51 protein-coding genes and 1 pseudogene (2 of these 52 cut by a window edge) are annotated in these 57671 nt (G+C 58.0%); 25 read left to right on the forward strand and 27 right to left on the reverse strand.

What is annotated here, in order from left to right; genetic code table 11:
* From AC13RM_RS03175 to AC13RM_RS03185, 3 genes are all read left to right on the forward strand, one after another.
* A protein-coding gene (locus AC13RM_RS03175; RefSeq protein WP_488554661.1) for a BatD family protein crosses the window boundary here: on the forward strand, positions 1-517 show its end. 737 nt of this gene lie to the left of the window's left edge; only the last 517 of its 1254 coding nucleotides appear in the window; the start codon falls outside the window, past its left edge; it ends in the stop codon at positions 515-517.
* A gap of 119 nt (positions 518-636) precedes the next feature.
* Positions 637-1602 carry a formylglycine-generating enzyme family protein gene (locus AC13RM_RS03180; RefSeq protein ID WP_113233093.1) on the forward strand — a complete coding sequence of 322 codons (966 nt, stop codon included), beginning with the start codon at positions 637-639 and terminating at the stop codon, positions 1600-1602.
* A gap of 11 nt (positions 1603-1613) precedes the next feature.
* Entirely contained in the window at positions 1614-2627 is a 1014-nt protein-coding gene (locus AC13RM_RS03185; RefSeq protein ID WP_113233094.1) for an HAD family hydrolase, read from the forward strand.
* Positions 2628-2836: 209 nt separating this feature from the next.
* Here the strand turns inward: AC13RM_RS03185 and AC13RM_RS03190 are convergent, their stop codons facing one another.
* The 3 genes from AC13RM_RS03190 to AC13RM_RS03200 form a co-directional block, all read right to left on the reverse strand.
* Positions 2837-3817, reverse strand: coding sequence for a SphA family protein (locus AC13RM_RS03190; protein WP_488554555.1), 981 nt, complete (start codon positions 3815-3817; stop codon positions 2837-2839).
* A gap of 100 nt (positions 3818-3917) precedes the next feature.
* Positions 3918-5627 carry a tetratricopeptide repeat protein gene (locus tag AC13RM_RS03195; protein ID WP_488554556.1) on the reverse strand — a complete coding sequence of 570 codons (1710 nt, stop codon included), beginning with the start codon at positions 5625-5627 and terminating at the stop codon, positions 3918-3920.
* A gap of 126 nt (positions 5628-5753) precedes the next feature.
* Entirely contained in the window at positions 5754-6047 is a 294-nt protein-coding gene (locus AC13RM_RS03200; protein ID WP_488554557.1) for a hypothetical protein, read from the reverse strand.
* A gap of 194 nt (positions 6048-6241) precedes the next feature.
* Here AC13RM_RS03200 and AC13RM_RS03205 point away from each other — a divergent pair, with 194 nt between their 5' ends.
* From AC13RM_RS03205 to AC13RM_RS03230, 6 genes are all read left to right on the forward strand, one after another.
* Complete coding sequence (locus AC13RM_RS03205; RefSeq protein ID WP_488554558.1) at positions 6242-7033, forward strand: hypothetical protein; 792 nt, start codon at positions 6242-6244, stop codon at positions 7031-7033.
* Complete coding sequence (locus AC13RM_RS03210) at positions 7030-8970, forward strand: mechanosensitive ion channel family protein (protein ID WP_488554559.1); 1941 nt, start codon at positions 7030-7032, stop codon at positions 8968-8970. The genes AC13RM_RS03205 and AC13RM_RS03210 overlap by 4 nt, the downstream gene beginning before the upstream one ends.
* Positions 8967-10106, forward strand: coding sequence for a hypothetical protein (locus tag AC13RM_RS03215; protein ID WP_374817818.1), 1140 nt, complete (start codon positions 8967-8969; stop codon positions 10104-10106). Before AC13RM_RS03210 ends, AC13RM_RS03215 begins: the two co-directional genes overlap by 4 nt.
* A 16-nt stretch (positions 10107-10122) precedes the next feature.
* Entirely contained in the window at positions 10123-10320 is a 198-nt protein-coding gene (locus tag AC13RM_RS03220; RefSeq protein ID WP_113233098.1) for a hypothetical protein, read from the forward strand.
* An 89-nt stretch (positions 10321-10409) separates the two neighbouring features.
* Positions 10410-10658: a DUF982 domain-containing protein gene (locus AC13RM_RS03225; protein ID WP_374817820.1), complete on the forward strand. Its 249-nt coding sequence runs from the start codon at positions 10410-10412 to the stop codon at positions 10656-10658.
* A 128-nt stretch (positions 10659-10786) separates the two neighbouring features.
* Positions 10787-11554 carry a DUF2092 domain-containing protein gene (locus tag AC13RM_RS03230; protein ID WP_285171110.1) on the forward strand — a complete coding sequence of 256 codons (768 nt, stop codon included), beginning with the start codon at positions 10787-10789 and terminating at the stop codon, positions 11552-11554.
* A gap of 17 nt (positions 11555-11571) precedes the next feature.
* Here AC13RM_RS03230 and AC13RM_RS03235 read toward each other — a convergent pair whose 3' ends face one another.
* The 5 genes from AC13RM_RS03235 to AC13RM_RS03255 form a co-directional block, all read right to left on the reverse strand.
* Positions 11572-11778 carry a hypothetical protein gene (locus tag AC13RM_RS03235; RefSeq protein ID WP_162738190.1) on the reverse strand — a complete coding sequence of 69 codons (207 nt, stop codon included), beginning with the start codon at positions 11776-11778 and terminating at the stop codon, positions 11572-11574.
* Between the two features lie 562 nt (positions 11779-12340).
* Complete coding sequence (locus tag AC13RM_RS03240; protein WP_374817823.1) at positions 12341-13114, reverse strand: ABC transporter permease; 774 nt, start codon at positions 13112-13114, stop codon at positions 12341-12343.
* Positions 13098-13931 (reverse strand): ABC transporter ATP-binding protein, encoded by an 834-nt coding sequence (locus AC13RM_RS03245; protein WP_374817825.1) that lies wholly within the window; start codon positions 13929-13931, stop codon positions 13098-13100. The genes AC13RM_RS03240 and AC13RM_RS03245 overlap by 17 nt, the downstream gene beginning before the upstream one ends.
* Positions 13932-13942: 11 nt before the next feature.
* Positions 13943-14944: an ABC transporter substrate-binding protein gene (locus tag AC13RM_RS03250; protein ID WP_374817827.1), complete on the reverse strand. Its 1002-nt coding sequence runs from the start codon at positions 14942-14944 to the stop codon at positions 13943-13945.
* Positions 14945-14991: 47 nt separating this feature from the next.
* The gene (locus tag AC13RM_RS03255) at positions 14992-16074 is read right to left on the reverse strand and encodes a 4-oxalomesaconate tautomerase (protein ID WP_374817829.1); all 1083 of its coding nucleotides are present in this window, start codon (positions 16072-16074) and stop codon (positions 14992-14994) included.
* Between the two features lie 110 nt (positions 16075-16184).
* Between AC13RM_RS03255 and AC13RM_RS03260 the strand changes: the two genes are divergently transcribed.
* On the forward strand, positions 16185-17084 hold the full coding sequence (locus AC13RM_RS03260) for a LysR family transcriptional regulator (protein WP_374817831.1): 900 nt from the start codon (positions 16185-16187) through the stop codon (positions 17082-17084).
* A gap of 112 nt (positions 17085-17196) precedes the next feature.
* Here AC13RM_RS03260 and AC13RM_RS03265 read toward each other — a convergent pair whose 3' ends face one another.
* Positions 17197-17775: a flavodoxin family protein gene (locus AC13RM_RS03265; RefSeq protein ID WP_374817833.1), complete on the reverse strand. Its 579-nt coding sequence runs from the start codon at positions 17773-17775 to the stop codon at positions 17197-17199.
* 184 nt (positions 17776-17959) lie between these two features.
* Positions 17960-18322: a DoxX family protein gene (locus AC13RM_RS03270; RefSeq protein WP_374817835.1), complete on the reverse strand. Its 363-nt coding sequence runs from the start codon at positions 18320-18322 to the stop codon at positions 17960-17962.
* Positions 18323-18464: 142 nt separating this feature from the next.
* Between AC13RM_RS03270 and AC13RM_RS03275 the strand changes: the two genes are divergently transcribed.
* Positions 18465-19043, forward strand: coding sequence for a TetR/AcrR family transcriptional regulator (locus AC13RM_RS03275; protein ID WP_374817965.1), 579 nt, complete (start codon positions 18465-18467; stop codon positions 19041-19043).
* A gap of 157 nt (positions 19044-19200) precedes the next feature.
* Here AC13RM_RS03275 and AC13RM_RS03280 read toward each other — a convergent pair whose 3' ends face one another.
* Positions 19201-20637 carry an MFS transporter gene (locus AC13RM_RS03280; RefSeq protein WP_374817837.1) on the reverse strand — a complete coding sequence of 479 codons (1437 nt, stop codon included), beginning with the start codon at positions 20635-20637 and terminating at the stop codon, positions 19201-19203.
* 100 nt (positions 20638-20737) lie between these two features.
* On the opposite strand from AC13RM_RS03280, the gene AC13RM_RS03285 reads away from it, so the two are divergent.
* A complete protein-coding gene (locus AC13RM_RS03285) occupies positions 20738-21352 on the forward strand; it encodes a TetR/AcrR family transcriptional regulator (protein ID WP_488554560.1) in 615 nt (204 codons plus the stop codon).
* Between the two features lie 42 nt (positions 21353-21394).
* Here the strand turns inward: AC13RM_RS03285 and AC13RM_RS03290 are convergent, their stop codons facing one another.
* Entirely contained in the window at positions 21395-22375 is a 981-nt protein-coding gene (locus AC13RM_RS03290; RefSeq protein WP_374817967.1) for an AraC family transcriptional regulator, read from the reverse strand.
* Positions 22376-22474: 99 nt separating this feature from the next.
* Here AC13RM_RS03290 and AC13RM_RS03295 point away from each other — a divergent pair, with 99 nt between their 5' ends.
* A complete protein-coding gene (locus tag AC13RM_RS03295) occupies positions 22475-23698 on the forward strand; it encodes an MFS transporter (protein ID WP_488554561.1) in 1224 nt (407 codons plus the stop codon).
* Positions 23699-23932: 234 nt separating this feature from the next.
* Here AC13RM_RS03295 and AC13RM_RS03300 read toward each other — a convergent pair whose 3' ends face one another.
* Positions 23933-24823 carry a LysR family transcriptional regulator gene (locus AC13RM_RS03300; protein ID WP_285171099.1) on the reverse strand — a complete coding sequence of 297 codons (891 nt, stop codon included), beginning with the start codon at positions 24821-24823 and terminating at the stop codon, positions 23933-23935.
* Positions 24824-24929: 106 nt separating this feature from the next.
* On the opposite strand from AC13RM_RS03300, the gene AC13RM_RS03305 reads away from it, so the two are divergent.
* A complete protein-coding gene (locus tag AC13RM_RS03305; RefSeq protein WP_285171098.1) occupies positions 24930-25799 on the forward strand; it encodes an SDR family oxidoreductase in 870 nt (289 codons plus the stop codon).
* Between the two features lie 163 nt (positions 25800-25962).
* On the opposite strand, the gene AC13RM_RS03310 is transcribed toward AC13RM_RS03305, so the two are convergent.
* Positions 25963-26337 (reverse strand): VOC family protein, encoded by a 375-nt coding sequence (locus AC13RM_RS03310; RefSeq protein WP_488554562.1) that lies wholly within the window; start codon positions 26335-26337, stop codon positions 25963-25965.
* A gap of 44 nt (positions 26338-26381) precedes the next feature.
* Entirely contained in the window at positions 26382-27188 is an 807-nt protein-coding gene (locus tag AC13RM_RS03315) for an AraC family transcriptional regulator (protein ID WP_162738193.1), read from the reverse strand.
* A 73-nt stretch (positions 27189-27261) separates the two neighbouring features.
* Between AC13RM_RS03315 and AC13RM_RS03320 the strand changes: the two genes are divergently transcribed.
* From AC13RM_RS03320 to AC13RM_RS03335, 4 genes are read left to right on the forward strand one after another with little or no spacing between them, the layout of a single operon-like run.
* Positions 27262-27591, forward strand: coding sequence for a hypothetical protein (locus AC13RM_RS03320; protein WP_285171097.1), 330 nt, complete (start codon positions 27262-27264; stop codon positions 27589-27591).
* Positions 27588-29621: an FUSC family protein gene (locus AC13RM_RS03325; RefSeq protein ID WP_285171096.1), complete on the forward strand. Its 2034-nt coding sequence runs from the start codon at positions 27588-27590 to the stop codon at positions 29619-29621. Before AC13RM_RS03320 ends, AC13RM_RS03325 begins: the two co-directional genes overlap by 4 nt.
* Complete coding sequence (locus tag AC13RM_RS03330; RefSeq protein WP_113233117.1) at positions 29618-29827, forward strand: DUF1656 domain-containing protein; 210 nt, start codon at positions 29618-29620, stop codon at positions 29825-29827. Before AC13RM_RS03325 ends, AC13RM_RS03330 begins: the two co-directional genes overlap by 4 nt.
* Positions 29824-30702: an efflux RND transporter periplasmic adaptor subunit gene (locus tag AC13RM_RS03335; RefSeq protein ID WP_285171095.1), complete on the forward strand. Its 879-nt coding sequence runs from the start codon at positions 29824-29826 to the stop codon at positions 30700-30702. The genes AC13RM_RS03330 and AC13RM_RS03335 overlap by 4 nt, the downstream gene beginning before the upstream one ends.
* Before the next feature lie 108 nt (positions 30703-30810).
* Here the strand turns inward: AC13RM_RS03335 and AC13RM_RS03340 are convergent, their stop codons facing one another.
* Positions 30811-32034, reverse strand: a complete 1224-nt coding sequence (locus tag AC13RM_RS03340; protein ID WP_113233119.1) for a multidrug effflux MFS transporter — start codon at positions 32032-32034, stop codon at positions 30811-30813.
* Between the two features lie 193 nt (positions 32035-32227).
* On the opposite strand from AC13RM_RS03340, the gene AC13RM_RS03345 reads away from it, so the two are divergent.
* Positions 32228-32878, forward strand: coding sequence for a TetR/AcrR family transcriptional regulator (locus tag AC13RM_RS03345; RefSeq protein WP_285171094.1), 651 nt, complete (start codon positions 32228-32230; stop codon positions 32876-32878).
* A gap of 711 nt (positions 32879-33589) precedes the next feature.
* Here the strand turns inward: AC13RM_RS03345 and AC13RM_RS03350 are convergent.
* The gene (locus AC13RM_RS03350) at positions 33590-34162 is read right to left on the reverse strand and encodes a TetR/AcrR family transcriptional regulator (RefSeq protein ID WP_285171093.1); all 573 of its coding nucleotides are present in this window, start codon (positions 34160-34162) and stop codon (positions 33590-33592) included.
* 107 nt (positions 34163-34269) lie between these two features.
* Here AC13RM_RS03350 and AC13RM_RS03355 point away from each other — a divergent pair, with 107 nt between their 5' ends.
* Together AC13RM_RS03355 and AC13RM_RS03360 are read left to right on the forward strand one after the other, a co-directional pair.
* On the forward strand, positions 34270-34956 hold the full coding sequence (locus AC13RM_RS03355; protein WP_113233122.1) for a glutathione S-transferase family protein: 687 nt from the start codon (positions 34270-34272) through the stop codon (positions 34954-34956).
* 97 nt (positions 34957-35053) lie between these two features.
* Positions 35054-36021: pseudogene (locus AC13RM_RS03360) on the forward strand (alpha/beta fold hydrolase).
* A gap of 131 nt (positions 36022-36152) precedes the next feature.
* Here the strand turns inward: AC13RM_RS03360 and AC13RM_RS03365 are convergent.
* The 3 genes from AC13RM_RS03365 to AC13RM_RS03375 form a co-directional block, all read right to left on the reverse strand.
* Positions 36153-37247, reverse strand: coding sequence for a nucleotidyltransferase family protein (locus AC13RM_RS03365; protein WP_285171174.1), 1095 nt, complete (start codon positions 37245-37247; stop codon positions 36153-36155).
* Between the two features lie 361 nt (positions 37248-37608).
* Positions 37609-39753 (reverse strand): methyl-accepting chemotaxis protein, encoded by a 2145-nt coding sequence (locus tag AC13RM_RS03370; protein ID WP_374817862.1) that lies wholly within the window; start codon positions 39751-39753, stop codon positions 37609-37611.
* Positions 39754-39767: 14 nt separating this feature from the next.
* On the reverse strand, positions 39768-40697 hold the full coding sequence (locus AC13RM_RS03375) for a substrate-binding domain-containing protein (RefSeq protein ID WP_374817864.1): 930 nt from the start codon (positions 40695-40697) through the stop codon (positions 39768-39770).
* Between the two features lie 381 nt (positions 40698-41078).
* Between AC13RM_RS03375 and AC13RM_RS03380 the strand changes: the two genes are divergently transcribed.
* The 3 genes from AC13RM_RS03380 to AC13RM_RS03390 all read left to right on the forward strand — a co-directional run bounded on the left by AC13RM_RS03380 (position 41079) and on the right by AC13RM_RS03390 (position 45062).
* Complete coding sequence (locus AC13RM_RS03380) at positions 41079-41318, forward strand: hypothetical protein (RefSeq protein WP_374817866.1); 240 nt, start codon at positions 41079-41081, stop codon at positions 41316-41318.
* Between the two features lie 50 nt (positions 41319-41368).
* Positions 41369-41905 (forward strand): DUF4142 domain-containing protein, encoded by a 537-nt coding sequence (locus AC13RM_RS03385; RefSeq protein ID WP_374817868.1) that lies wholly within the window; start codon positions 41369-41371, stop codon positions 41903-41905.
* 427 nt (positions 41906-42332) lie between these two features.
* Entirely contained in the window at positions 42333-45062 is a 2730-nt protein-coding gene (locus AC13RM_RS03390) for an EAL domain-containing protein (protein WP_374817870.1), read from the forward strand.
* A gap of 550 nt (positions 45063-45612) precedes the next feature.
* Here AC13RM_RS03390 and AC13RM_RS03395 read toward each other — a convergent pair.
* From AC13RM_RS03395 to treY, 4 genes are all read right to left on the reverse strand, one after another.
* Complete coding sequence (locus AC13RM_RS03395; RefSeq protein WP_285171087.1) at positions 45613-45894, reverse strand: hypothetical protein; 282 nt, start codon at positions 45892-45894, stop codon at positions 45613-45615.
* Positions 45895-46312: 418 nt separating this feature from the next.
* A complete protein-coding gene (locus tag AC13RM_RS03400; protein WP_113233144.1) occupies positions 46313-46687 on the reverse strand; it encodes a GFA family protein in 375 nt (124 codons plus the stop codon).
* A gap of 506 nt (positions 46688-47193) precedes the next feature.
* Complete coding sequence (glgX, locus tag AC13RM_RS03405) at positions 47194-49263, reverse strand: glycogen debranching protein GlgX (protein WP_374817872.1); 2070 nt, start codon at positions 49261-49263, stop codon at positions 47194-47196.
* A 97-nt stretch (positions 49264-49360) separates the two neighbouring features.
* Positions 49361-51835 carry a malto-oligosyltrehalose synthase gene (gene treY, locus AC13RM_RS03410; RefSeq protein WP_374817875.1) on the reverse strand — a complete coding sequence of 825 codons (2475 nt, stop codon included), beginning with the start codon at positions 51833-51835 and terminating at the stop codon, positions 49361-49363.
* A gap of 130 nt (positions 51836-51965) precedes the next feature.
* Between treY and treZ the strand changes: the two genes are divergently transcribed.
* Entirely contained in the window at positions 51966-53744 is a 1779-nt protein-coding gene (treZ, locus tag AC13RM_RS03415; protein WP_374817969.1) for a malto-oligosyltrehalose trehalohydrolase, read from the forward strand.
* Positions 53745-53790: 46 nt separating this feature from the next.
* Here the strand turns inward: treZ and AC13RM_RS03420 are convergent, their stop codons facing one another.
* From AC13RM_RS03420 to treS, 3 genes are all read right to left on the reverse strand, one after another.
* Positions 53791-54138 carry a response regulator gene (locus AC13RM_RS03420; RefSeq protein WP_113233128.1) on the reverse strand — a complete coding sequence of 116 codons (348 nt, stop codon included), beginning with the start codon at positions 54136-54138 and terminating at the stop codon, positions 53791-53793.
* A gap of 126 nt (positions 54139-54264) precedes the next feature.
* Positions 54265-56496: a 1,4-alpha-glucan branching protein GlgB gene (gene glgB / locus AC13RM_RS03425; protein ID WP_374817877.1), complete on the reverse strand. Its 2232-nt coding sequence runs from the start codon at positions 56494-56496 to the stop codon at positions 54265-54267.
* Positions 56493-57671: the final stretch of a maltose alpha-D-glucosyltransferase gene (gene treS, locus AC13RM_RS03430; protein ID WP_374817879.1), read on the reverse strand. Its footprint extends 2115 nt past the window's final position; the window shows 1179 of its 3294 coding nt (coding positions 2116-3294); its start codon lies off the right edge, out of view; the stop codon is at positions 56493-56495. The genes glgB and treS overlap by 4 nt, the downstream gene beginning before the upstream one ends.

Raw genomic sequence — 57671 nt, forward strand, 5'->3', positions numbered from 1 at the left:
GACAATCATTGTCTCGAAGGCGCCTGCTGTTGCTGGAATCACGCCGGCTTTTCCCGATCGTGAAACGCATGAGAGCTTTGAAGAACGGCGCGCCGTCGCCATTCGGATTCTTGGCACCCTGTTATTGATTGGTCTCGTTTGGCGCGCACGTGAGCTTCCGAAAAAAATAGCCAGGACCGCCAGAAATGCCCTCACGCGCCTATCGCAGTCGCGCCGCTACCGGCTCCGACAATTGAAGAGGACTATTGACTCGGCCGAACTCTGCAATGTCTATGCCGCACTTCAGCAATGGAGCAGGTCGGAGGGCTATCATACGCTGCATGCATGGGCTAGCGCCCGTCAGCCGGAACTGCTCGGCCATATACAGGCGCTTGAGGCCAAGCTCTTTGGCGGGGGCCTGAACGATGTCGATCGGAAACGCATTGCAGCGCTTGTCGCAAGAGGACAGGCACGAGGTTTTGCGCGAACATCGGGCCGGCACCTTCCGGCACTCAATCCGATCTCAAAGCCCCGCTAGCGCCACAATGGAGCGCCTCTACGGCGGGCTTACGTAAACGTTGCCGCGATTTACTGTTGCGTACTTACGCGCAGACATTGGGCTGAGCAAACATGGCCTCTCATCAACCGGAGGCGACGATGTCACTGGCGTTCGACTGCGCGGAACAGGAAGGGACGGCCCCTGCCGGCATGATATGGATACCGGGACAAACCTACAGGATGGGATCAAACGATCATTATCCCGAGGAAGCACCGGCGCATCTGGTCAAGGTGGACGGCTTCTGGATCGACGAGACACCGGTCACAAATCGGCGCTTCATGCAATTCGTCCAGGAAACCGGCTATGTGACGATGGCGGAAAAAGCCCCTGACCCAAGGGACTATCCAGGCGCGCTTCCGTCCATGCTAAGGGCGGGTTCGCTCGTCTTCTCATCCCCGAAGACCGTGGTGGGCCCAGATCTCAAGCAATGGTGGACATTCAAGTTCGGAGCCAACTGGCGCCGCCCGCTTGGCGGTATGAGCGATCTTCGGGGCAAACTCGATCACCCTGTTGTCCATGTCGCCTGGACGGATGCGAAAGCCTATGCCGATTGGGCAGGACTGGAGCTGCCGACGGAAGCCGAATGGGAGCTGGCCGCCCGCGGCGGATTGTCCGACATGGAATTTGCCTGGGGCGAGGAGTTGCGGCCGGAAGGCAAATCCATGGCCAATATCTGGCAGGGAACCTTTCCAACCCATTCGACCAAGCCCAAGGGTCAGGAACGCACCACGCCAGTACGGTCCTTCCCGGCCAACGGCTACGGTCTCTATGACATGATCGGCAATGTCTGGGAATGGACGGCAGACTATTGGAGCACCCGCCATCCGGAACCTGCGGCGCATTCCTGCTGCATTCCGAGCAATCCAAGGGGCGGAGCCGTCGAGGCCAGCTACGACCCTCGACAACCGAACATCAAAATTGCGCGCCGCGTATTGAAGGGCGGCTCGCATTTGTGCGCCCCGAACTATTGCCGCCGCTACCGCCCCGCCGCCCGGCATGCCGAGCCGGAGGACACCTCCACGAGCCATGTGGGCTTTCGATGCGTGAGACGAATTAAAGCGTAAGGAGAACTGCGATGAACAGAGCTCATGATAAGGTCGAGGCGGCTCTCGCCTCCTTGATCGCAGGGCTGGCCTTGCTCCTGATTGGCGTGCTCCCCGCTCTGGCGCAGGAGCCATTGGCATCATGGAACGACACGGCGGCCAAGTCGCGCATCATCGATTTCGTCAAGGCGACCGTCACGCAAGGCGGTGAAGGCTATGTTGCGCCAGAGTATCGGATCGCTGTCTTCGACAATGATGGAACACTCTGGACCGAGCAGCCATATTATGTGCAGTTCGGCTTCATGCTCGATCGCGTGAAGACGCTCGCGCCACAACATCCGGAATGGAAGACGAAGGAACCGTTCAAAAGCATTCTGAATGGCGACCTGAAAGGTTTGGCCAAAGGCGGGGAGATGGGGATCGTCGAACTGGCCACGGCAACCCATGCCGGCATGACGACCGATCAATTCAGCAAGATAGTCACGGACTGGTTTGTCAAAGCGACCCATCCGAAGACCGGCAAGCCTTATACGGACATGAGCTATCTGCCGATGCGCGAACTTCTGGACTATTTACGCGCCAATGGTTTCAAGACCTATATCGTGTCTGGCGGCGGCGTCGAATTCATGCGGCCGGTAACGGAACGCCTGTACGGCATTCCGCCCGAGCAGGTCGTCGGCAGCACCATTGCCACCGAATATGCGATCGTCGGCGATGTGCCGGTGCTCAAACGCCTGCCCAAGATCGATTTCGTGGATGATGGCCGAGGCAAGCCCTCCGGGATCAACAAGTTCATCGGCCGCAAGCCGATCTTCGTGGCCGGCAATTCCGACGGCGACTATGAGATGATGCGCTGGGTGACCGCGGCGAAGGGGCCGGGTTTTGCCATGCTCATCCACCATACCGATGCTGACCGGGAATATGCCTATGACCGGCAATCAGCCTTCGGCAAGCTCGACAGGGCTCTCGATGAAGCGGAACGCCGCAATTGGCTTGTGGTCGACATGAAGAAGGACTGGAAGAAGGTCTTTACCTTCGAGCAATGACTTTAAGATCGCCGATTTCACCGACCTGCGGCACGCATGGCTTCCTTGACGCAACGACATTTATCGCTGTGCCAGGAAGCCATTTCGCGACCTTACCAGGGCCGCCTGCCTTTGAGTTGGGAATTCAAGCCATGCTGATCAGGCGCCAATTTCGTCACTATCCTGCGCTTCAGCTGATCAAGGATCAGCGTCCACGGATTTGAGATCGCCTATTGTGCGGCCACCGGCTTGGTAATGGATAACGGTACGGAGAAGGTGACATAGACAGCGTCACCCCCGGCGCGGTTTTTCGTATCAAACTCATGGAAGTATTTTAGGCGGGTGGACACCGGCAGTTCGCCCACCTTGAAATTCCAGCCGACCGTCGCGCCAATTGCCAGCGAACGCCCCTTGAAGCTACCGAGAGTGGCGCCTTCTCCGCTATCGCCGGTCACTTGCTGATAGTAGTAACCAACCAAGCCGGCGTCGAATTGCTCGTTGAAATGCTGGACCGCGGCCCATTCAAAATGAAACTCGTTTCCGGTCCGATAATTCGTCGCGGGATTTTCAGCATTAAAGGTCATCCCGACCGTTCCAGATAGGTCGAGGCCGATCGAAGGATCGAGCCAGGTCAAGGAACCTGACACGTCCGCGCCCCAATGGTGAAACGCAACGTTGGAGATTTCGCCATTTTGATAGTCGCCGATCGGCACGTTGACCATAACACCAGTCTGCCAATGGAAGTTGCCGGCTTCCCAACCCAGCAGGCCGCTGACCACGGGATCGCCGACCGTGAAAACCGTGTCGGTCACGTTGCCGTCGAGGGTGCGCCCACGAGGACCAGTCAAGGTCACGTCCGCCGATGTCTTCATCCAGCCGACCGGCAGCGTAGCCGACAAACCAAATCGCCCTCCCGCGACATCTTCCGGAAGTATCCATAAAATGGTCGGCAGCTCGAAGACCGCGTTACCCTTGACACCGACGGCAACCTTGCCGCCCACCGGCAAGGATTTGCCCCCGCCCAGATCGCCTGAGTAGATGTAGATGTCATTCTGAAAATAGACGCCCGGCGGCGGCGTGATCCCCGCGGCGGGGCCTTTGGATCCGAGCAGATAGAAGCCAGTCCCATTTTCCGCTGCGTGGGTTGCGGCACCCGATAGCAATAAGGAAATGCTCGCAGCCAGCAGACGGGCCATATGATGCGACTTCATGCGTTTCCCCTCGAACACATCTACCAATCCCTACGATTGACGGCAGGATGGGGCGCACCAGCATTCCGTACAAGTACGCAACCGTAAATGCAGGCGTAAGTTACGGCCGGCTGCTGCTGGCGAACGCGGCAAAATTGGCGCCAGCCTTAGAAAGTCCGTTTTCAAGATCCGCTACGATCTGGGGCTGCATTCGAGCGGTCGCCATTCGCTGATGAAAAAGGCGTTCGAAATCGCGATCGCGCCCCATGGCATCATCGAGACGAGCATTGGCATCCGGTGCGCCGAGCTGGCCCAAAGCCGCCGCTCTGACGGCACGAACCATAAAATCGGTGCAGTTGACCTGCTCCGCAAGCAACGATGCTTCCGACCAATTACCGTTTCGATAGGCATCGAGCGCAAGCACCAGCATCGCGTCGCGGGGCGGCGCATCACTCTCGTCGCTGGCCGTCCGCGCCAGATCCACGCCAGCCTTCCAATAGCCTGATGAGAATAGTACGAGCCCCATAGATGCCGCGACCTCGGGACTATGAGGATTGAGCGAGATCGCCCTATTGCCCGCTTCGATGGCGGCGTCAGTCCTGCCGTCGAGGAAATGTACCGTCATTAAGGCCGTCTGTGCCCGATCGGACAATGGCGCAAGCGAGGCTGCCCGTTTCGCAAGCGCGAGTGCGCGAGCACGCGTAACGGCATCGATCGGGTGCCCGCGTGGCGATAACAGGACGCGGGCTAGAAGAGCATTCGCATCGGGATCATCAGGCACCCGCACTAGTGTGCGTTCCAAGCAGTCGGCGGCCGCCGTCGTATCGAGACTTCCCCCCTCGTCCAAAGCAAACTCCGCTCGAAGCACGCAGGCATTACCGAGCGCACCCTTTGAACTGTGCTGCATTTCGATGGTGTTGACGATGCCACGGGTCGCTGCAATTCGTCTTGCCAATATGCCAGCCATCTCCTCCTGGACCGCAGCAACACTTCGACCATTGGCCTCCACCCGCTCGACGCCTGACTTCAGAAGGTCCCCGGAACTACGGTCGACAATTTGCCACCAGACGCTGCGATCATCGCTATCGCCATAGTATTTGATCTCAACATCGTAGCTGCGTTCGGTGCCACCCTTACGCACGGCAGCGAAGGTTGGTTTTGCCACCACAATTGTCTGAAACTGCGTGAGCGCAGTGAGCAGCATGTCCCGCGCGAGGCCAGCTTCGCCAACCATGTCGGGCGAGGCGGCCAACATTGTTACAGTCAGTGTCGGTTTGGTCGTTATCGCCGGCGCCAGGCGCAGGAGGCCAGCAGCCGCAAGCAGGCCAAGTATCGCCAGTGCTGCTCCCGCGACCGCGATCCAATAGCGCCGGCGCTTTACTGGCGCGATCGCAAACCCCAGCCCCGACGCCTTCGTCGGACGGGCAAACTCGTTTGTGATAGCAAGGGTCCGATACTCTCGAACGAGCGGCGTCTTGAGAAACAGCGTTAGATAGCTGCCCTTCGGAATATGTATCGATACGCCCAGCTCCGCGCCAAATACGCTATAATAGCTTTCCAGACTGGTCCGCAGACGGCTGATTTCGATTCGAACGATGGGGTCGTTTGCAGCATCGAACCCGCTTGGTCGGCCCAAGACGTCAAGGGCAATGGAATAGGCCTTCACACCCTCTTCACATCCTGACAGTCGGCGTTCGGCCAAATAGCGGAGAATGTCACGCTGCCGGTCGGACACACGAAACCTGTCGTCGCCGAGCAACCGCTCAAGCTCAAGTCTCGCGCTGTCGAGGGAGGCCTCACGCTCTCCCATCTCGTGCGATTTGCTACCCATTTCCCCAGCCGCCACATACGTAAATACTAATGTAGGACTATTGTATGTATAACTATATAATGGATGGTTGCAATACAAATTGCGAACAAAACCAATGCGGGCTAAACCTACCCAGAGGCAAACGTTTCAATCTGAAACGTCGGATCCGCTTTGAAGAATGTGTTGAATGATGTCTGCTTCAATGTCGCGGCAGACAGTCTCGTATTCCTCAACCAGACGATTGCTCTTACCCTCCCGCTGAAACCGCTCCAGCGCGTGACTTGCTTCCTCGTAAGCTTCAAAAAGATCGTCGAACTGCCTGCTCCTTGCCGCGAGTATCTGAAGCCGTCCCCTTAACGCCGGCAGCTTGAGCATGAGCCGCCATAGACCGCGCTGTGCAGTTTTGCTCGCATGACCGGCGTCGCTATCGCGCTTATCCATCGTAACGACGATCTTCCCCAAGACGGTTGTCGATCGACTATGAGATCTCGTGCCGGAAAACGTAAGTACGTTACCGTAAATACCTTGCAATGGGTGCCGCACCGGCATCGTTTACACGGGGATTTACCGTTGCGTACTCGCGCGCCCGCGGCGAACATGACTTCATGGCAGCAGCTTATGTGGAGGCTGCTCGGATGAAGGCTTGGATTGCAATCATATGTGTTCTTTCGGCGGGGGCTGCGGCTGCTCAGGAGCATACCGATGTCAACGAGGCCAACAATCCTCTGACACCGAAGATTACGATCAACTTGCAGGACTACTATATACCGAGCTTTGCCGATACGCCCGGCGATCCGAAAGCAAACCAATTCCTGCTGCGAGGACTAGTGCCGTCGGATCTCGGCGGGCTTCCGCAATTGTTCAGGTTCACGCTGCCCGTTGCGACGTCTCCCGATACACCGAGCGGCTATGTCACTGGCCTTGGCGATCTCACCTTGATGGATATCTTCGTCCTACCGAAAAAGGGCGAGATAACCTTTGGCGGCGGCCCGCTCGTCGTATTGCCGACGGCAACCGATAGGCAACTCGGCAACGGCAAATGGCAGGCAGGCGCAGCCGGCATCGTGGTCGCCCCACAGGACTGGGGACTGCTGGCCGGACTGGTAACCTATCAAGCCTCATTTGCAGGCAAGGAGGATCGTGAGGACGTCAATCTCATGACCTTCCAGCCGATCGTGAATTTTAATCTGAAAGACGGCTGGTACCTGCGTTCTTCGGCGACCTGGAATTTCAATCTGGAAAACGGCAGCAGCTATATCCCGGTCGGCTTCGGCGCCGGCAAGGTCATCCCACTTCAAAACGGCACGACGGTGAACGCTTTCATCGAGCCGCAATATACCGTTTGGAACGATGGCCCGGGGGCGCCGCGCTGGCAGATTTTCGCGGGCCTGAATTTCCAGTTCCCGATCAGAAAGCCATCGCAATGAGCTGGCTGCCGGTCCGGGCATTCCTCGATGTCGGTGCCAATATGGAAGCTGCGGCGGGGCCGGCCCAGCAACAGAAGATCGATGATCTCCTCAAGCTCCTTCAAGACCCGGATATTCGTCGCTGGCTGACGACACAGCCGGCACCGGCCTCCTCTCCTCAATCTACCGCGGTGCCGCACGCCGGAGGCCTGGCGAGTTGGGAGGCCTCCACCCGCGCCCATATCAACGAGATCATCTCCGCCATTCCCTCGGTACCGTCGGAACTTCTCTCTGCCTCCCTACGGGTACGCCAGGATGCGGTCGCACATGGCTTCGCACCCGTTTTCCTGATCTTCGCCGGCCTTGTCGCACTGGGCCTCGCCGCCGAATGGCTGTACAGGAAAGCCCGTTCGTCAGACGAAGGGCTCCCGGCGCGGCTTGCCCCTATCTGCGTGTTCGCGCTGGGCATTGCCATCGTCTTTTTCGCCGTTGAGTGGCCACCCCTCGCTCGCCTCGTCCTTCTTGCCTATCTGACGGGCTTCGTCGTCTTTCGCTTCTGCTCGGCTCTGATCGGCATTGCGGTCTCTCAATCCTCGCTTCGTCTGCGAGGCCGCATTCTTGTCGCGGTGCTATCGTTCGCCGTCGCCAGTGCTGCTTTGGCACGTCCGCTCGGCGTTGCTGAGCCCGTCGCCGATGCGACCTCGATCTGCTTCTCGATCATCGCATTGGCGGTAGCGACCGAGGCCATCTGGACGTCATGGCAGCGCTCGATAAATTCAAAGGCGGCCTTGACGCTCCTGCTTGCTGTGGTGTGGTGCCTGTGGGCATTCGGCCTCAAAACCCTGTTCTGGCTTGGCCTCTATATCGTAGCGCTGCCTGTGCTTTTGTCGGGCATTGGCCGTGCCGTCGAAAGCATGGTCCGCAGCGACGCCTCGGAAGTGAGGCGCGTACTTATCGTTCGCGGCGCCCGGGCGCTCGTCATCGCGGCAGCTGCGGGCTGGCTTGCCATTGTCTGGCAATTGAACCCGGAAGGGCTGGGCCACGGCAATCCCGCCGTCACCGCGATCTTTTACGGGCTCCTGAAAAGCGTCCTGATCCTCCTCCTTGCCGATCTGGTTTGGCAGCTCGCGAAGAACTGGATCGATCGCAAGCTGGCCGCGTCGTCGAATACATCGGCCCTTGCCCCGGCCGATGCGGCCCGCCAGGCGCGTTTCCGCACCCTACTGCCAATCCTGCGCAACGCGCTTGCCGTGGCGGTCATTGTGATGGCGGGTCTGATCATTCTCTCCGAATTCGGCGTGCAGATCGGCCCCTTGATCGCCGGTGCCGGAATATTCGGCGTCGCCCTCGGTTTCGGCTCGCAAACGCTGGTCAAGGATATCATCAGCGGCGTCTTCTACATGTTCGATGATGCCTTCCGGGTCGGCGAATATATCCAGGCGAAAAACTACAAGGGCACGGTCGAAGGGTTCAGCCTGCGCTCCGTACGGTTGCGCCATCATCGAGGTCCGGTCTTCACCGTCCCGTTTGGCGAGCTCGGCGCCGTCGAAAACATGAGCCGCGACTGGGTGATCGACAAATTCCGTGTGTCCGTCGGTTTCGATACGGATGTCGAGAAAGCCCGCAAGCTTACCAAGCAGATCGGCGCGGATCTAAAGCAGGATCCGGAGTTGGGACCCCTGTTCATCGAGCCACTGAAGCTGAAGGGCGTCGAGGAGTTCAGCGACTACGGCATGGTGCTGAGCTTCGGGATGATGACCGTGCCCGGAATGCAGACCTATATCCGTCGCAAGGCCTACCTGAAAATCCGGGAAGCCTTCAAGGAGAACGGGATCGAATTTGCGCAGCCGACAGTGAACGTCGGCGGCGATGATAGAGGCAGCAGTGCTGCCGGCCACGCTTCGTTGCTCGCGCAGAAGGCCAAGGCATCGGTGGCGGAGGCGGAGGGCAACACTTGAGCCATGACGACGACGATAGCAGGATCCGCATCATGCATGGAGGCCCCTTTTACCGGCTGGCCTCGCGGATGGGGATGCGCAAGCGCGGCTGGAGAGCCTTTGTGCTTGCGACATTGACGGCGGTCGTACCGCTCCTGATGTTGCTTTCGACCGGTGGCGCCTACCTTGCAGGCGTATTCCTGCAGGATTGGGGAGCCTGGGCGAAATTCCTGATCGCGCCCGTGCTGCTGACATTGGCGGAAAAGCCGATCGCCTCCACGATCGACGAATGCACCAACCTGCTGTTTCGGGTGCCGTTGATCGCAACCGTGTCGAATACGGACGCGACGAGAGCCATCGAAGACGCGAGAACGCGCTCGACATCCGGTATCGCAGAGGCGGCGAGCCTGTTGGTCGCCCTGGCGGCCTCGAGCGCAAATGCTTGCAATTTCCTCAGCGGTGGCGCGCCACCATGGGCAACGTCGCAGAGTTCGCTTACCGTCGCCGGCATATGGTGTCTGCTGGTCAGCAACACGATCTACTGGTTTCTTCTCAGCAGGCTCATCTGGAAACATCTCGTCTGGGCGAGCTTTCTTGCCGATGTCGCGGAGTGCCATCTACGGCTGGTGGTCACACATCCCGACGGTCACGCAGGTCTGGGCTTTCTGGGCCTCTATCCAACCGGCTATAGCCTCTTCACCCTGGCTGTCAGCTGTGTGGCCGCTGCATCAATCGGTCACGTCGTGCAACACGAAAGCATGACCGCAACCTTCTTCACCATGATCTGCGCAGGCTGGCTCACGGTGGTGACGCTTTACTATGCGCTTCCGCTCGTCGGGCTTGCCATCCGAATCACACAGCTGAAGAAGAAAGCAATCCTTGCAGCGATGATCAGGGCGACGAACTATGAACGCTGGAACGAGCGAGCAATTCTGGGCGCCAACATGTGCAACGACGAGAAAGACGAGCAATTCATCGAAGTTCATGACGCCAGGCCGATTTGGGTGGCGTCGACGCAAATGTCGAGCTTTCTCATCAATCGTGGCAACCTTTGGCCGCTTCTCTTGCCTGCTCTTTTGCCACTGGCTGCAACAGGCGCTTCTTTCCTGCCGTATTCGCAACTTGGTTCGATGGTGAAGCGGCTATTGCTTCTTTGAGAGAAGGACTTATCCGATGTGGTTTCCCATCGTCGTTCGCGTACCCTTCGCAATTGCCGGTGTCATCTCCGGGTGGTTCTTCGCGAAAAGTACCCTGCGATATGACATGGTCCAGCTGGCGATCTCGCTCCTGATGCTGGCTGCATCCATCGCCTGCGTGATCTATGCGCCGAGAATCCTCAAAGGCCTGCGTTCCCGAAAAGACAGAAGCTGATAAAGGCGTCATCCGACTTCATGTCGCTGCAACTTTCCGTGGCTGTCTCTCGTACGGTCTTGGAGAGTGGTATCGAAAGGAAGCGGGACATGTATGACGCAAAATGGCACCCCCCCGTTGCGATCGATCTGCCGCGCCCATACGGGCGCCAGACCATCACTACAGTTCGAGAAGCTGCCGATTGCCTGATGGACATCTGGCCCGAGCCGGATCACAGTCCTGAGCGTGACGAAGCTCTTCGCATCTGCCTTGAAGTCTTCGAAGGCAATGCCGGTCTCGGCGATGCGAGAGACGCTTTCCTGACCGCAGCAAGATCAGCGGGACTTTCAACATCATAATGTGATGGCAACCGCGCAACCACGCATGCGTTTACGTCTGTGTTTACCGTTGCGTACTTCCTTGACGTAACACCGAACGCCTAGCCTTACCTTGTCCCGATCCATGCGGGAGAAAGGAAGGCAATGCGATGCTTCATTTGAAACGGTCGCGCCTCGCGCTCGCGACGATAGCACTGCTCATTGCTGCAAGCGGCATGAGCGCGCAGGAGCAGCATGCAAAGGAGCCGCGAATCGAGCCGGAATCCATCGAGGCCCTCAAGAAGATGGGCGAGCACCTGCAAGCGCTGCAGACTTTCAGCCTGAAGGCGACAACGACGGCGGACGTGATCCTCGACACCGACCAGAAGCTCGAAATTGGTGGCACAGCGACCTATGAGGTCAAAAGACCCGACCACCTGCGCATCGATCTCGCAACCGACGTCGTTCACGGCGAACTCGTCTACGACGGCAAGACGCTTATCTACGCGTCGCCTGACAAGAACGTCTACGCTCAGGTACCAGCGCCGGCCACCATCAAGGACACGCTGGAACACGCCGCCCAGAAATATCATCTCACATTCCCGCTGGCGGATCTTTTCTCCTGGGGAACGCCCGACGCGCCGATCAACCTGATCCGCGAAGGCTTCTTCGTCGGGCACGCCAATATCAATGGCAAGGAAACCAATCACTGGGCGTATCGGGGGCCGGATCAGGACGCGGAAATCTGGATCGCCACGGAAGGCGCCCCCCTTCCCCTGAAAGTTTCCCTTGTCGACCGCGAAGATCTTACCCGGCCGAGGATCACCTCGATTCTCGAATGGACGGAAAACGCGACGATCCCGGACGATACGTTCGCCTACAAGCCGGCCGAAGGCGCTCAAAAAATCAAGTTCCTCGGCGAGGAGGACAAGAAATGAAAAAGCCCGGTATCTTTCTATCCGCACTTCTGGTCACGGCTCTTGTTGCGCCTTATATCGCCGAAGCGAGGGGCGGCTTTGGCGGCCGGATGCCCCGCATGAATTTTGGCGGCGGCGGTTTTCATGGCGGCTTTCATCCCGGCGGCGGGGGCTTTCGCGGCTTCAACGCGCCTGCGCATTTCCAGCCGCGCTTCCACCCAGCGGTGGCGCCCCATCCCGCTCATGGGCCAAGGCCACACCCGGCACCTCATCCGACCCCACATCCCGCTCCACACCCGAATCCGTCCGGGCTGCACCCTCACCCGCCGACGCCAACACCCCATCCGAACCCGCATCCGGGGCCTCATCCCTATCCCGGCCCAGGCCCGATTCCTCCTGGGCCGCACCCCGGACCATATGGGCCGGTTCCTCCGCCGGCTGGACCCTATTGGCCCGGATATTGGGGGCCAGTACCCGCTGCCGTATGGGGAGCAGCAACGGCTATCGCCGTTGGTACTGTGATTGCTACGCTCCCCCCCGCCTGCACAGCGGTCGTGATCAAGGGCGTCTCCTATCAGGACTGCGGCGGAAATTGGTTCGAACCACAATATAACGGTCACGCCGTCGTCTACGTCGCGGTCAAGGACCCGAGATAGAGCACACACGAAGCCGCCCGGAGCGGCCGACTGACACAAAGGATACTTACTTCCTTTACGTCAATGCCGACGGCAAGGGGTCACGATGTCGAAGGCCCCCGTTTCGTGACGGGGGCCTTCGGCAATCTTTTGATAATGAGGCTTTTGACAATCAGGTGGTGCGCTCCGCCGCGCGCGGACGCCACTTGATCAGACGAGCCTCGACCAAATCCAGGACGAGATCGATCAGCAGGACGAACACTGCCAGGATGAAGATCCCCGCGAAAACGCCGACGGCATCAAAGTTACCTTCAGCCTGCGCGATGAGGTATCCCAGACCAGCCGAGGCGCCCAGATATTCACCGATGATGGCGCCTACGACCGCAAAACCCACAGATGTTCGAAGCGAGGAAAGAATCCAGCTCGCCGCAGCCGGGAAATAGACGTGGCGCAACAGTTCGGACTTCTTCGCGCCGAGAATACGGGCATTCGACAGCACCACGGGATTGACTTCACGTACGCCCTGCATCGCGTTGAAAAAGGTTACGAAGAACACGAGCGTGACGGCGAGAGCCACCTTGGACCACAGGCCCAGGCCGAGCCACAGGACAAAGATAGGGGCAAGGACCACACGCGGAATGGCGTTCAGGCCTTTGATGAACGGATCGAGGATTCGGGCAGCCGAGCGTGACAGTCCGAGCCATACGCCTGCAGCGACGCCAAGAGCCGTGCCGATAACGTAGCCGAGCACCGTTTCCGTCAGGGTGATGGTCACATGCTTGAAGAAGCCTGGATCGGTGACCCATGTGAATACCTGTTTCAGAATATCGACAGGCGAGGGAAAGAAGAAGACATCGACCACCCCCAGGTTCACGCCGAGCTCCCAACCACCGACGATGACCAGCAGCAATGCCAGTTGGGTAAGTCTCTCAGTCATGGCGTTCATAGCTTTTCTCCACTTCACCGCGCAGGGAAGCCCAGATATTGCGATAGAGGTCAGTAAAACGGGGATCGAGCTTGATCTCCGCGACATCGCGAGGCCGTTCCAGATCGACCGGGAAGCTGTCGATGACGCGCGACCGAGGACCCGAGGCCAGAACCACAACACGATCCCCCAGAGCAATCGCTTCCTCAAGATCATGGGTAATCAGAACCACGGCCCGCTGCTCTTCCTGCCATAGCCGAAGCAGCTCATTCTGCATCAAATGCCGGGTGTGAATGTCGAGCGCGGAGAAAGGTTCATCCATGAGGATCACCTTCGGCCCCGTTATCAGCGCCTGCGCCATTTGCACACGCTTACGCTGGCCGCCGGAAAGCTGATGGGGATAACGATCCTCGAAGCCTTTGAGCCCGACCTTCGCCAGCCATTTGAGAGCTCGCTCCCGGCGCTCGCCAGCGCCGACGCGTTGGAACATCGGCCCCAGCTCCACATTTTCGATCGCGGTCTTCCATGGAAGCAGAGCATCCTGCTGGAACAGATAGCCGATATTATTCTGGATGCCGGAGACCACGCTGCCATCGATGGAAACCGAGCCTTTTGCCGGCTTCAAAAGACCTGCGATCGCATTCAGGATCGTACTTTTGCCACAGCCCGTCGGCCCCACGATAGCGACGAATTCGCCATCGGCCACCGTCAGATTTACATCCTGGACCGCGACGAAGGAGCCAAAGGCCATGGTGACATTTTCGATTGCCACCATCGCTTTGGGCGCCGCCGCTGCATGCGGTGTCTGTGCTGCCGGCTTCAAGGCTGTCACGGACATCTAAACCTCCCTCAGTTCGATGCCGTCGCCGGCACCTTAGCTACGAATTCGTTGGTATAGGTCTTGGAAAGGTCGATCTTGGCAGCCTTGACCTTGTCGTTGAACGACGTCAGGACATCGAGCGGCGTCTTGATATCTTTTTCGTCAAGCAGCCCGTCCGTGGAAAAGATCTGCCGCGCGTTTTCAACTGCCTTGATATACGTCTCCTTGTCGCCCGAAATGAATTCCGGCGGGAGCTTTTCGACGATCTCTGCAGCGCTGTGCGTCTTCATCCATTGAAGCGCCTTTACCGTTGCGGTGGTGACCTTCTGAATGATCTCCGGATTTTTGGCGATGTAGTCCTGCGTGGCGTAAAGCACCGATGTCGGATAGATGCCGCCATAGATTTCCTTGGCGCCATCGTCGTTGCGGGCATCGATCAGGATCTTTCCCACACCCTTCTCGACAACGAACGTCGCCGCGGGATCATAATTGACGAGCAGGTCGATCTTGCCCTGCTGAAGCGCTGCCACTGCCGCAGCGCCCGATCCGACGCCGATGATCGAAACGTCGTTCGCGGAAAGCTTATGCCGCTGAAGATAGTAGCGAATGAAGAAGTCCGAAGACGATCCCGGAGCGGTGATCCCGATCTTGGCGCCCTTAATCGTCTCCGGATTTTTCGGATCGAATTTCGCGTCTTTGCCGCCGGCCAGCACCAGCCCGGAATTGCGCCCGAGCTCCACGAAGGCGACAACATGCTTGTTCTGCGACTGCATCTGAATCGTATGGTCGTAAAAGCCGACAGCGACATCCGTCGAGCCGGCAACCAGCGCCTGCAGGGTTTTCGATCCGCCCGACGCGAAGTTTTCGACGGTGACCTCCAGGCCCTCTTTCTCATAAAGACCCAGACCCTGCGCGACCGGGAAAGGCAGGTTGTTGAGGTTGTAGGAACCAACACTAATGCGGACAGGTTCCGCGAAAGCCGTTCCGGACAGCGCGACCGCCGCAGCGAGTGCGAGAATAAGTTTTTTCATTCGATCTCCTCCATTTTGGCACCCTCCCGGCACCATAGGTTGATTGATTATGCTGCACAAACCAGCGTTTTGGCGGGCTTTGCAAAGACATGGCCCTCGAACAGCCTGCGTGCCGTGCGAAGAATCCCGGCGACGAGCTTCCCATCCCGCAACTGCAACTTCACGTCCAGATGGCCGCTCGGATGTTCAATGGAAAGCACGACGGGCGGTGTTTGAACGCCGATAAGGCGGGATGCCACGGTGTTTTCGCTCACGCACGCCGTTGCAATCCCGACAGCGCCTGTCGTCGCCAGTGACGGATGGCATTCATTCGGCATGAAATACCGTACGTTCAATGCGCCGCCATATCTGGCGGGGGAGATGAGAACCGGTTTCGGGGTGACTTGGCTGCGAACGTCACCCATCCCCATTTTCTCGCCGGCAAGAACGCGAAGATCTTCCAACCGCTCGATCAACGAATGATTGCCGTTCAGTTCCGTGGTACTCTCGTATCCGGTCACGCCAAGCGAGGCTGCCTCGATCAGGAGCATCGGCATCGCGCAATCGATACAGGTCACATCGATGCCGGCGATCGTCTCTATCGATTTGCCGCTCGGGAAAAGCTGGCCGGTTCGGGCACCTGCCGCATCCTTGAACGTGAGCGCGATCGGAGCGGCCTGGCCGGGTACGCCGTCGATTTTCGCGTCACCGAGATAGGCTACCGCACCATTCGGTGTCGGAACCTCGGCTTCGATCATCTTGCCGGTGTTGACGTTGAAGATTTTGACGAGGGTGGTCTCTCCGGCGACCGGCACAAGCCCCGCCTCTATCGCGAACGGCCCGACAGCCGCCAGCATGTTCCCGCAATTGGGTGAGGTATCGACGATCTGCCTGTCGACGCGAACCTGCGCGAACAGATAATCCACATCCGCCCCAGACACCGTTCCCGGGCCGCAGATGGCAACTTTGCTGGTGACCGGATTTCCCCCTCCGATACCATCGATCTGAAGCGGATGCCCGGAGCCCATCACCGACAAAAGCACTTGATCGCGCTCGGCCGGGTCCTGCGGCAGATCCGACGCCAGAAAGAACGGGCCTTTCGAGGTGCCGCCCCGCATCAGGACGCACGGTATGGAGAGCAAATCATTCATGCGTTTTTCTCGCCGTATAATGTGATTAGCGTATCAATCCGCCTTGTTATTGCTATTATGGAATTAATGATTGATATGTGAAATGCTAAAATCGAGGATATTGATACCGAATGAACATCAATTGCGAAATCCTTGACCTTAGAGCCTTCCTTGCCGTGGTCGAACTGCAGGGCTTTCATCGCGCTGCCGATCAGCTGAATATGTCGCAACCGGCGCTCAGCCGGCGCATCCAAAAGCTGGAGCAGGCGATCGGTGCGCCGCTGCTGGAAAGGACGACGCGCCATGTCGCGCCTACGGCTCTTGGAACCGAGCTGGTGCCCCTGGTGCAGCGTATGCTCGAAGAATTCGACGGTTCGCTGTTTTCGATGCGGGAACTAGGCGCCAAGCGCGGAGGCCTGGTGACGATTGCATGCCTGCCGACGGCAGCCTTTTATTTCCTGCCGTCCGTCATTCGCCAGTTCAACCAGGAATATCCGAATATTCGGCTTCGGATTCTCGATCTGACCGCGACTGACGCACTGCAGGCCGTGGCACGCGGCGAGGTCGAGTTCGGAATCAACATCATGGGAAGTTCCGACAGCGATCTTGTTTTCGAGAGGCTGGCCGAGGATCCGTTTGTCCTGGCAGCCAAGCGCGACCATCCGCTAGCGGACAAGAAAGAGGTCCGATGGCAGGATCTGGAACCCTACCCGCTGATCACGGTTCATCGCTCCAGCGCGAACAGGACGTTGCTTGACGCGGCTCTGGCCAGATCGAACATCAAGCTCAACTGGTTTTACGAAGTCACCCACCTTTCCACATCGCTTGGTCTTGTGGAGGCGGGGCTCGGGATTTCCGTGCTGCCGAAAATGGCGACCCCGCAGGGGGAACACCCGTTCCTGATCACACGCCCGATCCGAAATCCCGAAATTTCCCGTACGATCGGTGTCGTCCGCCGTCGGGGAGGAACACTGTCGCCCGCTGCCGAACATTTCATGCGCATGCTGATCGGCGCGTGGACGCAGAACTAATCGCTGCCGGATTGTTCAAAACCAGGGACCACCACGGGCCGGTCCCGCAGAAAACGGCCACCCTACCCACGGGATCAGGCAGCCGTTTACGCCTTAAGAACTGGCGTCGATATCAGGCCGCCTGAGCCGATGCGAGCTGCAGCGCTATCCGTGCAACGCGCTCGCCGTAGGTGCGGGCGGTTTCGAGATCGCCGACCGACATTTCGCTCGGGGCTGCATCGGCGTCGGACTGCGCCATGGGCGCGATGTACGATCCCAGCCTGTTGGCATCGTCGCGCTTCGATGCCTTTACGTTCGCCGGCTTCATACCCAGGCTCACCCAAAGACCGCCATGCTGTCCCGCCAGAAGAACGAAATATTCGAGGGTATTGAGCTTGTCACCGTTCAGGCTGGCGCTGTTGGTGAAGCCTCCGAAGACCTTGTCCCGCCATTTGTTGGCAAACCAGGCCTTCGAGGACGTGTCGGCAAACTTCTTAAACTGCCAGCTCGGACCGCCCATATAGGTCGGCGATCCGAAGATGATGGCGTCGGCAGCATCCAATGCAGCCCACGCCTCATCTGAAAGGTTGCCGTCGGCGTCAATGGCGTAAAGTGTGCCGCCTGCACCCTCCGCGACGGCTTCCGCCATCCGCTGAGTGTGACCATAGCCGGAATGATAGACGACGGCTGTATTGGCCTTGCGATGTAACATGATGATCTGGCCTCCTTGGGGCCGTGGCTGTGCGCAGTCCGGAGACGATTTCGCTCCGTACGGTGCCTTCTTTCAGAAGAGGTTGATGGGGGGCGGATGATGCCCGAGGCCTGGCGATGGATAGTTTTAGCCAGCCAGTTACGCGGACGTTCTCAGGGTGATGAACTCATTTGCTGCGAGATGCTCAAGCATGACCGCTGACACCGGCCAGCATCAGCAACAGCAGGAACAGCATTGGCGGCGGGAGCTCGCGATAATTCCGGATACGAACAACAGCGACGATCGCTGCGAGCATGATGCAGGTGCCCAAGGCGACGCCGATATATCGGCTGCCGGCTGTAACCAGCAGCACCGCGGTTAGGAGTTCGAGGGCACCCGTGACCCAGCACCACCAGAATGGAAATCCAAGCTGCACGAAGCCCGCGCGGATTTTTGAATGGCCGCTCATATTGATCGTGGCCCCGACGAGAAACGCGGCTGCAGACAGCCAAACCAGGACGGTATTGAGCACCGTTGTGCCCGTGAAAATTTGAACTGGAAGATTCATCGCTATTCTCTTCTCTGGCGAGCCCCGTTGAACGAGCTCTTATAGCGTCATCATATATTCTAGCATTGCTAGTTTGTCAATCGGCGTTCTTTTTGATAGCCTCAGCATCAGAGAAATCGCGCGAATGAAGACGGGAGCCAAGGTGGGTATCAGCGAACGCAAGACCCGGGAAAGGGAAGAGCGAGGCCGCAGGATCGTTGTCGCTGCGAGGACGATCGCGGAACGGGATGGCTGGGCTTCGGTCACGATCCGGCGTCTCGCCGACGAGATAGAATACAGCCAGCCGGTTCTCTATTCGCATTTCCAAAATCGCGATGAAATCGTCGGAGCAGTCGCGCTCGAAGGATTCGGCGAGCTGGCCGTGATACTCCGTGCCGCGATCCGGCCGTCGTCCACGCCCGGGGAGGCAGTGGAAAGTGTCGCGACCGCCTATCTCGATTTCGCCTTTGCCCGACCGGCGATGTACGAGGCGATGTTTATCCTTCCCACCGGTCTGCGCTTCGCCAGATCCGATACGCCACCGCAGCTCCGTGCGGGCTTCGGAGCGATGGCAACGGTGATCGCGCCCTTCGCCCAGGATGTGGATACCGCCACGGAGACTTTCTGGGCGGCGCTCCACGGATTGGCGGAGCTTGAGCGTCACGGAAGAATAAGGCCCGCGTTCCGTTCCCACCGGATCACACTCATCATGCAGATGGTGTCGGGCCAGCTCCAACGATAAATGTTGCGAATGATGGGAGGCCGCAGCAGGGGAGCAGGAGTTGTACGAAGGGCCTCAATCTTCGGAATTTGTTCACTGCCGATAGGGGCACGATTTACTGAAATTCCAGGGCTTTGCCTTCGGCGTATCTATATCTAAATCGAAGATGGATAGCTGGTCATTCCTGCGATCGCCGCGGTCGGAACAACGTTGCTACGGCAATAGCCGTGGCAATGACGCCGCCCGCCGCGCAGAGCCAAAAGGCGAGACGAACACCGCTCGCCAGATCGCCGGCAGATACCTTGCCTCCTGCGAAACCGGCATAGGCATTGGCAAAACCAACGAGGACAGCAAGGCCAACGGCGTTGCCGATGTTCATCGTGGTCGACGCCATTCCTGATGCAACGCCCTGTTCGCGATCGGGAACTCCGGAACCGGCGATGATCCACATTGCCGTCCACACCACGCCCTGACCGATCCCCGAGACGAGCAGGCCCGGAACGATGGCTGCATAGCTGCTTTCGGGCCACGCCCCGGCCACCATGATGACTGTACCCGCCGCCCCTACCAGCATTCCCGCAATCAATGCCGATCGCGCCGAAAAGCGCGACGCATAACGCTCGCCGATTTGCGTGCCGCCAGCAATGGCAAGCGAGGGAACGAGGAAGGCAAGACCCGTCTGCGAGGCTGTGAAGTGATGGATATCCTGAAATAGCACGGTCAGAAAATACGGCAGGGCTCCAAACGTGCCCATGTAGAGAAAAGTGATGGCCATGCTCGTCACAAGCATGCGGTTGCCAAACAATCTCAGAGGCATCAATGGATCGTGACTTTGCGATTCGATGATCATGAACGCCAGCAGTAGAAGCGCCGATAGACCGAAGGCCCAGAGAATTGGTGCGGCATTCCAGCCGAACACCGGCCCCTGGACGAGCGCGAACACCAGCAGCGTGGCGCCTCCGGTAACCGTCAGCGCTCCCGACAAGTCGAAGGAGCGGCCATGAGACACATGAGGATCTCGCGGGATGACGAAAAAGGCTGCAACGATTGCAATCAAGGCGAGGACGACATTGACGAAAAATACCGACGGCCAGCCAAAAGGGCTTGTTAGAAAACCGCCGGCAAGCGATCCGATCGTAAGACCGCTGGCACCCGCCCCTCCCCAGACTGCCAAAGCCCGGTTGCGCGCTGCCCCTTCCGCAAACAGCCGGTTGACGAGCGAGAGCGTGGCGGGAAAGAGAAAAGCGCCGCCGATGCCTTGGACGGCTCGGGCTGCGATGATGACTGCGGGCTCCCAGGCCAATCCCCCCACCAATGAGGATATCGCATAGAGCCCGAGCGCCGTGATGAACAATCGGCATTGGCCGATAAGGTCCGCCGCACGCCCGCCGAAGAGCAGAAAGCCGCCGCAGAAGACCGTGTAGGCGCTGACAACCCATTGCAGCGTCTGGCCGGAAAAGTTGAGGCCCTCGCCGATTTTGGGCAGAGCGACGAAGACGATGTTGATATCGAGCGAGATGATCAACTGTGCAAATGCGAGGAGCGCCAGCGCAGCCGCCCGGTTGAAATTCGCCGCGCCTGCTCCGGCTGATGGTCTTTCTGCAATATGGTCCACTTATCCCTCCGTCAATTCTTTGTCGATCGACAAATAATGTAAAGCTTGCATAGCCGAGTCAAGGCTATTATTTGTTGAATGACAAAGATTGAGGCTAAGCATGGCAGGACGGCCGCGGGAATTTGATCGTGATAAGGCGTTGGCCAAAGCCCGCGACCTCTTCTGGGAGCGAGGCTACGAAGGCGTCTCGATGGCCGACCTCGTCGACGCCATGGGCATCGCGTCGGCGCGCATCTATGCCGCTTTCGAATCGAAAGAGGCGCTGTTCCAGGAAGCGGTCATGCTGTACGCCTCCGGCGAGGGCGGATTTGCCACCCGTGCTTTGGTTGAGGAACCGAATATTCTCGATGCCTTCGAGCGGCTCCTGCGGGATGCGGTCCTGCTCTATACGCGTCCAAATCACCCACACGGCTGCATGATCGTGATGGCGGCTACGAACTATACGGTCAATAACCAGGCCGTCCGCACGCGGCTCGGCAGATACCGGCGGGACCGCGCTGCGTCCCTACACGAGCGTCTCAAGGAGGCGTCGGAAACCGGCGAATTGAAACCTGATGCCGACCCTCGCGCACTGGCGGAATTCTACGCCGCTTTTCTTCACGGCCTATCGGTGCAGGCCGCCGACGGCGTGCCAAGGGACATCCTGCTGTCTACATTGTCTCACGCGCTATTGCCGTTGACGGGCGCGTTATCGGCGAAGGCTGGCAATCTCTGAAACGATTGCCGCCGGCGTGACATATTCTCGATAGTGAGAGCTTCAATCGACAGGGAGCGAATTGGCTTCAGCCCCGCTGCCCTTGCGGAACTGGCTCGGTGGAGCCCCGATAATACGCTTGAAGGCACGGCTGAACGATGCTTCGGCGTCGTAGCCCAATCTCTGTGCGACTACGGACACACGCATCCCGCCACGCAGCCATTGAATAGCTTGATACATGCGTACCCTCGCCACGTAGCGCGCCGGCGTTTCACCCACGACTTTCAGGAATCGCTCCGCAAAGCCTGAACGTGAGATGCCCATGAGGTTCGCCAGTGCCGCCAAGCTCCAGTCACGGTCCGGCTCGAGGTGAATTGCAACCAGCACCCGGCCGATCTCGGGGTTGCGCACCGCGGCGATCCAGCCGGTGGTATCGCCGCAGCCATGTTCGACCCAGGTCCTGATCAATGTTGCAGTGAGCACATCCGCAAGCCTTGCCAGTATGCCTCCCGCGCCGACCCGATCCATCTGCACTTCACGCGTCATGGCATCGAGCAAATGCGGAATGGCCGGCTCGTTCTTGGCCAGATCGCTGGTGAGCATGGTGTCCGGCATCAACCGCAGCAGCGGATGGAGATTGTCGATATTGAAGCGCATCGCCGCGGTCAAAGCCACCGTTCCCCCACACGCATCCTGGCACTGGAGATCAAAGACATCCCGGCAGACTTCCTTGCGGTCAAATTGCTCGAAAGGAACCGGTGGAATGCCTGGCTCGCTTGCAATCATATGCGCGTTGCCACGCGGCAGAAGCGCAGCATCGCCGGGACCCAACGGAAGCCAATCGCCTGACGGCGCCTGAAGCCATGCGGAGCCGGACGAAATGAAATGCAATCTCGCAGACGACTGCGGCGCAAAATAGGTCGCCCACGGCTCCGAGAGCCGACAGCGCCCATATTCAACACCATCAAGCCGCAAGCCCCTCAGCATCTCGCTCAGAGCATCATGAGTCTCGCCGGCATTATCTTTGGACGAATAGTCAAGCATCTCGGATTTCCTAGCATGGAAAGTACAGACTGTCACCACTACCTTTTGCTCGATGGCATCAACAGCACGCCAAGACATCTTAATATAGGACCGCCCGCCATGGCAGACAGCGATTTCAAGCCAATTTCATCTCCTCACAATCAGCCGGCGGCGGAGGCATCCAGCAGACCCAGATGGGATGCCGTAGTCGCCCTGGCTCTCGGTGTCTTCGGTCTCGTTACGGCGGAATTTCTGCCGGCCAGCCTGCTCACCCCAATATCTTCCGATCTTGGTCTCTCTGCCGGAGAGACAGGCCAAACGGTGACTGTAACAGCTGTTGTCGCTGCATTTGCAGGCCCGGGTATCGTCATAGCCACTCGAAGCTTCGACCGACGCCGTGTGCTCTTTAGCCTGACCGCTCTTCTGATTCTTTCCTGCGTTCTGGCGGCAACCGCCAACAATTTGATTTCGCTCCTCGCATCACGAGTTCTGCTTGGTGTCGGGCTCGGCGGTTTCTGGGCAATGGCCGGCGCGCTTGCAATGCGGCTGGTCCCGATTGAACATCTTCCCCGGGCGATGGCGATGATCTTTACCGGCGTCTCCCTCGCCACCGTCACGGCAGCCCCGCTCGGCTCCTATGTAGGATCGACCCTTGGATGGAGGGCTTCCTTTATCCTCGCGGGAGCTGTCGGCGTGCTTGCATTTATTGCCCAGGCTGTCACCGTGCCGTCACTGCCCCCGGCAGGTCACGCGGGCTTGTCAACGCTCGGCGCCGTTCTGACGCGGCCCAAGATCCGGGTCGGTCTGATCACGACACTTCTGATCGTCGCAGGCCATTTTGCCGGCTTTACTTATATTCGCCCGTATCTGGAAGGTATCGCCCATCTTAAGGTGGAGATGGTATCGCTGGTGCTCCTCGCTTACGGCGTCAGTGGTTTCTTCGGTAATATTGTCGGTGGCATGATCGCGGAGCGCAGCGCTGCTGTTGGCACCGTCTTCTCATCGAGCCTGATCGCCGTTGCCGCCGCTATCTTCGTAACCGTAGGCACCTCCGAGCTCGCAGCGATTGTCGGAGTTGCTATTTGGGGTTTCGCCTTCGGCGCCTTCCCCGTCTCCATCCAGAGCTACATCACGCGTGCCGCTCCCGACGAAGCTGAAAGCGCAGGAGCATTGCTTCTGACCGCTTTCCAGGTCGCTATTTCGAGCGGAGCGGTCCTGGGCGGCGTCTTGATCGATCTACAGGGGCCGCTGGGCGTCATGTCGTTCCTTGGAGTCGCATGCCTTGCTGGAACGATCGTGATGGCAGCACGAGGCGGCAAGCAGACCGCACTCGCTCAAAGCTGACGGGCAAGGTCACTGCGTCTGCTCCGATAATCGAGGGTCGCTTTCGAGCTGCAGATACGGCAACGATCGGAAGCGGCCCCGCTTGCCACGGCGCGGAGCAATCGAAGCGCTCGTTCGCGCTGCAGCGATCGAGATAGCTCCAGTCTGGGTCAACGTCCTTTCGCCCGGCGGTATCGGCGCTCAGCCAGACAGACACCGGGCCATGCTCCCCCTTTATGGTTCGGCAATACGCCGTCATTCCATATAGGCCGCAAGCTCCTCAGGCGCTCCCCGAGGAAAAGCTTCCTTAAGGTAGTCCAGAAATGCTGACACGCGGGCGCTGAGAAGCCGCCGCGTCGGGTATAGCGCCCAAAGGGCGGTCTGAAATCCTTCCACCTCACCCCAACTCACCAGCCTGCCAGTGGCCAGATCCGGAATAGCGAGCGAAAGGGGTAGACGCGCCGCGCCCACCCCGGCGCGGACGGCATCGCGAACCATGATGAAGGAGGAGACGCTCAGAACCGGCCTTGCCACAAGGCGGAATTTTTCCCCTGAAGTCGTGACCTCCCACGATTCGGCCTGGTTCATCGCTCCACGGGTGACGGCGGGAACAGCATTGCGGCCTGCTGGACGCGGCAGGTCGGGACTTGCCACGACAACAAGACGATCATGCAGGAAGACGCGGCCGACAAGACTTTCATCTGGCTCCGGATTCACGCGTATGACCACATCATAGGCTTCCTCGATCATGTCGACGGCCCGGTCTTCCGTCGTGATCTCAAGCTGAACTTCGGGATATTTCCGGACAAATCCTGCTGCAAGCTTCCCCAACGCCGTCTGCGAGAACAGCAAGGGTGCACTGATCCTCAACCGGCCGCGGGGGCTATGTCCGCCTGAAGCGATCGCCTTCGCCGTTTCGTCAAGTTCTGTCAGCAGCGTGCCCGTTCGCTCGAAGAGTGCACGCCCCTCCTCCGTCAGCTTCAGCGTCCGGGCGCCGCGCTCGAACAGGCGCAGGTCGAGACTTGCCTCCAACTCAGCTACCCGCCGTGACAAGGTTGCCTTCGGACGACCTGTTGCCCGAGCGGCCTTGCCGAACCCGCCATGGCGGGCGACCAGATTGAAATCGGCAAGAGCGAGCAGATCCATGTGTTTCACCAGTGAGACAGTGGGTCCAAATAGAGCGTCTATCGGGATCAATGTGGATCATTAAATTGATGACTGTCAACTGAACACCCCAACCGGAGTAACCACAATGACCATTCTCGTTACAGGCGCCACCGGCCGTGTCGGCCATCACGTCGTCGATCAACTCGTCAAACGCGGCGCAAAGGTTCGCGTGCTGACCCGCGATCCCTCGAAGGCCGATGTCCCGGCTGGCGTCGAAGTCGCTCAGGGCGACCTGCTCGACATTGATGCCCTGCGCGGCGCCTTCCATGGCGTCAGCACGTTGTTCCTGCTGAATGCCGTTACCGGCGACGAATTCGCCCAGGCGATCATCACGCTCAATATCGCCCGCGAGGCAGGCGTCGAACGGGTCGTCTATCTCTCCGTGTTCGAAGCCGACCGTGCGGTGAACGTGCCGCACTTCGCCGTCAAGTTCGGCGCCGAGCGCATGCTCGTACAGATGGGTTTCAGCGCCACTATCCTGCGCCCGACCTACTTCATCGACAATGAGCTGATGATCAAGGATGTGATCCTCAATCACGGCGTCTACCCGATGCCGATCGGCAGCAAGGGTGTTGCCATGGTGGACGCCCGCGACATCGCCGAGGTTGCCGCCATCGAACTGATCCGCCGCGACCAGGCTCACGGCAAGCTGCCGATCGAAACGATCAACCTCGTCGGCCCCGACACGCTGACGGGCGCGGACGTTGCGAAGATCTGGTCGGACCTGCTTGGTCGGCCAGTTGTCTACGGCGGCGACGATCCGAGCGGGTTCGAGCAGAGCATGGCGAGCTTCATGCCGAAGTGGACCGCCTATGAGATGCGCCTGATGGCGGAACGCTACGTCAGCGATGGCATGATCCCCGAGACCGGCGACATCGAACGGCTGACCGCGATTTTGGGTCGTCCACTGCACAACTATCGCGACTTTGCGGTTGCGCTGACGACCGCCGCCTGAGATGCCGTTGTTGGAAGAAATCCGCAAGCCGTTCGCAGGTTAGGATCATTCTTCCCCAGAAGCAGGCAGGTCCGGGCAGGTCGGCTCGGACTTGGATCTAGGGCTCGGCTTCGTGGTGCCGGCCATTCGGGTCTTTGTCCATTAAGCGCTGCTGACGCCTATCTCATTTCGTCGGCAGAGTCCGGACGGTTAGTTTATTTCCATCCGGATCGCGAAGATATGCGACGAACGACCCGTTCGGACGCTCTGCAGGCGGGCTCTCGATTGCCATGCCACCTTGCGCGATACCGGCGGCATGCCACGCCAGAACATGGCCGGAGCTCGCGGCGACGATACCGATCGTCCCACCGTTGGCCGCAGTCGCCGGCTTGCCGTCGATCGGTTTCGTGATCATCAGCCGCCCTCCCTCGTGGGCGTAGATCAGCCTGCCTCTCGCATCCATCTCGCCGGGCTTGCCTCCTAATGCAGCGAAGGTGGCGTCATAGAAACTTCTGGCGCGCTCCAAGTCGTTGCTGCCGATCATTATGTGCGTGAACATGCGTCATCTCCTGTTGGGGCTTTTGTAACTAAATTCCCTGGCGTTTATCGGTCAAAGTTCCTTAAATATTTTGCTGGCGATGCGCCAAGCGCTTTCTTGAACATTGTGATGAATGCAGACACGGACTCATATCCGAGATCGCCCGAAACCTGCTGAACCGTTGCCCCTGCTGCAAGGCTGCGGATTGCGATGATCAACTGCAATTGCTGTCGCCAACGCCCGAAGGTAAGCCCCGTCTCCTGTTGAACAAGACGAGCAAGCGAGTTTTCGCTCATCGCCACTCGCGCCGCCCATTGTTCGATCGTGCTCCGATCCGATGGATCATCGACCAATGCCGATGCGATGCGTCCCAGTCGCGGTTCGGCCGTCAGTGGCAGATGAAGATGCTCTACCGGCATCCGCGACAAAGCCGATAGAAGCAATGTTGTGATGAGTTCAGCATCCGCCGTCGCTACGTCGGAATGATCAGCCATCTCGATGATAAGCTCCCTGACGAGAGGAGACAGCGAAAGCGTGCAGCACCGCTCCGGCAGATCGGCGGCACCCGGCTCAATGAACAGAAAGAACAAACGTGCATTGGCGGTCGCTACATTGCTATGGGGAATGCCCCCCGGAACCCACACACCACAGTGGGGTGGAACCATCCACATCCCGTTCGGAACACGACATGTCACGCCCCCGTGCAAGGGCATGACGAGCTGCCCTTTGCGATGACGATGTTCGGGGGCTTCGCGCTCGTTTTGCGAGACATCGATCCTCACGGCGTTCAATCGCGCCGTTGACTTGTCGAGATCATCATCGTCCCGTGCCCCGGCAAGAGACATTGGGGTCTGGTGGAATTTCGCTATCATTTGAGAGAATGTCTAAATTCATCGAGGAACTTTGTCGATAGATTTCGATCAGACACGAAGTTAGGAGATGATGATGGCAGTCCAGCTGCATGATCCTACCGCGGCCATACCTTCGCGGGCTGAAAGCTCATCGCCGCCGCCGAAGACGCGGTTGGTTGGAAGATTTATTCGTACCACGCTGAAGCAGGCCGGCTCGTTCGCCTCAAGGTTCTGTGCCTTGCTGACGCCTCCGGCGACGGACTTGCCAACGATTTCATGTGGCGATCCTGCCGAAGCTTATCTTCATGCCTGCATTGCATCGCCATTCTTCTGCTACGTTTCGCCTACGATCTACGGTCTTACCATCTCCGGTCATGGACGAAATATCACGCAAAGAAGCACCGACCCAGGAGATGATCTGTGAACGGTCGATCGGTTGTTACCACCGGGAACGTGATCTTTTCATTGAAGACATTCCTGGCGGCCATGCTGGCCTACTTTATCGCAATAAGGTTCGACCTGCCGCGACCGTTCTGGGCAGTGGCGACCGTCTACATCGTCGCGCATCCACTTTCCGGGGCGATATCGTCGAAGTCGCTCTATCGACTGGGAGGAACCCTCCTAGGCGGTGCTGCGACGCTTGTCATGGTTCCGAACCTTGTTAACGAGCCTATCCTGCTTTCAGCAGCGATCATTGCATGGGTGTCGGCTTGTACTTTCATGAGTCTTCTCGATCGCACGCCTCGTAGCTATGTTCCCCTGCTGGCAGGATACACAGTGCTCCTCGCAGGATTGCCATTGGTCACGGCCCCGATAAACACGTTCGACACTGTGGCGTCCCGAATTGAGGAAATCGCTCTTGCGATTACCTGTGCCTCGATCATCAGCCACGCTGTTTTTCCGGCTCACGTTGGTGTGGTGCTCATCAACCGGATCGATGGTTGGATGGCAAGGGCGCAGAAGCTCCTCGCAGCGACGGCAACCGACGGGACAGATGAAAACCACAGGAGGATCGAACGGCAGGGACTGGCGGCGGATGCGGCGGACTTGCGGTCTTTCACGGTCCACCTTCAATATGACGGATCCAGATATCGGCGTGCAGTTTCGCTGGTAAGATCGCTGCAGCGTCGAATGGTGTCGCTCCTTCCATTGCTGGGCGAATTGGAGGATTTGCGACGACCACTGATCAAGCTTCACACTCCGAAATCAAAGCAGGCGCTGTCTTTGATTGCAAGGATTGGCTCTCGTTCCGCCGATACCATGGAGAGCTCTAGGGCTAAGATCGACGCGCTTACCTCTTCCGGCGTGCCTTCTTCATGGGAACAGCTTGTTCTTATCAACGTTTCCCGCAGTCTGCGCGATATTCTTCGAATTTCTGACGAGTGCCGTTCTCTTCGGGAATCCATAAAAGAAGAGAATGCGCCAAGAGCAGCCCGCCGCCGCTTCGCTGCTCCCGATAAGATGCAGGGTCAGCATCGCGACGTGGGCATGGCCTTGCTATCGGCGCTGGCAGTCGCGATCTGCCTCGCAACGTCGACCTTCTTCTGGATTGCGAGCGGCTGGTCCGACGGAATGACATTTGCCCAGATTTCGGGTGTGCTTTGTTGTCTCCTTGCGGCAATGGACGATCCGGTCCCAGCCATGCGCAAGTTCGTCGAGGTGACGATCGGGTCGGTCATCGCAGCGTTCGTCTACGGCTTCGCGATCCTACCGATGATCGACGGTTTTGTGCCGCTCGTCGCTGCGCTCGGGCTGTTCCTGATCCCTGCAGGGATATGCCTCGCCGTGCCTTCGCTCGCGATCATCGGCATGGGGCTGTGCATAAACTTTCCTCTTCTTCTCACCCTCCAGGCACACCAGACCAGCGACTTCGTGACGTTTGCAAACACGGCGATCGCGACCATTCTTGCGATGGTGTGGACGATCGTGGTCTGCGGCATCTTCCGATCCGTAAGCGCGGAGACAAATGCCGGAAGGCTTTCTTCCGTAACCCGGAAGCATGTCGCAGGAATCGCGGCCGGCAGACATTCCGACGCTCATGTCACGCATGATCGCGTCATCGATATTGCAGGCCTCTTTGCCTCCAGAGCGGCAAGACTTCCGCCAACATCGGAGACGTCAAATGCCGACCTCATACGATATCTGAGGGTCGGACTTCATATGACGGCGATGCGAGAGCTCGCTGATGAAGCATCGATACCTATCCGCTTCAAGACGGAAGCAGTCTTGTCGGCGCTGGCGGTGGTATATGACCTGGTGCCTGCCGACCGTGACGAGGCCTTGAAAAATGCCCTATCGAGGCTGGACGATCTCATCCTTTCCGCTCCGCGCGTGATCGCGGTGGATGCGGAAAGGGAACTTGTTGTGCGTGCAGCCGCTCTTCGCATCTGCGTCGCCCGGGACGCTGATCCTCCGGTTTTGCCAACACCTTCTACTAGGACGGCCGTCGCGTGACCGGACAATACGATCTCTACGGCGTCTTTCTTCCATCGTTCTCGGCGCTCGCTTTGCTCGCATACGGCATGTTTCGCATTCTCACAGCGGTTCTCGCCAAGATCGGTTTTTACCGCGTGGTGTGGCATCCCTCTCTATTCAATCTCGCATTCTACATCACTCTCCTCGGCGGACTTTCCGCCGCTATCAACTGGTTTCAAGGATGAAGAACCTCGTTTTCACGTCGGGCCGAGCCCTATTGACCCTTTCCATGGTCGGCTGCGCAGCAGTTTTAAGCTGGCACTTATGGTCCTTCTATATGGAAGCGCCGTGGACACGGGACGCCCACGTCCGTGCGGATATCGTTCGACTGGCACCAGACGTCTCGGGTCCCGTCACGCAGGTTCTCGTGTCCGACAACGCCCAGGTGGAGAAAGGAACGCCGCTGTTTCGCATCGAAGCAGACCGTTTCGAACTTGCGCTGCGCGAGGCAGAGGCCCAAGTGCAGAGCGCCAAGGCTGCGGCGGAGCTGGCACGGATCGAATTCGAACGATATCAACTGCTCGCATCGAAAGAAGCAGCCAGCCTGAAGGAGCGGCAGCATGCAGAAAGCCAGATGCATCAGGCCGAAGCAGCATACCAGTCGGCGCTTGCAGCTCGAGATCTGGCGGAATTGAACCTCAAGCGGACCATCGTGAAGGCCCCAGCATCCGGGACAGTCACGAACTTTTCCCTCCGCAGCGGGAACTATGTCTCTGCGGCAAACGCGGTTGGTGTGCTGGTGGAAAGAGAATCCATCTACGTCGCGGGATATTTTGAAGAGACAAAGCTTCCCCGTATCCACGTCGGAGATCGAGTCAAGATCGATATCATGGGCGAGCCGGAAACAATAACCGGTCATGTCGCGAGCATCGCCGCCGGCATAGAGGATCGGGAGCGAAGTGATTCTGCCGGCTCTTTTGCGAGCGTGGCACCGACTTTCGCCTGGGTCCGCCTGGCTCAGAGAGTTCCGGTGCGGATCGAGATAGATGATACCCCGGACGCAGTCCGGCTTATTGCCGGCCGGACTGCGACGGTTTCTGTTGAACCGAAGGGCAACTAAGATATGAGCAAATCCCATGCTCTGAAACGCATGGATCAGTGCGCTCGCGTTCTTGCGTCTTCGTCGCTCAAGTTCCTGTTAAGCCGCTGCAATCGGTGGCAGCGAGATCTATTCAGCCGCCACCACATGCCTGCTCTTCAGCACTGCGATCGAAAGGAGGAGCACGATGGCCGAGCAGATAGCGATGACGACCACCATCGGTCTCGCCGTACCGTCCATAAACATGCTGCTGATGCCAACCACCAGCGCCGATGTCATGAACTGGACCGTCCCCATCATCGCCGAGGCTGTGCCAGCGATGCGGCCATGGTGTTCAAGCGCCAGCACCGCCGCATTCGGCACGATCATTCCAAGGAAAGCGTAGCCTGCAAACAGGAAGGCCGCCATGATGTCGAGGCGATCGGCTCCACCGGCCATCAGGACAGCCAGCGCCAACATCGCCAGCGCATAACCGGAAACTGCACCGCGAATCACCTTGCGCAAACCAATCCGGCGGGCAAGCCAGCCGTTCATCTGCGACATGCCGATGAAGCCGACAGCATTCACCGAAAAGACCACGCTGTAAAAGCTTGGAGAGAGCCCGTAATGGCCGATGAGTACGAAGGAAGAGTTGGCGACATAGATCATGTAGCTTGACATGCCGAAGGAGGCCATCAGCACCAGGCCGAGATAGTACGGGTCCCTGAGGAGTGTTCCATAGGCCTTCAATGCCCCGCCGAGGCTACTTTCACTGCGTGCCGCAACCGGACGGGTCTCCTCGAGGAAAAAACGGCCCGCGACGAAGCCGACAACGCCAGCAAAGACCATGACCCAAAAGATCAGTCGCCAGTTCCCGAACATTGTCACGATGCTGCCCGCAAGCGGCGCCAGGATGGGTGAGATACTGAAAACCAGCATAAGCCGCGACATCAGTTGCGCGGCGGCGGCTCCTGTATGCAGGTCGCGCACGATGGCGCGGGCAATCACGACACCTGCACAGGCGCCAGTGCCCTGAATGAAACGGAAGGCGACCAGCCAGCCAATATCGGTGGAAAGCGCGCAACCGATCGCGCCGAGGATATAGAGCACCAGACCGACATACAGAGGCCGCTTGCGGCCAAACATATCCGACAACGGACCATAGATGATCTGCGACACGGCCATGGCGGCGAAAAAGGAGATCAAGCTTGCTTGAACTGCATGGCTGTCAGCGTGGAGATCCAGACTGATCGTCGGCAACGCGGGTAAATACATGTCGAGGGCAAAGAGACCCACGGCTGAAAGGATGCCAAGGACGATGGCATGGTGGGAGCCGCCGGCTCCGAGGGATGAAACGGAATCCTTGCTCTGCACGGAAGAAACCTTTCCCGCACACCATTCCCCGGACGAAACAAAGTCTCATACAAAAAGCATGTGACGGGGATTGAGTGGGCGATTATAGATGGGACAGCGGAAAGACGGAGATGGTTCCAACGCATGGTCCGTCATTCCTGTAAAATATTTTGGACAGTATTGTCCAATTGGTCAAGTCCTATATGGTGGTGTCATGAAAACTTCGCCCGCAGCGGTTTCTTCCGAGACAGAGAATCCGCCCGCCACCAGCAAACGTCAGGCAATCCTCAACGCGGCCGCAGACGTTTTTGCCGAGGAGGGGTTTGCGGCGGCGAGCATCGACGCCATCGCGGCAAGAGCCGGCGTGTCCCGTCAGACGGTGTATAATCAACTCGGCGACAAGGATAATCTGTTCAAGGTTGTGGTTGCGGAGATCACCGAGAAGTCGAGCGCCGGCTTCTTTCGGGTGTTGGACACATTTCCCGTTGCGCCTATCGATCTCGAAAAGGAACTGACCGAATTTTCAGCGCTGCTCCTGCGCAAGGCGGTCTGCGATCCGAATGGTCTCTGGCTACGCAAGCTCATCGAGACCGAGGGCGGCAGATTTCCCGAATTGTTTGAGACCTGGAAGGAATACGGACCGGGCAAGAAATACCCCGCCATCGCAGCTCGCCTGGCGCAGCTCGCGCTGGCCGGCCATCTCGACATAGAGGATCCGGCACTTGCCGCGCGTCAGTATATGGCGCTGCTTGCAACAGATCTACGGATCAACCAACAGATCGGCCGCGCGACGCCAGAGGAAGAAGTCGACCGTATGGCAAGAGAGGCAACGAAGACCTTTCTTCGTGCATTCGGCAAGCGCTAATGGCATCGGACTACAATTGTAATACGAGACACGACGCACCGACAGGCAAACTTCTCATCACTGCCGCGCGCTAGATATAACCAGGGTTACGGGAGTAGTTTCCAGCTCTTGAATAGATTCGAACCTGCGACTCCGTTGTTACAAGAGCTATCGATCTGAAATTCTTGCCGTCGAATATCCGCTTTGTCTGCATGGAATGACCGGTTAGGAGCCACAAACCGGAGTTCTTCCGCTCGGGATCCGCAGGCGTGGGATCCGTATTGCGCACAAAAGGGCCGCGTGCAGCAGTTGGCCGAGAGGATCGGATTGGGCCGCCGCAATCGATGCCCTGCAGAGCGCGGTGCAACTACGATCCTCGAACTGGGGATTGGCCGAGCGATTGCGGAAATGGCAGCTGTCATCCTACCTGCTGTCAAGTTTTACGAGGTAGATGATTTCCACAGCCTCTCCGGCGTCACGGCATGCCGGTTGGCGTCTGAAATTCGAGCCTCGTCACCGACGAGAACGGGTTTCATTGGATTGAGCTTCCTTCGAGCGCCCTGCTTGAACCAGCAAAGATAGCGGACAGCGGAACACGTCAACGCGGCGATCTCGACCGCGCTTATATATTGTATTTTTTTCTGTCAAGTCTGCTTCCCGTTAGCCGTTCGTGAGAATTGCGCCGCAGAGAGGAGCAGCCGGAAGCATCGTTCCTTTAGATGCCGTCACCAATCATGGAATAAGACCTGTCGCCCGATATGCCCGGATCGTACGGTCATAGATGCCAATGTCCCGGCAGCCGCGTGCGACCAACTGGGCCCCCTCGATCGCAGAAAAGATCGCCATCGCATGTTCCTGCAGGTCCTGCTCGCTAACCGAAGACTTAGCCCGAGAGAGCACCTGGGCGAGCCAGCCGACGTTCATCGCGGCGAATTTGTCCACCTCGGCGCGGACCTCCACAGGAAGATCGTCAAGTTCCGCACTCATGATCCCGCACAGACACATGCGATTGTCATTGGCCAAGGCAGAGCGAAAGATCTCTGTGTACTTGTCCATGCACCAGGTCGCATCTTCCGACGTCGCCAGTAGCTCCGCCAGATAGGCTGCCCCTTCTTCCGTGTAGCGACGCGCCAACGCGGCACCGAGGTCGCCCTTGGTCGGGAAGTGGTAATGCACGCTGGCGCTTTTGATGCCGACCTCTTTCGCAAGCTCGCGAAAGCTGAGCGCATTGTAGCCATGCGACTGTACTGTCGTTCTTGCGGCGGTCATGACCGCCTCGCGCATATCCGTTTTCGTTCTAGCCATCGTCGATCCATTACCTATCACTCGATAGATAGTTGTTGACGGCCGAAAAGGGAAGAGATAAACGATGCTGGCAATCTATCTATCGATAGACAGACAAGGAGTCTCTCATGAAAATCTTCGATCGCCCCGGCTTTCCCAATCCGGCCCGCATCCGCATCGTGCTGGCCGAGAAGGGGTTGGAGCCCAAAGTCGAGTTCGTCTCCGTCGACCTCATCGCCGCGGAACACAAACAGCCGGCCTTCCTCGAAAAGAATCCCTCCGGCGTGCTGCCGGTCCTGCAACTCGATGACGGCACCTACATCAGTGAGGCCACCGCCATCACTGAATATCTCGACAATCTCGACGGCGATCCGCGGCTCACCGGCAAGACGCCAAAGGAAAAGGCCGTCATCCACATGATGCAGAAGCGGGCGGAAACCGAACTGCTCGACGCCGTTGGCAACTATTTCCACCACGCAACGCCTGGCCTCGGCGACGCGTTGCAAATGTTCAAGAGCCCTGAATGGGCTGGCCGTCAGGACTGGGGCAACCGCCAGCGCGACAAGGCGCTCGCCGGCATGCGGTATTTCGACACGGTGCTGCAGGACCATCCTTTCGTGGCCGGCGATGCATTTTCGATGGCCGATATCACTGTGTTTGCCGGGCTGATGTTTGCAGATGCCGCCGGCATTGCCATCCCTGAAGATCATTCCGCCCTGAAGTCGTGGCGCGCGAAGGTATCCGAGCTGCCGAGCGTCAAGAATCGCAGCGGCCAGATGTTCGTCTCTGAGGATCTGCGCAGGCTCGGCTTCTAATCCCCCGTGCAGAAGCGGCTTGAACGTCGCACCGACAATCCCGTCCACATTTGCCAATTACGCCGCCCCAGGGCGGCAATTCTCACGGAGTTTCCTCATGTCCACGATCTCAACACCCGATAGCGCTTCGCGGCGCAACCTGCTGAAAGGGGTCGCCATCGCTGACGTCGGACTTGCAGCCGGGGCCGGCGCCAATCCGGCGGATGCAAAGACCCCCTCATCAAACCGGGCCGACAAGGCAACTGGCGATCGCCTCGTCACGAAAGAAGGCACCAGCCTCTACTACAAGGACTGGGGCACCGGTTCCGCCGTGGTGTTCAGCCATGGCTAGCCGCTCTCGTCCGACGCCTGGGAGGACCAGATGTTCTTCCTGCTGCAGAACGGCTATCGCGTCATTGCCCATGACCGTCGGGGTTTTGGCCGGTCGAGCCAGCCATCCGGCGGCTACGACTACGATACCTTTGCCGACGACTTGGCCCAACTGGTCGAGGCGCTCGATCTGCACGAGGCGACCTTCGTCGGTCATTCGATGGGCGGTGGCGAGGTCGCACGTTATGTCCCGCACCATGGCCAGGGCCGTGTCGCCAAGGTCGCCTTCGTCTCGTCGGTGACACCGCTTCTGCTCAAGACCGCAACCAACCCGACGGGTGCGCCGAAGGAGTTGTTCGACACCTTCCGCGCAGCCGTTCGGGCAAATAGGCCGCAGTGGAATCTCGACGCCACTATGCCGTATTACAGCTTTAATCGGCCGGGGCGCATGTATCGGAAGGCCTGCGGGAGAGCTACTGGCGGCAGGGGCAGGCAACCGGCTTTCTTGCCGCCTACCATGCGCTCGGCGCCTTCTCAGAGACCCATTTCCGCGATGACCTGAAGAAGATCACCGTCCCCGCACTGGTCGTCCACGGCAGCGATGATCAGATCGTCCCGCTGGAGATCTCTGCGAAACTGACCGCCGGGCTCGTTCCGCATGCCAAGCTGATCGTTTACGAAGGCGGCTCGCATGGATTGCTGCATGTCGACAAGGACCGCTTGAACGCCGACCTGCTGGCATTCCTTCGCAGCTGATGTGCATAGGCCGGAAGCTGACCGAACCTCGCCCGGGCTCTCTATTCTCTTGAGCAGATTCGAACTCTCGGCACCATATTTACCCTTCGCCGCTTCTGGTCAGATCAACTGCTTGGAAAACGAAAGGAGCCTTATTCGTCAAACGGAAGTTCAATTTCTTCACGGTTTTTTTTCGCGCCCTCGATCAGAACTGTCTTGAACCGATCGGCATCCTGTGCCGGCAGCATTCCGGCCCCGGCTCGAATACCCTGTTGCCACGCAGACCCACGCTCCCATGCTTCATTGTAGACGAGCGCCAAGTCAGCAGATCGCCTTGTCTGCTGCAGGGCTTCAAAGAGCAGCGCAGCTTGACGAAGGTCCTTCTCTCGCTTTGCTGCCCCCTGCCCGCCAGTGTGTCTGCGGCTGGCGACTATGAGCTTGTGGACCGCATACCGAGACGGGTCAGGAACGACAACTGGGACTCCGCTTCGGTGGAGCAGCATTGTCCTGACGGGCTCCCTTATAAGGAAGTCGAGAAAGCGTAGCGGATCCGCGCTGGCGCCGCCAAGGGCGGGCATCGTTGCCGGCTGATCGATATAGTCATCAGAACCACGGTTCGACGTCAGGAACTCAACCCTGTAGCCGTCGGCATTCTGAAAGGCCGACGATGCCGAGGATCCCGATCGATGTGGAACTGGACGAAAGCTGGCGTCTACGCCTCGCAGCAGCCCAAGGATCGGAGGCAGACTATCTTCAACCTCCCGACTGATGGCATAATCCTGAGCAATGTCCGCATCGCCGGTCAGAATTGCAGCCATGGGAAGGCGGACGCCCAGCAGTCCCGAATAGCATTGGAAGGCCACCGTGCCGATGAGAACACCCCGGAGCCGAAAAAGACCGCCATCGGCAAGAACCTCGACGATGTCTCCCGACATGGCGTCAGGGGCGATCATACCGCCCTCGCGTGTCAGGGTATTTACCAACCGCCTGCGAGCGCGTAGATCATCCTTGTCCCGCTTATGATCAGCTACGCGCCGCGCGATGTCCGGATCGTCAGCAGGACCGACGTAACGACGTTTCGTACCACCTTGCCCATCTGGGATGTCGAAGTACCAATACTTGCGCCCCTTGATGTTCGCCGGGGTGAACCGACCCTCCGGAGGGAAATCGGCTGTCCAAGCGGCGTCGAGCGAGCGCTGACCGAGCTCGGCGAGCATCGTCTGATACATAAGATCGATCGCCTTCATAAGCTCGACTCCGGCGTTATACTGTTTTTCAAAAACAGTATAACAGTTGAGGGATAAGCCGCAAGTTAACGCCTCGATGGCGGCAGGCATGAGCTACGATCTGAGATAGACGAGCTTATCAGCGTGCCCGTGCAGCTCACTCTACGCTGCGCCAAGCTCGTCCCCTTCACTCAAATCGGAGGCTGCCTCGGTCCAGACATCCCTAAGAAATCAAAAGTGTGAGCGCCATAGTGGACTATAGTCACCCTTGTTGACAGCGTTGGCCCAAAGCCGGAATTGGTGATTGGTGAGCGAACGCGCAAAGGGGAACTGGGCCTCCTAGAAAGCCCAGCCTGTCGTCACGAACTCTGCCTTTGCTCGCTCATGATGCTATCGCGTAAAGACGAGTCTCCGAAACTCTGGTGCTGCGCGTCTTGAACCGATGCACTAGGTCCGCGAGATTTTCGGTTTCCTTCGTCAGGCTTTGCGCAGCTGCTGTCGTCTGCTCCACCATGGCTGCATTCTGTTGAGTGACCTTATCCATCTGGTCACCCGCAGCGGAAACCTCTCTCAGGCTTGCCGCCTGTTCGCGCGCCGCAACGGCAATCTCTGCAATCGTCGAACTCATGGCACCGACCTGCTCGACGATCTGGGAAAGCGACGTACCGGATTCGCCGACGAGCTGCACGCCCGTCCTCACCTGATCAGTCGACATGGAGATCAGGGACTTGATCTCCCTGGCCGCACTTGCTGATCTTTGAGCCAATTCGCGCACTTCCTGAGCAACGACGGCAAAGCCTTTGCCTGCGTCCCCAGCACGGGCTGCTTCCACACCAGCGTTTAGCGCCAGCAGGTTGGTCTGAAATGCGATCTCGTCGATAACGCCGATAATGTTGCCGATCTTGGACGACGAGCTCTGGATTTCCGTCATTGCGGCGATCGCGCGGGCAACAATCGCACCACCGCTTTCTGCGTTGGCGCGCGCCGTGACCATCGCGTTTTGAGCATGACCCGCTCCCTCCGCGGTTCCGTTGACACCGCGCGTTACATCGCCCAAGGCCGCAACAGTCTCTTCGAGAGAAGCGGCTTGCTGCTCCGTGCGGCGCGCAAGATCGTGAGACGCCGTCGAGATCTCGGCCAAGCCGGATTTAATGGTGGCAACAGCGCCGATAACCGAATCGACGGCCTCCTCCAAGCTGGATACCGAGTTGTTGAAGTGATCCCGGATGCGGACATAGCGTACATCAACATCGCCGACCCTGGCGGTCAGGTCACCCTTCGACAGAGCATCCAGGCCCAGCGAAATCTGCTGGAACGCGTGCTCCATCACCTGTGCATCGGCAAGCCGCTCGGCCTCTTGGCGAAGCCGCTCTTCCTCAGCTGCGATGCGCGCCCGTTCGGCCGTGGCTTCGGCAATGAGCTTGGCTCGCCCAGTCTCTTGGAAGACCTTCAGCGAGCGTGCCATCGCCCCGAGCTCGTGACGTTGTTCGGTACCGCTTATGGTCATCGTGTCATCGCCGTGAGCTAAGCGTTCCATCAGGCGTGCCATGCTGCGCACGTTGGAAGAAATCAGCTGCCCGATAAAATAGGCAAGAACGAGACCGATGACGATCAGAACTCCGCTAATCGCAAGCGTAGAGCTACTCGCGGCGGCGACGGTCGCATCAACCGATCCATCGAGCGTCTTTTGCGTGTCCATGACGGACGCTTGCAAATCCTCGAAGCCCTTGGCGATCTTCGGCGCGAGAACATTGAGTTCGTTGTCGCGGATCTTGTTGGTCGCCAGCAGGACATCCCGAACATCGCCAAGGCGGCTTGTATAGTTCTGCATGAGCTGCCCCGCACCCATGACACGCTTGTGCTGCAGTTCATTCTTTGCCGCCTTCGCGGCGACGTCGTTTAACGCCATCGCTTCATTCAAGGCCGACTGCGCCGTGTCGTAGGCGGCAAGGTCGCCCGAATGGATGAATCGCTCCGAGAAATAGAGGCTGCGGTCTAGAGCTTCGAGCGTCGCAGCCGTCGCATGCAGCAACGCCACATCGTTCTGGCGCCAGGCGCTGCGCATCACGTCATTGAGCGCGACGCTCGTCCAAGGTCCAAATTCCGTGACTTTGGAAATCAGGGAATCTCGCTTCGCCTGAAGCGTCACGATCCGCTCAAAAGCTCCGCTGTAAGCGCCGACATCCTGACGAATTGCCGTCATTCCCGCCTGAAGCGTGGCATTGCCGGCAAAGCGCGGATCGTCCTCTGCGAACGACTTAACGCCCGCATGAAAGCGATCGATCACGTCCTGAGTCGGGCTCGAGCGAAAGGCCTCTACCGCCTTTTGGATCTCACTAAGTTCATCGCTGTAGCGGGAAATGGCAAGGCTTTGTCCCGCAGTCCCGCGATAGGACGTGAATATCGAGGAAAGTCCATCCATACCGGAAAGGGCGTTGATCGAAAGAAAGCTCATAAGCAAGATTAGCGGCAGGAACCCCGCGGTAATCTGGCCTCGGATGCCAAGTTTATTCCAAAAACGTAACATCGTATTTCCCTCGGTCACTGAGTCTTCGGCAGATAATTGGCGATATTTCGTGGTGTCACCAGTTCGAAAGGCACGTTGTTTTCCCGTGGCACCTTCTGTCCGCTGGCAAGCTTGATGGCCGCATCGACCGCCGCTGCTCCCTGCCCCGAGGCACTTTGAAGAACAGTGACTGCCAGGTCGCCGGTCTGCATTGCCGCCAAAGCATCGTCGGTTGCGTCGATGCCGGCAACAACGACATTTTTCATCGGCATGCCATTGCGCTTCATCGCGCGGATTGCGCCTAGCGCCATTTCGTCGTTGTTGGCGATCACAGCATCAAACTTCACACCCGCTGTCAGCCATTCCTGCATTTGTTGATCGGCATAGTCGCGCGACCAATAGGCAGCCTGCCGTTCTACGATCTGCAGATCCTTGCAGGCGGATGTAGCGATGACGCTATCGATATCCTGTGTGCGGGCGCGCGCAGCCGCATGGAAGGGTTCACCCATCAGAATGACCAGGCGTCCCTTTCCCTTCAGGAGAGAGCAGACTTCTTTCGTCTGTAGAGTTCCCGATTCCTTTTCGTCGGACGCGACAACGGCTTGGGTTTCAGGCAGGTCCGACAGATTGGAGGGCACATTGTTGATGTAGACGAGGGGAATATGGGCGTCGGCGGCCAGTTTTGTCATTTGCGGGCCGAGGTCACCATCCGAAACGGCAACAATAATCGCATCGACCTTGTCGGCGATGAACTGCTGAACTTGCTTTTTTTGCAGCTCATTGTCGCCCTTGGCGGTTTGGGTGACCAGCTTCAATCCTGAAATCGTCTTTCCATGGGAGACAATACCGTCGAGCAATGCCGTTCGGAATTTATCGAGATCGGACATGGAGACGCCGATCGTCTGGGCATTTGCGGTCGAGGCTGCGATCGACATGATTATTGCAGCAAGTATGGCCCTATTCATCATCCCCTCTCAAAAGATGCTTGATGAGAGTGAGACCTATGCATGAATATGGTTAAAGAATTTTCTTATTTTGGTTTTCCATCCTTATATTAAATATATATAAAATAATTTCCTCAACCAATACTAGAAAATAATACAATTGTACGATACATATATTGTTTTATGGATATATATCATTCCGCGCATTTCGCGATCATCTAATGCCACAAGATACATCTAACATCGTGATGATGAATTTCAGCTTCAAACTGAACAACCCTCCTGCCTAGCTCGACATTTTTTCGTGATATCAGACGATTTTTTTCGATGACCCCTCTACAACCGATTGGCGATCTTTCCCGCAACGGATAATATCCATCACGGATAGCGAGGACGCGCCTGATGCCAAAATACAAGAGGTTATCCGATGATGATCTATTGCTGGCGATCGATCGGACACGAGTCGAAATCGAGGGGCAGAAGCAGATTGTCGCCGGGCTCGCCGCCGCCGCTGTGGGATTCCAGGATGAGATCGGCCATCGGCGGCTGGTCGACACGCATATCCTGATGCGCGCCATTCTTGAATCGGATCTCACGAAAATGGAGGCTGAATGGCAGCACCGGAAATGGCCTGGCGAATAAAATGAACATCGTGCCGCCTTTGCTGTTTGAAACGCCACGGCTCAGATTGGTTGCGACCCCGAGCACGCGGTCTCGCCAATGCCGTAAAGATCCCGCTCCCGACCGAACTTGATGCCGATCATCAGGTGATCCATGACCGCCTGGATAAGCTGAACGGCGAAGCTTTTGGCAGGGCCTATATCGCAGCCCAGATCGTCGATCATCAGAAGACCGCACAACTGCTGGCATGGGAGATTTCCTTCGGCGAGGATGCAGAGATGCAACGTTTTGCCGGATCGATGCTCCCGATCGTGCTTGATCATCTCCGGCAAGCACAGGAAATCAACGCCGCCTTGAGCCGGGCCGGCACCGGTTTCTGCGGGACGCTGTGGCAGCGAGCGAGCACGGGCCTTAGCAATGCGGTCGAGCTGTTCGCCGGTTCTCCCGTGCTTCGTTCAAAGGCGGCAGCAAGCCTGGCGAAAAAGGCACACGCCGTTCTCGTGGCTGCCGGCTATAATCCGGCCGCACCTTCGAAATGGACGATTGATATTTCGTCTGGGCGCTTCGCAACTGAGAGCGGCATAAAGGCCGACCAGCAATCGACCTAGCAGAGCTTCACCCAGGGCACCTCAAGCCACGTCGATTACTTGAATGGCGAAATAAGAATATGATTTTCGATCGCTATTCGAGCAAGCGTCGTTCGTTTAAATAAGCAGGAGACTAGGTAAGCGGACTTAAATAAGCGGGTTTTGAATGCCCGATCTGAGAGATAGGTAACGAATTCTACTGGCGTCATGAATAACACTTTCCGTTTTTGTGCGGGAGGTGTTGATGCCATGTAGCTGCGCCCTCTTACAAGAATATAGCACCAACTTCAGCAGGATAGCTGAGACGTCCATCACTCATAGCGTAACGATCTCGCTCAATGCTTATAAGGCTTTGATCATATACATATCAAAGTTCACTATACTCGAAAGAGATAATCGAATTTTAAGCGGATGCCGGCATGATTATTACGCCCAGGTGGAAAGCACTATGATCTCTCGTCAGAAAACCGCTCAAATTCGGAAACACGGCCGGTGGTCGGACGCGGCGCAACACACCTTGCTGAGTGACCGGAAGATATCACCACATTCCATGAAGCAGGCGTTGTCGACCCCAGCAATCTGGCCAGCGTTTCAGCCATTGGTGGACATGCAAAGCGGAGCGCTCGTCGGGTTTGAAGTGCTGGCGCGCTGGACCGATTCCGAAGCAGGCATCATTCCGCCATCAACATTTATTCCTGTTGCCGAAGCAAACGACCTCATCGACGCTTTGACAAAAAAGATCGTCTCGGAAGCCTGTGAGCTGGCAAATCTCTGGCCGGGAAATTTCGTGCTCGCGATCAATATTTCTGCCGTGCAATTCCGTGATCCGAACTTGTTCGAATTCATCCGCAGCATTGTTCAGGCGACCGGCTTTCCGTTAAATCGAATCCATATTGAGATAACGGAAAGCGTTCTGCTTGAAGATGATGAGACCGTCCGGTCAACGATCGCTCTGCTGAAATCTGCTGGCATAGGTCTTGCGCTTGACGATTTCGGAACGGGATTTGCCAGTCTCACCCGATTGCACGCCTTTCCTTTCGACAAGCTCAAGATTGACATGAGCTTCGTGCGCTCAATGCAACACGACAACGATAGCCGCAAGATCGTCGCCTCTGTGGTCGGGTTAGGCCAAAGCCTTGGGATGGTCGTCGTTGCAGAGGGCGTCGAGACCGAGGAGCAGGCGACCATTCTCCGCCGGTTGGGATGCGACCTCGGACAGGGCTGGCTATTCGGCAAACCATTGAATGGAGCTGAGACGGCGCAGTGGCTGGCATATCATAAACAACAATCGCTGTCTCAACGTGCCGGGAGTGTTTCACTGTTCCAGCGCGTTCACCAACTGGACGCACTGTACAGAGCGGCGCCGATTGGCCTGTGTTTTCTCGACATGGAACTGCGCTATGTCAGCGTCAACGATCGCTTTGCCGAAATGTTTGGCCTCTGTCCGGATGACCTGATCGGGCGGACGGTGCACAGCTTCGCGCCTGACCATGACGCGCCTCGCGTCGCCGGCGATCTGCGGCGTGTCCTCGCCGGCGAGACCGTCGTCATCAACGAATACCAGCCTGCCGGCAGCGAAAAGGCTTTCCTTGTCATCAATCAGCCTGTCGACGACGATGGGGGTGAGCAGATCGGCATTTCAGTTACCGCAATCGACGTTACCGATCGCAAAACGGTTGAGACCGTGCTGAGGGAAACCGAAGACCATGCTCGGCGATCGGTCGAACTCAACGCAAGTATTCCTTGGTCGAGTGACGCCAAAGGTGTTGTCAATTTCATGGGACCGACACTCGATGGAATGGCTGATAGCACCGTTGATCGTATTGCGGACTGGTATCGCCGCATGCATCCAGACGATCGACTCCGGGTTCGGCAGGAATGGTTTGCATGGTTGCCATCCGGCAAGCCTTTTGAAACAATGTTTCGAATGAGACTTCACGACGATGCTTGGAGATGGATGCTCAGTCGTGCAAAGCCGCATCGTGACTCCGAAGGGAAGATCGTCAAGTGGTACGGTGTCATAACCGCGGTCGCGGATCGAGACGGATTCGAGCCGAAAATTGAACTGTTCGGAACTTCGACGAAGGTGTGGCAGACGAAATCGCCGACCGGCATGGCGGTTGCACCCTGGCGTCCCACAGCGGTGAAGCATGAACTGAATTTTCCGGATTCTGGGATAAGTCGCGCAGCGTCCGTCACAGACCCGAAAGATGTCTTGCCGACGGAATTGTTGGTATCGATGCTGATGCGAATGTTCGAGTCCGCGCCTATAGCGATGTCTATTACCACGAGTGACACGAAAACATCCAGTTATGTTAAAGTCAACGAAGCCTATCTCCGGCTGACCGGCCTGAAGTGGGACGACATTAAGGGCAAGAAGCTGACTTCCGAGGGTGCGGCGATTGACAATCCGGCCCGGGACCGCCGTCACCGGCTTCTCGAAGAAGAGGGCGCCTATGAGCTGGAAGAGGTGGATATCACCTATGCCGACGGCACGATTATTCCGACGTTGATTTCCGCCCAGCGCACCGTGATCGACGGAGTTTCTTTCGATGTCGAGATCATCCTCGATGTTTCCGCTCGTGTCAGGCAGCAACGTGAGATCGAGAACGCACTAAAAACCTCGGCGCGCACCGACGCACTTTCAGGTCTTCCCAATAGGGCCTGTTTCGATGAAGTTGTCGCCGATGCAGTCGCTCGCAACCTGCTAAACGATCGAAAGCTTGCCCTCGCATATATCGACCTGAATGATTTTAAGATCGTGAATGATACGATCGGGCATTCGGCGGGCGACGAGGTGCTAAGAACGATAGCCAACAGATTGCGTGAGAATTTTCGCGCCACCGACTTCATTGCACGTATCGGCGGGGATGAATTTGTCGTGCTGCTCGACATAGACCGGAAGCTCGCCGGCGATTTGCAGTCGCATCTCCAAGAGACGATGGAACGCATCTTCAAACCGATACCTATCGACGGGCAAGTGACGTTCACCGGCGCTGCAGTTGGCGTTACCTTCCTGCGGGCGGATGACACTGTGCAATCCTATGTCAAACGCGCGGATGAATATATGTATATCGCTAAAACCAGCGGCGAGCGGGTAGCGGTAGTCTGTTTCGGCCAGATTCTCGATCCGTCTGCCCTCTCGAAGCACACAGCGAGACAAACGCGGCTATCATAATATCTCGCAGCCGCATCGACGATCTCCTTGAGCCGACGTCACCGTAAAGGTTGCGCTCGCCTAACTGCTCCTGGATGGCAGCCAGCGTCCAGCCGGCCGCAGCAGCGTCATCAGCGTTCTTATAGACGTTGAAGTGCTTCAGGCATGCCTCGATACAGGGGCGTGCCGAACCGCGGCTGCGGCCCATTGTTGCTACTAAGGAACGCGCATTCCGGTACGCCTTCGTTATGCGCCGCTTACCTTGCACTCTGCTCTCGACAATTTTTTCCTAAAGCCGTTCATGGAGCGTCTGCCGCCCACAGAGCCCGGCCGGCTCGAGCCAAGGCCTAGTGTGCGCTCATCCCAGTAAATTGTATTCGACTTCCGCTATCGCCAGGCGAGTCAGCCGACCTGCATTTTCATCTCGCGCTGGTCAGCTCCCTCGCGAAGATGACATTGACGAACTAGCGATATCGTATCTGAGCAGGAACAAGACGAAAAGCGAAAGTGGATGAGATCGCGCCGAAGATGGACACGCTGCTATCCTCATGAAGCTTTCCGTAGGGCACGGTCAGTAGCGGTAATAGCGGTGATGATGATGGTGGTGCTTGTACCAACCACGATGATGGCCGCGCCAATAATGGCTCCGGTAACTGCGATGCGATCTCCAGTGGTGGGGCCGATGATGCCGCGGGCCGTGCCAATGGCGACGATGATGATAGCGGACGATTTGAACGGATGACTGAATCTCCGGCTTCGTCATGTTCATCATGGGCGCAGCTGAAACAGTACCCGCACCGATCAACAGACCGACGCTCAGGAGCGGCGCAAGCAGACTTTTAAAGATTTTCATAGCGAACCTCCGTCATCGTCGACATCCTGAAACCGGACGGCTGAACCGGGCATGAACGGCGCTGATGATGAACCGTTGCCTCATAGAATAGCAGATCGAGAAGCGCCTCAGGCAAATGGAAAAGGGCAACAGATGTCAAAGTCGGGCACAATCCGCTTGGCCCAGGTGGAGCACACCACTTTTGTGCTCTTAAGCGGACTTGAACTGCCGACCTGCCGCTTTTGGAGCATCAGCTACGGGTTTTCATTGAAAACTGAGAAGAATATCCACCTGGCGCAGATCCGTCGCAATGCCCTTGAGATCACAGCTATAGCTTGGATGACGGATAGTCGAGTGAGTGGAGAAGCACTCCAGGTCACGCGCGCCGTTTGCGCCGCTTTGCTTTCGCGAAGGCAGCCACCCGACCGTCGCGCGCTGCTCATCGTCGATCCTCCTCGTACTGCTCCGCGCCTTCGATCGACGAAAGCCAGGGTTCCCGCCGTTTGGTCCACACCTCATAGCTGGGCCTGAGACGCGTGGGTGCCTCGCTAAGGACTCCCAGTTTGATCTCGACCTCGCTCTTGCCAACAGCAAAGACGCGCGAACCGCAACGCGGGCAAAACTCACGTCCAGCAAACTCGCTCGTCGCGCCCTCATAGTGAAATTCACTTGCGGGCCATAGGCCGAAATAAGTGAAGGCGGATCCGCTTTCCTGTCGGCAATCCGTGCAATGGCAAATGCCGATACGAAGCGGCTTTCCGCGCACCATCAGACGCACTTGCCCACAACGGCACGACCCGGTTAACTCCGTCATGGTACTGTCCTCGTCGTCGCTTACATTCGTGATTGGGCCTTCCCCGCGGCTGACATGTTCCGTCTGCCAGCGTCCGTCCGACAGCTGATAGCTGATTTCGGCGTCTTCACCGCCCTGCTGCTGCCGGGCTGCAGCAGATTTGGCAGCGGCAAGCGCACTCTCGTGATCGGGAAACGTGTCCGACCAGACGTCACCGACGCGGTAGGCAAAACCCTCGTCATGGATCCCAACATGATATGTTAACGGCATTGGTTCCTCCGGCTCGGCGAATTCGGAAACGGTGCACCAAGGGTCGATCCCCTGCAGGAGAGCGCCCGCATCATCTCACCGTCTCCCACCAAAGTTCCGAGACCAGGAAAAGTTTCCAAACAACAACAGATATTGACGTCTGCTGACAGCCAAGCAGAGCCGTTCGATCTGGATTTCAAACTAAAATCTCAGTGAGTGGCATGTGTTATATGACCCGAGGACAAATTGGATGGGCAACCTGCATTCCCACGCTTGTTTCAGGCTGGCCGCAAAAGCGAGAGGCTGCGGGCTTCAAGATTTAAAATTTTCTTCTCAACTGCACCTCGACCCTGCTCATCAGGGTAGGATGTCGACAGCTCAAGAGCCCAGCGCTTATCATCCGGCAAGCTAAAGTCGACATTGCTGTCATGGGGGTTGAACAGGATCAGAACATCATCCCAGCCCTCTTCGAATGGCTGCTGACGCGACAGACGCAAGCCGATCGCCGTATTCGCTTCATCGTCCCACTGCTCATCCGCCTGCTCACCGCCACCCGGATTGAGCCAGGTGACGATCAGGCCGTCGCGCCAATTTTCCCGTCTGAGGATGGAATGCGCCTGACGCAAGGCGATCAGGCGTTTGACGAAAGTATAAAGCACTTCGGCGCTGCCATATCGATCGTCCCAATGCAGCCAGCTGAGTTCGTTGTCCTGACAGTAGCCATTGTTGTTGCCCATCTGGCTGCGGCCGGATTCATCACCCCCCAGCAGCATCGGCGTGCCATGGGAGAGAAAGAGGGTCGCGAGAAAATTGCGCTTTTGGCGCTCCCGAACGGTATTGATGGCTTCATCGTCGGTCGGACCTTCAGCGCCATAATTGTAGCTGCGATTGTCGTTGTGGCCGTCATTGTTCTCTTCGCCATTCGCCTCATTATGCTTCTCGTTATAGGAGACGAGATCATTGAGCGTGAAGCCATCATGGGCGGCGACGAAATTGACGCTCGCCCATGGGCGGCGGCCGCGAAGATCATAAACATCGCCTGACCCTAGAATACGGGCGGCAAAATCCCTTGTCATGCCGGGAGTGCCCTTCCAGTAATCCCGTACCGTATCGCGATATTTGTCGTTCCACTCCGCCCAGCCCGGCGGAAATCCCCCCACCTGATAACCGCCGGGACCAATGTCCCACGGCTCGCCGATAAGCTTGACTTTCGCAAGCACCGGGTCCTGGCCGACCGCATCGAAGAAGCCGCTACGCTGGTCGAAACCCTGAGGTTCGCGGCCGAGAATGGTGCCGAGATCGAAACGAAAGCCATCGACATGCATTTCTTCGACCCAGTAGCGCAGCGAGTCCGTCACCATTTGCAGCACGCGCGGATGCGACGTGTTGATCGTGTTACCGGTGCCGGTGTCGTTGATGTAGTAGCGGGGCTGGTCCGGCAGGGTGCGGTAATAGGAGAAATTGTCGATGCCTTTGAATGAAAGGGTGGGACCGAGTTCGTTGCCCTCCGCGGTGTGATTGTAGACGACATCGAGGATGACCTCGATACCGGCATCGTGAAAGGCACGCACCATGTCGCGAAAGCCTTCAAGGCCTTTCGGCCCATAATAACGAGTTGCCGGTGCGAAGAAGGCAAGGCTGTTGTAGCCCCAATAGTTGCTTAAGCCCTTGTCGAGCAAATGACTGTCATCGGGAAAGAAGTGAATGGGAAGAAGCTCGATCGAGGTGATGCCGAGGCTCTTGATGTAACCGACGACCGCGCCGTGCCCCAGACCGTCAAAGGTGCCACGCAGCGACTCCGGAATTGCCGGATTCAGCATCGTCATTCCCTTGACGTGCGCCTCATAGAAAATGGTTTCAGGCCATGCGACAGTCGGCCTTTTATCCGGTGCTTCATTCTTGAGGTCGACCACACGGCATTTGGGCATCTGTCCGGCGCTGTCTGTCTCGTCGAAGGAAAGATCCTTCTGCTCGTCGTCCAGAACATAGGCAAACTGGGCTTGCGACCATTCGACATTGCCTACAAGCTCGCGGGCATAGGGGTCGACGAGCAATTTGTTGGCATTGAAGCGATGGCCTTTCAACGGATCGAATGGGCCATGCACGCGGTAGCCATATAGAGCACCCGGCTTCAATCCAGGAACATAACCATGCCAGATCTCATGGGTATATTCCGGTAGAGCGATCCGCTCGATCTCCTGCTTTCCGCTTTCGTCGAAAAGGCAAAGCTCCACCTTTTCCGCATAGGCGCTGAAAAGTGCAAAATTGACACCCTCTCCATCATAATTTGCTCCCAGACGCGTGTAATCGCCCGGCTCGATCGCATGCCTCTTGCCGCCTTCCGTCATGGATACCTCGTGATTGTTGCCGCGCAGCAGAAACACCCTATGAAGCGCTTTGTTCCGGCCTTCGGGTTGGAGTACACATGAATGGATGCCGGGATCGTCACCTGTCTCCCACGACGAGGGATAGGGGATGATCGGCAAACAGCTGTGCTGCCAGAAGATTGCCGGCTGAGACCGGCTGATCCGTGAGGAGATCATACAGCGGCCCCTTGAGCTCTCGCGGCATCGCGACAGCGGTGTCCTTCCAGAAATCCGATGATGGCACGCCGATCAGGCGCGGCACGATCGTAATCGCTATTTCCCGCTCGTGAACGCGCGCGAAGGCCACGAGATTGGACGCTCGTGCCCCGCTGGTTTCCAAGGGCATATATTCGCCCTCCAGGAAAAGAAGGGGGTGCTGATTGCGATATCGCAGCACCTTGCGGATGACGTGCCGTTTCAAGGAAGCGGCATTCGGCGCAAGGGGACCTGTTGCTCCCGTGTCAGTCCACAGATGGTCGACCGGTCGTCGGTTGTCAGGATCGACCAGGCTGAAATCCAGACCCTCGGTACCCTGATAGATGTCGGGAATGCCGGGAGCCGTGAGCTTGATCAGCAACTGCGACAGGCTGTTGCGGAAACCAAGTTCCATGAAAGGGCGCAGTGTCCGGTCGAAATCACAGATGAACTCCCGATTATCCTCCGAAAGCAAGGCGGCAGCATAGGCTTGGACTCCATGCTCATACGCCGGATTTTCATCCATCCAATCCGTCCTGAGCTTGGCCTCTCGGATCGCTTTCAAGGCATAGGCGCAAAAGCGCTCCTTCAGTGCGTTCCGATCGGCTCCTTCAATGTCCTGCGGCCAGATACCGGCAAGCGCCTGGTAAAGCATCCATTCGATATTGGGCTCAGGTGCAGGTCCATCGGCAAGGCTGGAACGAAAAGGAGAATTCATGTTGCGCCATCGCTCGACACCGGCAATCCAGGCATCAGGATCCTGCGTCAGACCGTAGAGGCGGGCGCGGGCGTCTTCTCCCCGCTTGGTATCATGCGTCGAGGTCGCGGAAAGGCCGCGGCGTTGTCGCCGAAATCGATCGGCCATGAATTGATGAAAGGCCGCCACCGAGCCCGGCGGCGCATGCGGCTCGCCTCCGACCTCGTTCAATGCGATCAGGCGGTTATACCGATAAAACAGCGTGTCCTCGACTGCCTTTGCCATGATCGGACCGCTGAGCTGCTGGAATCTGGCTCGAAACTCCAGAGCTTCGGCTGCAGCAATATCCCCTTTTAAAAGACGGCCGAGCGCATCAAGGGCATCAATGGCCGGCAATCGGCTTCGTGCCTTCTCGCAGGCACTCTCGATGATCGCCACGTCATCAGACGATGCAGCGCCCCGATAGCCGTAGGTGCGGTAAACCGGAAAGGCGACCAGCAACTCACGAAGCGCCGACGATATTTCCTCCGCGTCGAAATCGGGAAAAATCGAACATGCCAGGCTCGTCAAACGCCTTACCTCGCCGGCAAAATTGCGCCCGACCATCAACAGCTTCGCCCTGCGCAAACCTGCGGCAAAGTCGGCATCCTCCTCGCTGACGGACTTGTAGGCTTCATCCAGCCTGCGTAACCCATCCTCGTTCACGAAGAGATCAGCCATGGCGGCGATGAATTCGTAGCCGGTCGTTCCCGACACCGGCCAATCCGCCGGCAACGTCTCGCCGCGGGCGAGGATTTTTTCGACTACGATGAAAATGTCCGGGCCGACGGCCTGCCGCAAATGCTCGAGATAGCTCTTCGGATCGGCCAGTCCGTCGATATGGTCGACGCGTAATCCTTGAACCTGTCCGGCGCGAACCAATTCAATGATCAGCCGGTGCGTGTCGTTGAAGACCCGCGTGTTCTCCACCCGCATCCCGACCAGGCCTGCCACCTCGAAGAAGCGCCGATAGCTGAGGTTTTCGGCGGCATCTTTCCAATAGAGCAATTGCCAGTGCTGTTCGGCGAGTAGTTTTCGCATCGCGACCGCATCTTTCGAAAACGCACGCAACCGCTCCGCATCCGTTCCAATGTCCGCTGTCAGCCACTCGGCGCTTTCAGCCGAGAGCGGAAGCAGATCGTCGAAATAGACCAGATGAATGCCTCCATCCTTAGGCTCGTAGCGAAGATGAAACTCCCCCGCGGCTAGGCTTTCCTCGAACGGCCGCCCGAGCAGCGGCAAGGTGAGCTTGCGGCGCCAGTCGATATCGAAATGGCCGGCATAGGCGCTGCTCGATCCGCGCTGCAACACGTCACGCCACCACGCGTTTTCCACGGAGGCGGCCATATGGTTGGGCACAATGTCGAGGATCAGGCCCAGCTTCGCCTGCCGCAAGGCCGTGCAGAAAGCATCGAACCCGGCGCGGCCGCCAAGCACCGGGTCGATCTCGTTCGCATCTGTGACATCATAGCCATGGGTCGATCCCTTCTTGGCAGCAAAGATCGGCGAGGCATAGACATGGCTGATGCCGAGATCCTTCAGATAGGGAACCAGCCCCGTTGCCTTGTCAAAGGTGACATCTCCGCGAAACTGCAGGCGGTAGGTAGAGGTCAAGACAGTCATGGCTTCCTCGCTGCGTCAGGCTGCCTTAACGAACGGGACTGAAAGAGATCTGTTCCGACCTCAGGAACCGTTCCCGTCAAGATGCGTTGGAGTGCATGAAAATTTCAGCATCATCGACGGACGGGATGTCATGCAGCACAGCTTCGCATTTGGACCGCAAATCAACAAGAATGCGGTCCTGTTCCGCCTGTGGGCGCCCTTGGCGGAGCGCGTGCTCGTCCGCATCGAGCAGCGGGGGGAATGGGCCATGCGGTGGAGGCAGGACGGGTGGCATGTCGTCGAAGTCAACGATGCGCAGATCGGCGATCGCTATAAATTCGTGCTGGACGACGGGTTTGCCGTGCCGGATCCTGCCTCGCGCTTTCAACCCGAAGACGTCCACGGCCCGAGCGAGCTGATCGATCCAACATTCGAATGGCAAACGCAGGGATGGAAGGGACGCCGCTGGGAAGAAATCGTCATCTACGAACTGCATGTCGGCGCCTTCACGGAAGCTGGCACGTTCCTAGCGGCTATCGAAAAGCTCGATCATTTGCAGCGCCTCGGCATAACGGCCATTCAACTCATGCCGCTTTCGGATTTTCGTGGTCGGTATGGATGGGGTTACGACGGTGTTTTACCCTATGCGCCGGATAGCAGCTACGGCCGCCCCGAACATCTCAAACTGCTCGTCGATGCAGCCCACGAGCGCGGCATCTGCGTCTTTCTCGATGTGGTCTATAATCATTTCGGACCGGACGGGAACTATCTGCCCCGTTACGCGCCGATATTTGGCGACCGGCACGAAAGCGTCTGGGGCAAGGGCCTGAACTACGATGGCGAAGGCAGTCGTTTCATCCGCGATTTCGTCATCGAAAATGCAATCTATTGGCTGAGCGAGTTTCGGATGGATGGTTTGCGGCTCGACGCCGTTCACGCGATGAAGGACGACAGCGATCCGCATATCCTTCTCGAACTTGCCGGTCGCGTCAGAAGCGCCTTCCCTGAACGCCATGTCCATCTGATCGTCGAGAACGAGGATAATGACGCGGCTCTCCTCGCTCGCGGCGAAGACGGTAAGCCGCGCCACTTTGCGGCACAGTGGAATGATGACATCCACCACGCTCTTCATGTAGCGGCCACGGGCGAGATCTTCGGCTACTACGCGGATTATGCCGATTGGGCACCGCGTCTGAGCCGCGCGCTTGCCGAAGGCTTCGCGTTTCAAGGGGAGCATATGCAGTATCGAGGCCGGCCCAGAGGATCGCCGACCGCTGGCTTGCCGCCATCGGCCTTTATCTCCTTCATCCAGAACCATGACCAGATCGGCAATCGGGCGCGCGGCGATCGCATGATTTCCTCCCACCCGATCGAGGCGATAAAGGCCATTGCAGCCATCTATCTTCTCTCGCCCCAGACCCCCATGCTGTTCATGGGTGAGGAATGGGGCGCTGCCGATCCCTTTCCCTTCTTTTGCGACTTCGACCAGCAACTCAACGCCAAGATAAAGCTTGGCCGCAAGGAGGAACTGAAGCGCCTGCCGGGTTTCGAAGCGGAGGATGCGTGCGACCCAACGGCAGAAGCCACCTTCCGCAGCGCCAAATTGCGATGGGACAAAATGAATGAGAACGCGGCAATTGGGGACTATTACGAGCAGTTGCTAAAGCTCAGACATCAGGTAGTCGTGCCGCTCCTCGCTGAAGCCCATAGTTGCGCAGCCACCTATGATCCAGATGCCTCTCCCATCCGAGTGCGCTGGCAAATCGGGTCCACAAACCTTCATTTGGTAGCCAACTTGTCGAACACGCCAGTCGTTTTGAAAAGGCCGACCGAAGGGCAAGTGTTTTTCTCGTCAGGCAGCATAGCAGACAACTGGATGGGACCGCGGGCGGTTGTTTGGAGCCTGTCCTCAGCCACATTACAAAGCTGAACGACAAGCTTGCACCGCTCTCCGAGACCCTTAGAGGCCCGTTAGCTTAGGCTTTTAGCTGCGCCTTTTCCAAGGCGTCGAGGATCACTTTGTCGGTAAATGGCTTGCCGACTATTCCGACTGCCCCTTCGAGACCGTATCCGACCCGTTCGGGGCTGCCGGTCACAAAGATCACCTTTATCCTGAACCGATCCGTCAATCGCCGAGCAAGCCCCCCTCCGCTATGGCCATCGGCCAAGCCGAGATCCACGAAAGCCACCTGTGCCTTTGATGCATAGGCCAGGGCCTGCTCCGCCGTCATGAAGGAGCCCACGACTTCATGACCGGCTTCGGTAGCGATACGCTCCAATTCGAGTGCCACCAGGGGCTCATCCTCGACAATCATAATCTTCATCACAACCTTCTCATGCAATAAGAGATAGATCAAATTGGAAGAAAGACGATGTCCGCTACCGGACCGTTCCGTTGAACGCGCAGCTACGACTGTATCGACTACTTCCCACGACGCAGACCTTCAGGGTCACTCACCTCCCGTCATCGTTTCTCCATCCTCAAAGAGAAACATCGCTGTTGAAAGAGGGGCAAGATCAAGGAGAAGGGACTGGCGGCGTCCATGCACGGGAAAGTCGTCGGTAAGACGATCGCGGGAGCCGATGCCTGCTCCGCCATAAACAGAGTCATCCGTATCGAGTATCCGCCGCCAGAGACCGGAAAAAGGGACGCCAACTCTGTATCCACCGCGGAAAATCGGAGTGAAATTCGAGACGATCAGAATGGCCGACCGCCGTCCGGGATCGAAGCGCAGCATTCCGAAAACCGACTGTTCGGCATCATCCGCAACCGCCCACTCAAAGCCGTCGGGCACAGTGTCGCCGTGCTGCAGGCAGGGAAAATGCCTGTAGATTCGGTTGAGATCGCGCACCAGCCGTTGCAGGCCGGCGTGAGACGGTTCATCCAGGAGATCCCATTCCACGGAACTGTCGTGGCTCCATTCCGACCATTGGCCGATCTCACCGCCCATAAAGAGAAGCTTCTTACCCGGGTACCCCCACATGAAGCCGAAAAGAGCGCGAAGATTGGCCATCTTCTGCGAGGGATCGCCGGGCATCTTGGCCAGCATGGAACCCTTTCCGTGCACGACTTCGTCATGCGAAAACGGCAGGATGAAGCGCTCGCTATAGGCATAGATCATGCCGAATGTCATCGAGCCATGATGATATTTTCGATAGACCGGATCGTCGGACATGTAATGGAGCGTGTCATGCATCCATCCCATATTCCACTTCATGTCGAAGCCGAGTCCGCCTTCCGCAGCGGGTCTGGTGATGTTCGGAAAAGCGGTCGATTCCTCGGCGATCATCAGCGCATGCGGAAAGCGTTCGTGAACGATGCTGTTCAGATGCTTGAAGAATTCGATGGCTTCCAGGTTTTCGCGCCCTCCGTAGCGGTTCGGGATCCACTCGCCTTCCGGGCGGCTATAGTCGCGATAGAGCATGGAAGCGACGGCATCGACGCGCAGTCCGTCCACATGAAAGCGGTCAAGCCATTCGAGCGCGCTCGCGATCAGGAAGCCTTTGACCTCGTTGCGTCCAAGATTATAGATCAGCGTGTTCCAGTCGCGATGGAAACCCTCCCGCGGATCCTCATGCTCATAAAGCGCGGTTCCGTCAAAACGCGCCAGTCCCCACACATCCGTCGGGAAATGCGCCGGCACCCAATCCAGAATGACACCGAGCCCTTCCTGATGGCAGCGATCGACGAAATATGCGAAATCTTCAGGCGTGCCGTGGCGCCCGGTCGGCGCGAATAGACCGAGTGGCTGATACCCCCACGATCCGCCAAAAGGATGCTCCATGATCGGCAGGAGCTCGATATGGGTGAAGCCCATTTCGCTGGCATAGGGAATGAGCCGCTGCGAGAGTTCGATCCAATCCAGCGCGCGGCCGCCATCTTCCATGTCGCGCAGCCAGGAGCCGGCATGAACCTCGTAAACCGAAAGCGCCTTGGCGAACTGATCGGCGTTTCGGCAATTCTCCATCCAGGTATGATCGTTCCAGCGGAAGGGTTCGGACGACGCCACCACGGACGCCGTCGATGGCGCGGGCTCCGCTGCCCGTGCGACCGGATCGGCCTTCTGCGGCAGCAGGGTACCGGAGCGATCGACAATCTCGAACTTGTAGCGTTCGCCGACCGTGATATGCGGAATGAATATCTCCCAGACACCGGCCTGCGGCCGGAGCCTCATCGGATGGCGGCGCCCGTCCCAGGCGTTGAAGTCGCCGACCACGGATACCCTGCTTGCATTCGGCGCCCAGACCGCGAAACGCACGCCCGCGACATCTTCGACCGTCATGGGATTGGCGCCAAGAGCCTCGCTCAGATTGTAATGCGTGCCTTGCGAGATCAGATGGAGATCCAGATCACCGAGCAACGGCGCAAAGCTGTAGGGATCGGCCGTCACCTGGATTGCATCGGGCCAGTGAATTTTCAGATAATAGGCGTTGCGTTCGGCAAGTGTGGCGCCAAACAGGCCGGCGGGATGGATAAGATCGGCCGACGCCAGAACGCGATCACTGTCCCGATTGAGAATTTCAACGCGCAAAGCCCCAGGCAGATAGGCTCTGACGCTGTAGCGGCCATCCACACCTTGGTGCATGCCGAGGATCGAAAAGGGATCTCCATGCCGCCCCTCCACCAGGGCACGCATGGAACCCGCATCCACTCCGCTGAGAATGTCGGCAACATCGCTCATGAGCGGCTCCCCGACAGTCGCGCTATGATGGCGGCAAGTCCGTTCAGCGGGATCGGAAGCCACTTCGGACGGTTTCGTGCCTCGTAGGCGATCTCATAGGCAGCCTTCTCCAGAAGAAAGATATCGATGATCCGCCGAGCTTCGGCAGGCTCTTTCGGCAAATCGGGCGAAGCCGCCAATGCCGCGATGTAGGATGTCAGAAAGATGCGTTCCGCATTTTCCGCGAAGCGCCGGATCACCTCTCGGCGGCGGGCATCATGATGATCCGAAATGGCGTCGTTTTCGAGCATGGCGGTTGCTGAGAGATAATCGAGCGACCGCAGCAGGCCGGCAGCGTCGCGCAACGGGCTCGTCTTGGCGCGGCGTTCGGCTAGATTGCGCGCTGGCTCGCCTTCGAAATCGATGATGACCGCATCGCCTTCCGTCACCAGGATCTGGCCAAGATGGAAATCGCCATGCGCACGCGTCAACAACGTGCCTTTCGCCTCCTCCACCAGCGCACTGGCAAGCTCGAGGATCCTGTCGCGTTCGGCAAGCAGCGAGGACATTTGCTCTGCGATCTCCGGCTCGACACTGTCTTCGAGGTCGGTCAGCTTGGAAAAGGCATAGGTGATCTCGCCCGTTACGGTTTTGCGAATGCCGGCGATATCGCGTGCATCCGCCCGACGCGGCGCGAAGGCTTCGTTGTCGGTCGGCTGCGCCAGCAAGACATGCAATTCTCCAAGGCGTTCGCCGACCATGGAAATAAAATGCAGAAGCGGCTGCAGCTGCTCATCGGCCGACTCGACTGCAGCCTCGGTGATAACGATCTCGTCAGCGGTGCGGCGCAGGTTGGACAGCATCCAATTCCAGGCGTCACCCTGGTTGCGGATCGCGCCTTGCACGATGATCAGCGTCGATCGGCGACCTTCGCCGTCGGTCCGAGCCACCTCGCCCAGAAGAGGGGCAGTATGCTCATAACCATGTTCCGTCAAATAGCGCGTCATCTCGACTTCCGGATGGACGCCAACGAAGACATGGCGGATCAGCTTGATCATTGCCAGGTCGCCCACGAGCAAGGAGCTGTTGGATTGTTCGGCCGAAAGCCAGCGGATCGGCATATCCTCGGTCAAAGCCAGACAATCGAGCCGATCAGTGCCGATGAACTCGATCATGCCGGTGCGTCCGCTGACCGT

The organism is Martinezella sp. CNPSo 3732 (assembly GCF_057784515.1).

Coding starts and splice junctions, on each gene's coding strand:
- AC13RM_RS03180 (WP_113233093.1), top strand. CDS start 637: ATGTCACTGGCGTTCGACTGCGCGGAACAGGAAGGGACGGCCCCTGCC.
- AC13RM_RS03185 (WP_113233094.1), top strand. CDS start 1,614: ATGAACAGAGCTCATGATAAGGTCGAGGCGGCTCTCGCCTCCTTGATC.
- AC13RM_RS03190 (WP_488554555.1), bottom strand. CDS start 3,817: ATGAAGTCGCATCATATGGCCCGTCTGCTGGCTGCGAGCATTTCCTTA.
- AC13RM_RS03195 (WP_488554556.1), bottom strand. CDS start 5,627: ATGGGTAGCAAATCGCACGAGATGGGAGAGCGTGAGGCCTCCCTCGAC.
- AC13RM_RS03200 (WP_488554557.1), bottom strand. CDS start 6,047: ATGGATAAGCGCGATAGCGACGCCGGTCATGCGAGCAAAACTGCACAG.
- AC13RM_RS03205 (WP_488554558.1), top strand. CDS start 6,242: ATGAAGGCTTGGATTGCAATCATATGTGTTCTTTCGGCGGGGGCTGCG.
- AC13RM_RS03210 (WP_488554559.1), top strand. CDS start 7,030: ATGAGCTGGCTGCCGGTCCGGGCATTCCTCGATGTCGGTGCCAATATG.
- AC13RM_RS03220 (WP_113233098.1), top strand. CDS start 10,123: ATGTGGTTTCCCATCGTCGTTCGCGTACCCTTCGCAATTGCCGGTGTC.
- AC13RM_RS03225 (WP_374817820.1), top strand. CDS start 10,410: ATGTATGACGCAAAATGGCACCCCCCCGTTGCGATCGATCTGCCGCGC.
- AC13RM_RS03230 (WP_285171110.1), top strand. CDS start 10,787: ATGCTTCATTTGAAACGGTCGCGCCTCGCGCTCGCGACGATAGCACTG.
- AC13RM_RS03235 (WP_162738190.1), bottom strand. CDS start 11,778: ATGAGCGGGATGGGGCGCCACCGCTGGGTGGAAGCGCGGCTGGAAATG.
- AC13RM_RS03240 (WP_374817823.1), bottom strand. CDS start 13,114: ATGAACGCCATGACTGAGAGACTTACCCAACTGGCATTGCTGCTGGTC.
- AC13RM_RS03245 (WP_374817825.1), bottom strand. CDS start 13,931: ATGTCCGTGACAGCCTTGAAGCCGGCAGCACAGACACCGCATGCAGCG.
- AC13RM_RS03250 (WP_374817827.1), bottom strand. CDS start 14,944: ATGAAAAAACTTATTCTCGCACTCGCTGCGGCGGTCGCGCTGTCCGGA.
- AC13RM_RS03255 (WP_374817829.1), bottom strand. CDS start 16,074: ATGAATGATTTGCTCTCCATACCGTGCGTCCTGATGCGGGGCGGCACC.
- AC13RM_RS03260 (WP_374817831.1), top strand. CDS start 16,185: ATGAACATCAATTGCGAAATCCTTGACCTTAGAGCCTTCCTTGCCGTG.
- AC13RM_RS03265 (WP_374817833.1), bottom strand. CDS start 17,775: ATGTTACATCGCAAGGCCAATACAGCCGTCGTCTATCATTCCGGCTAT.
- AC13RM_RS03270 (WP_374817835.1), bottom strand. CDS start 18,322: ATGAATCTTCCAGTTCAAATTTTCACGGGCACAACGGTGCTCAATACC.
- AC13RM_RS03285 (WP_488554560.1), top strand. CDS start 20,738: ATGGCAGGACGGCCGCGGGAATTTGATCGTGATAAGGCGTTGGCCAAA.
- AC13RM_RS03290 (WP_374817967.1), bottom strand. CDS start 22,375: ATGCTTGACTATTCGTCCAAAGATAATGCCGGCGAGACTCATGATGCT.
- AC13RM_RS03295 (WP_488554561.1), top strand. CDS start 22,475: ATGGCAGACAGCGATTTCAAGCCAATTTCATCTCCTCACAATCAGCCG.
- AC13RM_RS03300 (WP_285171099.1), bottom strand. CDS start 24,823: ATGGATCTGCTCGCTCTTGCCGATTTCAATCTGGTCGCCCGCCATGGC.
- AC13RM_RS03305 (WP_285171098.1), top strand. CDS start 24,930: ATGACCATTCTCGTTACAGGCGCCACCGGCCGTGTCGGCCATCACGTC.
- AC13RM_RS03310 (WP_488554562.1), bottom strand. CDS start 26,337: ATGTTCACGCACATAATGATCGGCAGCAACGACTTGGAGCGCGCCAGA.
- AC13RM_RS03315 (WP_162738193.1), bottom strand. CDS start 27,188: ATGATAGCGAAATTCCACCAGACCCCAATGTCTCTTGCCGGGGCACGG.
- AC13RM_RS03320 (WP_285171097.1), top strand. CDS start 27,262: ATGGCAGTCCAGCTGCATGATCCTACCGCGGCCATACCTTCGCGGGCT.
- AC13RM_RS03335 (WP_285171095.1), top strand. CDS start 29,824: ATGAAGAACCTCGTTTTCACGTCGGGCCGAGCCCTATTGACCCTTTCC.
- AC13RM_RS03345 (WP_285171094.1), top strand. CDS start 32,228: ATGAAAACTTCGCCCGCAGCGGTTTCTTCCGAGACAGAGAATCCGCCC.
- AC13RM_RS03350 (WP_285171093.1), bottom strand. CDS start 34,162: ATGGCTAGAACGAAAACGGATATGCGCGAGGCGGTCATGACCGCCGCA.
- AC13RM_RS03355 (WP_113233122.1), top strand. CDS start 34,270: ATGAAAATCTTCGATCGCCCCGGCTTTCCCAATCCGGCCCGCATCCGC.
- AC13RM_RS03365 (WP_285171174.1), bottom strand. CDS start 37,247: ATGAAGGCGATCGATCTTATGTATCAGACGATGCTCGCCGAGCTCGGT.
- AC13RM_RS03370 (WP_374817862.1), bottom strand. CDS start 39,753: ATGTTACGTTTTTGGAATAAACTTGGCATCCGAGGCCAGATTACCGCG.
- AC13RM_RS03375 (WP_374817864.1), bottom strand. CDS start 40,697: ATGAATAGGGCCATACTTGCTGCAATAATCATGTCGATCGCAGCCTCG.
- AC13RM_RS03380 (WP_374817866.1), top strand. CDS start 41,079: ATGCCAAAATACAAGAGGTTATCCGATGATGATCTATTGCTGGCGATC.
- AC13RM_RS03390 (WP_374817870.1), top strand. CDS start 42,333: ATGATCTCTCGTCAGAAAACCGCTCAAATTCGGAAACACGGCCGGTGG.
- AC13RM_RS03395 (WP_285171087.1), bottom strand. CDS start 45,894: ATGAAAATCTTTAAAAGTCTGCTTGCGCCGCTCCTGAGCGTCGGTCTG.
- AC13RM_RS03400 (WP_113233144.1), bottom strand. CDS start 46,687: ATGACGGAGTTAACCGGGTCGTGCCGTTGTGGGCAAGTGCGTCTGATG.
- glgX (WP_374817872.1), bottom strand. CDS start 49,263: ATGACGGAAGGCGGCAAGAGGCATGCGATCGAGCCGGGCGATTACACG.
- treY (WP_374817875.1), bottom strand. CDS start 51,835: ATGACTGTCTTGACCTCTACCTACCGCCTGCAGTTTCGCGGAGATGTC.
- treZ (WP_374817969.1), top strand. CDS start 51,966: ATGCAGCACAGCTTCGCATTTGGACCGCAAATCAACAAGAATGCGGTC.
- AC13RM_RS03420 (WP_113233128.1), bottom strand. CDS start 54,138: ATGAAGATTATGATTGTCGAGGATGAGCCCCTGGTGGCACTCGAATTG.
- glgB (WP_374817877.1), bottom strand. CDS start 56,496: ATGAGCGATGTTGCCGACATTCTCAGCGGAGTGGATGCGGGTTCCATG.